The organism is Methyloglobulus sp. (assembly GCF_964779595.1).
In genome coordinates this window covers 1-45,483 of sequence record NZ_CBAROL010000017.1, presented here as the reverse complement: position 1 = coordinate 45,483, position 45,483 = coordinate 1, and the positions used below count along the sequence as shown (strand labels likewise).

The 45,483-nt window shown below is 44.8% G+C and carries 56 protein-coding genes, 1 pseudogene and 1 riboswitch; of the genes and pseudogenes, 31 read left to right on the top strand and 26 right to left on the bottom strand.

The window, feature by feature from the left end; all coding sequences use genetic code 11:
- Positions 1 to 148: 148 nt before the first annotated feature.
- The 5 genes from AC1YY3_RS08040 to AC1YY3_RS08020 all read right to left on the bottom strand — a co-directional run bounded on the left by AC1YY3_RS08040 (position 149) and on the right by AC1YY3_RS08020 (position 3,628).
- Positions 149 to 574, bottom strand: a complete 426-nt coding sequence (locus AC1YY3_RS08040) for a desulfoferrodoxin family protein (RefSeq protein ID WP_481823902.1) — start codon at positions 572 to 574, stop codon at positions 149 to 151.
- A gap of 95 nt (positions 575 to 669) precedes the next feature.
- A complete protein-coding gene (locus AC1YY3_RS08035) occupies positions 670 to 1,455 on the bottom strand; it encodes a hypothetical protein (RefSeq protein ID WP_481823901.1) in 786 nt (261 codons plus the stop codon).
- Between the two features lie 64 nt (positions 1,456 to 1,519).
- Positions 1,520 to 1,930, bottom strand: coding sequence for a YqaA family protein (locus AC1YY3_RS08030; RefSeq protein ID WP_481823900.1), 411 nt, complete (start codon positions 1,928 to 1,930; stop codon positions 1,520 to 1,522).
- An 86-nt stretch (positions 1,931 to 2,016) separates the two neighbouring features.
- Entirely contained in the window at positions 2,017 to 2,940 is a 924-nt protein-coding gene (locus tag AC1YY3_RS08025) for a copper oxidase (protein WP_481823899.1), read from the bottom strand.
- Between the two features lie 94 nt (positions 2,941 to 3,034).
- On the bottom strand, positions 3,035 to 3,628 hold the full coding sequence (locus AC1YY3_RS08020; RefSeq protein ID WP_481823898.1) for a hypothetical protein: 594 nt from the start codon (positions 3,626 to 3,628) through the stop codon (positions 3,035 to 3,037).
- A 277-nt stretch (positions 3,629 to 3,905) separates the two neighbouring features.
- On the opposite strand from AC1YY3_RS08020, the gene pgi reads away from it, so the two are divergent.
- From pgi to AC1YY3_RS07965, 11 genes are all read left to right on the top strand, one after another.
- Positions 3,906 to 5,543 carry a glucose-6-phosphate isomerase gene (pgi, locus tag AC1YY3_RS08015; RefSeq protein ID WP_481823897.1) on the top strand — a complete coding sequence of 546 codons (1,638 nt, stop codon included), beginning with the start codon at positions 3,906 to 3,908 and terminating at the stop codon, positions 5,541 to 5,543.
- Positions 5,540 to 6,979 carry a membrane-bound lytic murein transglycosylase MltF gene (gene mltF / locus AC1YY3_RS08010; protein ID WP_481823896.1) on the top strand — a complete coding sequence of 480 codons (1,440 nt, stop codon included), beginning with the start codon at positions 5,540 to 5,542 and terminating at the stop codon, positions 6,977 to 6,979. The genes pgi and mltF overlap by 4 nt, the downstream gene beginning before the upstream one ends.
- Before the next feature lie 297 nt (positions 6,980 to 7,276).
- Positions 7,277 to 7,789, top strand: a complete 513-nt coding sequence (locus tag AC1YY3_RS08005) for a hypothetical protein (protein ID WP_481823895.1) — start codon at positions 7,277 to 7,279, stop codon at positions 7,787 to 7,789.
- Positions 7,741 to 8,010, top strand: a complete 270-nt coding sequence (locus AC1YY3_RS08000; RefSeq protein ID WP_481823894.1) for a hypothetical protein — start codon at positions 7,741 to 7,743, stop codon at positions 8,008 to 8,010. Before AC1YY3_RS08005 ends, AC1YY3_RS08000 begins: the two co-directional genes overlap by 49 nt.
- A gap of 326 nt (positions 8,011 to 8,336) precedes the next feature.
- Positions 8,337 to 8,696: a hypothetical protein gene (locus AC1YY3_RS07995; protein WP_481823893.1), complete on the top strand. Its 360-nt coding sequence runs from the start codon at positions 8,337 to 8,339 to the stop codon at positions 8,694 to 8,696.
- Entirely contained in the window at positions 8,696 to 8,926 is a 231-nt protein-coding gene (locus AC1YY3_RS07990) for a hypothetical protein (protein ID WP_481823892.1), read from the top strand. Before AC1YY3_RS07995 ends, AC1YY3_RS07990 begins: the two co-directional genes overlap by 1 nt.
- Before the next feature lie 91 nt (positions 8,927 to 9,017).
- Complete coding sequence (locus tag AC1YY3_RS07985) at positions 9,018 to 9,203, top strand: hypothetical protein (RefSeq protein ID WP_481823891.1); 186 nt, start codon at positions 9,018 to 9,020, stop codon at positions 9,201 to 9,203.
- Between the two features lie 310 nt (positions 9,204 to 9,513).
- A complete protein-coding gene (locus tag AC1YY3_RS07980) occupies positions 9,514 to 10,098 on the top strand; it encodes an RNA polymerase sigma factor (RefSeq protein ID WP_482194403.1) in 585 nt (194 codons plus the stop codon).
- Between the two features lie 17 nt (positions 10,099 to 10,115).
- Complete coding sequence (locus AC1YY3_RS07975) at positions 10,116 to 10,862, top strand: hypothetical protein (RefSeq protein WP_481823889.1); 747 nt, start codon at positions 10,116 to 10,118, stop codon at positions 10,860 to 10,862.
- 2 nt (positions 10,863 to 10,864) lie between these two features.
- Positions 10,865 to 12,184, top strand: a complete 1,320-nt coding sequence (locus tag AC1YY3_RS07970) for a S8 family peptidase (protein WP_482194402.1) — start codon at positions 10,865 to 10,867, stop codon at positions 12,182 to 12,184.
- 39 nt (positions 12,185 to 12,223) lie between these two features.
- Positions 12,224 to 12,883, top strand: coding sequence for a TetR/AcrR family transcriptional regulator (locus AC1YY3_RS07965; RefSeq protein WP_481823887.1), 660 nt, complete (start codon positions 12,224 to 12,226; stop codon positions 12,881 to 12,883).
- A gap of 84 nt (positions 12,884 to 12,967) precedes the next feature.
- On the opposite strand, the gene thiC is transcribed toward AC1YY3_RS07965, so the two are convergent.
- Positions 12,968 to 14,848: a phosphomethylpyrimidine synthase ThiC gene (thiC, locus tag AC1YY3_RS07960; RefSeq protein ID WP_481823886.1), complete on the bottom strand. Its 1,881-nt coding sequence runs from the start codon at positions 14,846 to 14,848 to the stop codon at positions 12,968 to 12,970.
- A gap of 26 nt (positions 14,849 to 14,874) precedes the next feature.
- A riboswitch (TPP riboswitch) is annotated at positions 14,875 to 14,976 on the bottom strand.
- Positions 14,977 to 15,183: 207 nt separating this feature from the next.
- On the opposite strand from thiC, the gene minC reads away from it, so the two are divergent.
- From minC to AC1YY3_RS07940, 4 genes are read left to right on the top strand one after another with little or no spacing between them, the layout of a single operon-like run.
- Positions 15,184 to 15,918, top strand: a complete 735-nt coding sequence (gene minC, locus AC1YY3_RS07955; protein ID WP_481823885.1) for a septum site-determining protein MinC — start codon at positions 15,184 to 15,186, stop codon at positions 15,916 to 15,918.
- 29 nt (positions 15,919 to 15,947) lie between these two features.
- Complete coding sequence (minD, locus tag AC1YY3_RS07950; RefSeq protein ID WP_481823884.1) at positions 15,948 to 16,757, top strand: septum site-determining protein MinD; 810 nt, start codon at positions 15,948 to 15,950, stop codon at positions 16,755 to 16,757.
- A complete protein-coding gene (gene minE / locus AC1YY3_RS07945) occupies positions 16,757 to 17,023 on the top strand; it encodes a cell division topological specificity factor MinE (RefSeq protein ID WP_481823883.1) in 267 nt (88 codons plus the stop codon). The genes minD and minE overlap by 1 nt, the downstream gene beginning before the upstream one ends.
- A gap of 23 nt (positions 17,024 to 17,046) precedes the next feature.
- A complete protein-coding gene (locus tag AC1YY3_RS07940) occupies positions 17,047 to 17,250 on the top strand; it encodes a winged helix-turn-helix domain-containing protein (protein WP_481823882.1) in 204 nt (67 codons plus the stop codon).
- 14 nt (positions 17,251 to 17,264) lie between these two features.
- Here the strand turns inward: AC1YY3_RS07940 and rapZ are convergent, their stop codons facing one another.
- The 10 genes from rapZ to AC1YY3_RS07890 form a co-directional block, all read right to left on the bottom strand.
- Positions 17,265 to 18,122, bottom strand: coding sequence for an RNase adapter RapZ (rapZ, locus tag AC1YY3_RS07935; protein ID WP_481823881.1), 858 nt, complete (start codon positions 18,120 to 18,122; stop codon positions 17,265 to 17,267).
- A gap of 74 nt (positions 18,123 to 18,196) precedes the next feature.
- On the bottom strand, positions 18,197 to 18,487 hold the full coding sequence (gene hpf / locus AC1YY3_RS07930) for a ribosome hibernation-promoting factor, HPF/YfiA family (RefSeq protein WP_481823880.1): 291 nt from the start codon (positions 18,485 to 18,487) through the stop codon (positions 18,197 to 18,199).
- Positions 18,488 to 18,536: 49 nt separating this feature from the next.
- Entirely contained in the window at positions 18,537 to 19,985 is a 1,449-nt protein-coding gene (locus tag AC1YY3_RS07925; protein WP_481823879.1) for an RNA polymerase factor sigma-54, read from the bottom strand.
- 30 nt (positions 19,986 to 20,015) lie between these two features.
- The gene (gene lptB / locus AC1YY3_RS07920) at positions 20,016 to 20,741 is read right to left on the bottom strand and encodes an LPS export ABC transporter ATP-binding protein (protein WP_481823878.1); all 726 of its coding nucleotides are present in this window, start codon (positions 20,739 to 20,741) and stop codon (positions 20,016 to 20,018) included.
- Positions 20,698 to 21,249 carry a lipopolysaccharide transport periplasmic protein LptA gene (lptA, locus tag AC1YY3_RS07915; RefSeq protein ID WP_481823877.1) on the bottom strand — a complete coding sequence of 184 codons (552 nt, stop codon included), beginning with the start codon at positions 21,247 to 21,249 and terminating at the stop codon, positions 20,698 to 20,700. The genes lptB and lptA overlap by 44 nt, the downstream gene beginning before the upstream one ends.
- A gap of 28 nt (positions 21,250 to 21,277) precedes the next feature.
- On the bottom strand, positions 21,278 to 21,847 hold the full coding sequence (gene lptC, locus AC1YY3_RS07910; protein WP_481823876.1) for an LPS export ABC transporter periplasmic protein LptC: 570 nt from the start codon (positions 21,845 to 21,847) through the stop codon (positions 21,278 to 21,280).
- Positions 21,844 to 22,368 carry a 3-deoxy-manno-octulosonate-8-phosphatase KdsC gene (gene kdsC, locus AC1YY3_RS07905; RefSeq protein WP_481823923.1) on the bottom strand — a complete coding sequence of 175 codons (525 nt, stop codon included), beginning with the start codon at positions 22,366 to 22,368 and terminating at the stop codon, positions 21,844 to 21,846. The genes lptC and kdsC overlap by 4 nt, the downstream gene beginning before the upstream one ends.
- Positions 22,369 to 22,397: 29 nt before the next feature.
- Positions 22,398 to 23,375, bottom strand: coding sequence for a KpsF/GutQ family sugar-phosphate isomerase (locus AC1YY3_RS07900; RefSeq protein WP_481823922.1), 978 nt, complete (start codon positions 23,373 to 23,375; stop codon positions 22,398 to 22,400).
- Positions 23,376 to 23,599: 224 nt separating this feature from the next.
- Positions 23,600 to 24,169, bottom strand: a complete 570-nt coding sequence (locus AC1YY3_RS07895; RefSeq protein ID WP_481823875.1) for a Slp family lipoprotein — start codon at positions 24,167 to 24,169, stop codon at positions 23,600 to 23,602.
- A gap of 233 nt (positions 24,170 to 24,402) precedes the next feature.
- Positions 24,403 to 24,891, bottom strand: coding sequence for a dihydrofolate reductase (locus AC1YY3_RS07890; RefSeq protein ID WP_481823874.1), 489 nt, complete (start codon positions 24,889 to 24,891; stop codon positions 24,403 to 24,405).
- Between the two features lie 61 nt (positions 24,892 to 24,952).
- Here AC1YY3_RS07890 and AC1YY3_RS07885 point away from each other — a divergent pair, with 61 nt between their 5' ends.
- Positions 24,953 to 25,993 (top strand): asparaginase, encoded by a 1,041-nt coding sequence (locus tag AC1YY3_RS07885; protein ID WP_481823873.1) that lies wholly within the window; start codon positions 24,953 to 24,955, stop codon positions 25,991 to 25,993.
- Between the two features lie 5 nt (positions 25,994 to 25,998).
- On the opposite strand, the gene AC1YY3_RS07880 is transcribed toward AC1YY3_RS07885, so the two are convergent.
- From AC1YY3_RS07880 to trxA, 4 genes are all read right to left on the bottom strand, one after another.
- Positions 25,999 to 26,514 (bottom strand): hypothetical protein, encoded by a 516-nt coding sequence (locus tag AC1YY3_RS07880; protein WP_481823872.1) that lies wholly within the window; start codon positions 26,512 to 26,514, stop codon positions 25,999 to 26,001.
- Positions 26,515 to 26,586: 72 nt separating this feature from the next.
- Complete coding sequence (locus tag AC1YY3_RS07875) at positions 26,587 to 27,414, bottom strand: undecaprenyl-diphosphate phosphatase (RefSeq protein WP_481823871.1); 828 nt, start codon at positions 27,412 to 27,414, stop codon at positions 26,587 to 26,589.
- 31 nt (positions 27,415 to 27,445) lie between these two features.
- Positions 27,446 to 28,702, bottom strand: coding sequence for a transcription termination factor Rho (gene rho / locus AC1YY3_RS07870; RefSeq protein ID WP_481823870.1), 1,257 nt, complete (start codon positions 28,700 to 28,702; stop codon positions 27,446 to 27,448).
- A gap of 232 nt (positions 28,703 to 28,934) precedes the next feature.
- Entirely contained in the window at positions 28,935 to 29,261 is a 327-nt protein-coding gene (trxA, locus tag AC1YY3_RS07865) for a thioredoxin TrxA (RefSeq protein WP_481823869.1), read from the bottom strand.
- Positions 29,262 to 29,358: 97 nt separating this feature from the next.
- Here trxA and AC1YY3_RS07860 point away from each other — a divergent pair, with 97 nt between their 5' ends.
- Positions 29,359 to 30,747 carry a DEAD/DEAH box helicase gene (locus tag AC1YY3_RS07860; protein WP_481823868.1) on the top strand — a complete coding sequence of 463 codons (1,389 nt, stop codon included), beginning with the start codon at positions 29,359 to 29,361 and terminating at the stop codon, positions 30,745 to 30,747.
- Here the strand turns inward: AC1YY3_RS07860 and yrfG are convergent.
- Both yrfG and AC1YY3_RS07850 read right to left on the bottom strand, forming a co-directional pair.
- Entirely contained in the window at positions 30,710 to 31,366 is a 657-nt protein-coding gene (yrfG, locus tag AC1YY3_RS07855; protein ID WP_481823867.1) for a GMP/IMP nucleotidase, read from the bottom strand. The genes AC1YY3_RS07860 and yrfG overlap by 38 nt on opposite strands.
- A 192-nt stretch (positions 31,367 to 31,558) precedes the next feature.
- On the bottom strand, positions 31,559 to 31,804 hold the full coding sequence (locus AC1YY3_RS07850) for a hypothetical protein (RefSeq protein WP_481823866.1): 246 nt from the start codon (positions 31,802 to 31,804) through the stop codon (positions 31,559 to 31,561).
- Between the two features lie 72 nt (positions 31,805 to 31,876).
- Between AC1YY3_RS07850 and AC1YY3_RS07845 the strand changes: the two genes are divergently transcribed.
- The 7 genes from AC1YY3_RS07845 (at position 31,877) to AC1YY3_RS07815 (ending at position 36,935) form a co-directional block, all read left to right on the top strand.
- Positions 31,877 to 32,248: a cytochrome-c peroxidase gene (locus AC1YY3_RS07845; RefSeq protein ID WP_481823865.1), complete on the top strand. Its 372-nt coding sequence runs from the start codon at positions 31,877 to 31,879 to the stop codon at positions 32,246 to 32,248.
- Positions 32,249 to 32,390: 142 nt separating this feature from the next.
- Entirely contained in the window at positions 32,391 to 33,638 is a 1,248-nt protein-coding gene (locus AC1YY3_RS07840) for an AAA family ATPase (protein ID WP_481823864.1), read from the top strand.
- On the top strand, positions 33,550 to 33,975 hold the full coding sequence (locus AC1YY3_RS07835; RefSeq protein WP_481823863.1) for an RloB family protein: 426 nt from the start codon (positions 33,550 to 33,552) through the stop codon (positions 33,973 to 33,975). The genes AC1YY3_RS07840 and AC1YY3_RS07835 overlap by 89 nt, the downstream gene beginning before the upstream one ends.
- Positions 33,976 to 34,014: 39 nt before the next feature.
- Entirely contained in the window at positions 34,015 to 34,281 is a 267-nt protein-coding gene (locus AC1YY3_RS07830; RefSeq protein WP_482194401.1) for a hypothetical protein, read from the top strand.
- Entirely contained in the window at positions 34,281 to 34,529 is a 249-nt protein-coding gene (locus AC1YY3_RS07825) for a glutaredoxin family protein (protein ID WP_481823861.1), read from the top strand. Before AC1YY3_RS07830 ends, AC1YY3_RS07825 begins: the two co-directional genes overlap by 1 nt.
- Positions 34,522 to 35,907, top strand: a complete 1,386-nt coding sequence (locus AC1YY3_RS07820; protein WP_481823860.1) for a class II fumarate hydratase — start codon at positions 34,522 to 34,524, stop codon at positions 35,905 to 35,907. The genes AC1YY3_RS07825 and AC1YY3_RS07820 overlap by 8 nt, the downstream gene beginning before the upstream one ends.
- A gap of 284 nt (positions 35,908 to 36,191) precedes the next feature.
- Positions 36,192 to 36,935: a TIGR02391 family protein gene (locus tag AC1YY3_RS07815; protein WP_481823859.1), complete on the top strand. Its 744-nt coding sequence runs from the start codon at positions 36,192 to 36,194 to the stop codon at positions 36,933 to 36,935.
- 35 nt (positions 36,936 to 36,970) lie between these two features.
- On the opposite strand, the gene AC1YY3_RS07810 is transcribed toward AC1YY3_RS07815, so the two are convergent.
- The 3 genes from AC1YY3_RS07810 to zwf all read right to left on the bottom strand — a co-directional run bounded on the left by AC1YY3_RS07810 (position 36,971) and on the right by zwf (position 39,353).
- A complete protein-coding gene (locus tag AC1YY3_RS07810) occupies positions 36,971 to 37,429 on the bottom strand; it encodes an EVE domain-containing protein (RefSeq protein WP_481823858.1) in 459 nt (152 codons plus the stop codon).
- A 251-nt stretch (positions 37,430 to 37,680) separates the two neighbouring features.
- Positions 37,681 to 37,818, bottom strand: a complete 138-nt coding sequence (locus tag AC1YY3_RS07805; protein WP_481823857.1) for a hypothetical protein — start codon at positions 37,816 to 37,818, stop codon at positions 37,681 to 37,683.
- 65 nt (positions 37,819 to 37,883) lie between these two features.
- Positions 37,884 to 39,353, bottom strand: a complete 1,470-nt coding sequence (zwf, locus tag AC1YY3_RS07800) for a glucose-6-phosphate dehydrogenase (RefSeq protein WP_481823856.1) — start codon at positions 39,351 to 39,353, stop codon at positions 37,884 to 37,886.
- 512 nt (positions 39,354 to 39,865) lie between these two features.
- Between zwf and AC1YY3_RS07795 the strand changes: the two genes are divergently transcribed.
- Complete coding sequence (locus AC1YY3_RS07795) at positions 39,866 to 40,225, top strand: hypothetical protein (protein WP_481823855.1); 360 nt, start codon at positions 39,866 to 39,868, stop codon at positions 40,223 to 40,225.
- 88 nt (positions 40,226 to 40,313) lie between these two features.
- Here the strand turns inward: AC1YY3_RS07795 and AC1YY3_RS07790 are convergent, their stop codons facing one another.
- Positions 40,314 to 41,108, bottom strand: a complete 795-nt coding sequence (locus AC1YY3_RS07790; protein WP_481823854.1) for a cytochrome C assembly family protein — start codon at positions 41,106 to 41,108, stop codon at positions 40,314 to 40,316.
- A 145-nt stretch (positions 41,109 to 41,253) separates the two neighbouring features.
- Between AC1YY3_RS07790 and ffh the strand changes: the two genes are divergently transcribed.
- The 6 genes and pseudogenes from ffh to aqpZ all read left to right on the top strand — a co-directional run.
- A complete protein-coding gene (ffh, locus tag AC1YY3_RS07785) occupies positions 41,254 to 42,609 on the top strand; it encodes a signal recognition particle protein (RefSeq protein WP_481823853.1) in 1,356 nt (451 codons plus the stop codon).
- A 124-nt stretch (positions 42,610 to 42,733) separates the two neighbouring features.
- Complete coding sequence (gene rpsP, locus AC1YY3_RS07780) at positions 42,734 to 42,985, top strand: 30S ribosomal protein S16 (protein WP_481823852.1); 252 nt, start codon at positions 42,734 to 42,736, stop codon at positions 42,983 to 42,985.
- Positions 42,986 to 43,005: 20 nt separating this feature from the next.
- The gene (gene rimM / locus AC1YY3_RS07775; protein WP_481823851.1) at positions 43,006 to 43,512 is read left to right on the top strand and encodes a ribosome maturation factor RimM; all 507 of its coding nucleotides are present in this window, start codon (positions 43,006 to 43,008) and stop codon (positions 43,510 to 43,512) included.
- 8 nt (positions 43,513 to 43,520) lie between these two features.
- The gene (trmD, locus tag AC1YY3_RS07770) at positions 43,521 to 44,264 is read left to right on the top strand and encodes a tRNA (guanosine(37)-N1)-methyltransferase TrmD (RefSeq protein WP_481823850.1); all 744 of its coding nucleotides are present in this window, start codon (positions 43,521 to 43,523) and stop codon (positions 44,262 to 44,264) included.
- A gap of 14 nt (positions 44,265 to 44,278) precedes the next feature.
- Positions 44,279 to 44,620 (top strand): 50S ribosomal protein L19, encoded by a 342-nt coding sequence (rplS, locus tag AC1YY3_RS07765; protein WP_481823849.1) that lies wholly within the window; start codon positions 44,279 to 44,281, stop codon positions 44,618 to 44,620.
- A gap of 202 nt (positions 44,621 to 44,822) precedes the next feature.
- Positions 44,823 to 45,335, top strand: a pseudogene (aqpZ, locus tag AC1YY3_RS07760) (aquaporin Z); the annotation flags it as partial.
- Positions 45,336 to 45,483 lie beyond the last annotated feature (148 nt).

Below are 45,483 nucleotides of genomic sequence, written 5' to 3'. Positions count from 1 at the left end.
AAGAAACACCTTAGCTGCTAACTTTTTGGAAAATAATATAATTTTCATAGCTTCTATGAGCCATTGACAATTTGAATGCTGGCTTTTTAGCAAAAATATAAGCTAAGAGTTACGGCTATGTTTGTTCTGAAATTTGAATGTTCGCGTTTTAAACAGTCGCAGAATTCAACCACAGGTCGTGTTTATTGCACATACTGAGGGCGTATATAGCACCGCTGTAATTTTCCAAAGTGAATGTTGATATTGCGGCTTTATCCTTGTCTGGATTGAACAGGTGTTCGTCTAAAAATTTATAGTTTTGGTCTAACAAGACATGTTTGACGATGTAATGTTCGTAGCTTTTCATTTCGTGCGAGGTGACGACTTTTATGGTTATGTTGCTACCGGCTTTTTCTATGCCGATGCTGGGTAAATGTCCGGCAACCTTATCTTTCCAGCGGCCTGGCGATTCTTTGGTGTAATAAATATCGCTTACTGGCGGTAGTTTTACGTTTTTTGCTAAAGCCAATGTCGGTGTAATGAGGGTTGTACCTAAGCCGACTGCACTCAATCTGATAAAATCACGACGTTCCATAGCATTTCCTCTTGGTTGATGATCCCCATCTCGTTAGTAGAGAAGGATTATTGCCCTGCCGCTAATTTTAACCCAGTTAACGGCATTGTTCGCGTTTATTCGCTCCCCGCACTTTGATAGGCATTTTTTCGGGTTTTCAGGGATTTTAGCCATTCACGGACATTCTTTAAGCCATTCATGACTGGCGCGGCTCCACCAATCGCAACAGCATCCACTAAGCAGTACCAAGCTGCCACGCCGCTGGGCGGATTGCCTTGCGTCCAACCCAACACCGGATCAATCGCAGCCCATTTCCAGGTGCCAACGGCTGTTCCGATAAGCTCTAGCCATGTGGTGATGAAGAAAGCAGCAAGGTACACCATCGGTGAACGACCTTTAAACAGGTAGACCAAAAACACGCAAAACAGCATGACACCAACGGCATCGCCCTGATCTGGAATGCCGCTAATCCCCCACAATGACCACGCCCCGCAGACTGTGACTACAAACTGGGTGATTTCCCGTGCATATCGTAGGAATAATCCTGACCGCGCCAAGGCGACGGCGGTTAAATAAACCATGCCGTGTCCGGGAGGTACGTAAGCGGGGACATTATGGAATCGGTAAGTGTAACCACCCATGAAGGGGGAGGCGAAATGTTCACCTATCGTGGCAAAAATCACCGCTATGCCGACTTGCACCCTGACATCAATGGGTTCGCCCAACAGTAAAGCTATAAGAAATACCCAGCCACAAACGCCTAACGCATTTTGTTTTTCTATCGCCGCATGTGCATCGCTCAACAAACAAATGGCTACACACACAAAGGTGAACACTGCGATGAAATAATCCCGCCTGTTATGGGAATAGGCGACGTTTAGCGCTGGAAAATGGCGTAACACAATGATTAATAGTTATAAATTAAAGTAAAAAGGCGTTACCAATGTCAGTTTTAATATTGTCAGATCAAATAAACAACCAAGCAACGACTAAATATCGACAAAACTTGCCTAGCATTATAATTAAAAATGCCGACAATAAAGGCAACTTTAACCAACCGCCAGCAAAACATAAGGCATCACCAACAATAGGTAGCCAGGAAAAAAACAACACCCATATTCCTTTTGACTTAACAGTAGCCAAGGCTTTTTGCTTATCAGCCGATAACAACGTTGCAAGTGGATATTTTTTTGCCGCCAACATGCCTAATCCCCACGTAGTCATTGCACCTAAGGTATTGCCAACAGTGGCAGCTACGAGCAGTTGATCTATGCGATATGTTCCTGTCGAAGCCATATAAGCCAAAACCGCTTCAGATCCCCCAGGTGCAATAGTCGAAGAGATAAAGGCACTCAGAAACAACTCCCAAAGTCCCATGATTATTAATGGCTCTCAGTTACCAAAAAAGGTTACCCAAAAAAAGCCCCGCAAGGCTGTTGCAGGGCTTTTTGTGCCGATCATGTTTACTTGCTCGGCAGGATTTTATTTTTAGATGAAAAGATGAGACTAATTATTCGGGAACACAGACCTTTGATAAAGCTTATTAATACTCTCAATAAATCAAAACTATATGTTGTAACTTCCGCAACGCTTTTGCCCTGAAATTTTCTACCCATTAAGGCGCATACTATCAGACCAATTGCCAAGCCGATGACGGTAGTACCCGAAACAAACGAATCAGTTTGAGCCGCCGCCGCTATTTTACCGGCTTTTTTGGCAGCCTCTGTTGCTGCTAATGCCACATTCGCGGCTTCAATGTCCGACTCTGTGACTTTCGCCGCAGCAAAAACTTCCGGCAGTCCAGCGTTGTAATCATCTTGATTGATAGGTGCTGTCACACCTGGAATGCTGGGTAAATCACCATCGCCACCACCAACCTTCAACTGCGCTTTCATGCCCTTTTCCATGTGCTGGGCTATGTCGCAATGAACCAGATAGGTTTTATCGCCAGGAGGAAGTATCAAAGTGCCAGAAATCTTAGCAGGACCAGACACTTCCAGATGGAACATACCTTTTGGATACATATACTTAGGTAAGCCGTGCATCATCCATTGATGACGGATCTTATCTTCGTTGATGAAGTGTATAGTCAGTTTAGTACAGGGTTTGAAGTCAAATTCCTGAGTATCAAACGCAAACATTCTGCCAGGAAACTTCTCAGCATATTTATGTCCAGCATGGACGGTCACTTCCTTGGTTTCGGAAATACTGTCGCAACCACCGGGCAGTTTATCAGTATTTTGACCCATAACCATGCCGCCAGACATTTCCATTAAATGTCCATCACCATGATCCATAAGCATTTTGGTATGATCTTCTAGCTCTTCTGCCAGCACTGGAGCAGAAAACAAAACAGATAACAACCCAACCGATAAAAACTTCAGCATTTTTGTATAACCCCTACTACCCTCTGTGTTGGTTTGGCGCAGCCTGACTGCTTTTAGAACAACTCAAGCTGAACCAACCACCTATAAAATATAACTAAACCTTTTCTTTCCTGCCTATGATCTTATCCACTTCTCTTCTGAACGTTGCATTGTACAAGTACAATACATACGCACCCGCAGCCCCAGCGAGTAGATATAAGAACATCTTGCTTTTTGATGCAGCAGGGCCGCCGCCAGCCGAAAAGCTCATGTGGACATCTTTTCTTTCGCCTTGGTCAGGAACCAAAGTAATGTGAATCAGATATTTACCAGCTTCTGGCACACCATTAGGCATTTTCAACTCAACAGTACCTTTTTTATGTTTTGCTTTTTCAAGGAAAAACACCCTTGTGCCTTCTGGCTCTTTGGTTACTTCAAACTCAACGGTATCGTTTTTATATTTTTGGTCTTGATAATCGAATACCAAAATGGTGGCTTCTTTTTCCCTAGGTAAACTGGCGCAGAACTCTTCCGCTGGAAAAGCGACTGGTTGATAAGCCGTGTAATGTATCCAATGGTCTGGTTCTAACTCAAACTTACATTGGTCGGTATCTGTGCCTTTAGCGCCACCGTGCGCCCACACTGAAGCTGAGAAAAGTGCTGCAAGCACTCCAAGGGAAATCTTTTTAACTAATTGTGACGTGTTCATAATGTCTCGCACCTTCCAGTCTTATTATAATGAATATGTTTTTTAAAAAAACATCGACCTTGTCCGTAAATCTAAGTTTACATTAAACAAAATACCTGCCATTTTCTGTTCGTCAATAGCGAGGCTGCACTCTAGCACATCAACCAAGACAAATAAAGAACCCCAATCAAAGTATTAAGGCTTACTTGATCTATATCAATTCCGCCTTCCCGTCTTGCCATCCTCCCGCCCTTCTCGTAGACTTAACCCCGAAATAATCAAACGGAGCTTCCAAAATATGTCATCTCTGACAACCTCAAAAGCCTGGATCGCGTTACAAGAACATTATCAAGAAATCCAAAGCCATTCGATGCGTGATGCTTTTGCACAAGAACCGGATCGTTTTAAGCAATTTTCCCTGCATTTGAATGACATCTTATTTGATTATTCTAAAAATAGAATTACCGATCAGACCTTGCCTTTACTGATAAACCTTGCCAGACAAGCGGATCTGCAACCCAAAATCCAGGCAATGTTTTCGGGCGTAGAGATTAACACCACCGAACACCGTTCGGTACTGCATACCGCGTTAAGAAACCGGAGTAACCGCCCAGTTTATGTCGATGGACAAGATGTTATGCCGGACATCAATGCCGTATTAGCCAAGATGCGTAGCTTTTGTCACCGTGTTCGATCCGGTGAATGGAAAGGTTACACCGGCAAAATCATCACAGATATTGTCAACATCGGCATAGGTGGCTCTAGCCTGGGACCCAAGATGGTTTCCGCAGCACTTACGCCGTCCAGTTCACCAACTTTGAATGTCCATTACGTCTCCAATATCGACGCGGCTGATCTGTTAAGTACATTAAACACCTTATTACCCGAAACCACCTTGTTTGTTATCGCCTCAAAATCTTTTGGTACGCAAGAAGCGATGGTCAATGCAAAATCTGCACGAAAATGGTTTCTTGACCTTGTTAATGACACGTCAGCGGTTGCCAAACATTTTGTCGCCATCTCCACCAACACCGAACTCGTGCAGGATTTTGGCATCGACACCGACAATATGTTTGAACTGTGGGATTGGGTAGGTGGACGTTATTCGCTGTGGTCAGCGGTTGGCTTGTCGATTGCCTTACATGTGGGCATGGACAATTTTGAAGACTTATTGCAAGGTGCTTTTGAAGCTGACGAACATTTCCGCAATACGCCTTTTGAGCAAAATATCCCTGTAATCATGGGCTTGCTAGGCATTTGGTACAATAATTTTTTCGGCGCTCAATCTTACGCGCTGTTGCCTTATGACTATTCCATGCGTTATTTTTCCGATTATCTGCAACAAGGTGATATGGAAAGCAACGGCAAAAGCGTTGACAATAATGGTAAAAAACTCGATTACGATACCGGACAGATCATCTGGGGACAGCAAGGTACCAACGGTCAACACGCTTTTTACCAACTGATCCACCAAGGTACCAAACTGATCCCTTGTGACTTTCACGCAGCAGCGAACAGTTTTTATGACCTGCCAGAACACCACGAAATCCTGGTTTCAAATTTCCTTGCCCAGCCAGAAGCATTGATGCGCGGCAAAACTGCCGAGGAGGTCATGCAAGAACTAACACCGGAACAACGCACCGATTCTGTGTTGGTTGCATCGAAAGTATTTGACGGCAATAAACCTTCTAACTCATTCTTATATAAACAATTAACGCCAAAAACACTGGGTTCGTTGCTGGCATTTTATGAGCATAAAATTTTTGTGCAAGGCATTATCTGGAACATCAATTCCTTCGACCAAATGGGCGTGGAACTCGGAAAAGTACTCGCCAAAGTTATCCAACCTGAGCTTAGAAACGATGAAGTTACCCAAAGCCACGACTGCTCCACTAATGGCCTTATCAACGCATATAAAAAATTACGGCAAACTTGACTCGACAACGCCAACTGATTATTGGATGTGTAGTATTTCTCATTGTCGCCAGCTTATTTGCAATTTTTCCGCAAAATAAGCTGGGAAGAATCCAGCGTTCGGGAACTTTACACATACTAACCCGCGTTGATCCGACCACCTATTACCAAAGCCCTCAAGGTTTTTCTGGTCTTGAATATGATCTGGTAACGTTATTTGCCGACCATATCGGCGTTAAAGCCAAGTTTGAAGTCGCTAAAACCTTTAGCAGTCTTTTAGATGAGATTAGCATTGGCAAAGCCGATATAGCCGCTGCTGGTCTTACCATTACCGAGCAGCGCAAGCACAACATGCGTTTTGCACCGGCGTATCATGAAGTCACCGAGCAAGTCGTTTACCGCTCCGCTCATCGTAGACCTAAAACAATCAATGACTTGGACAAAGGCATATTGGAAGTTGCCAACGGCACCAGCCATATAAATAGCCTAAGCGTTTTAAAGCAAAACAACCCCAAGCTCGAGTGGACGGTCAACAATGAACTGGATACCAACGGCTTGCTGTACTTGCTACATGAAGGTCTTATCGACTATACCGTTGCCGACTCCAACCAGATTTTGCTTATCCGCCGTTTTTATCCCGCCTTAAATATCGCTTTCGATGTCAGCACGCCGCAGCAACTGGCTTGGGCATTGCCACTTTCCGAAGATACCAGCCTGTTCGACGAAGTTGAGCGGTTTTTTAAGCGTATTACCGCCGATAAAACCCTCGCGCAGCTTATCGAAAAACATTACGGTCATGCTAGCAGCCTCAATTACGTCGATAACTGCACCTTCAGGGAACACCGTAAAAGTAGGCTTCCGCAATATCAACAATATTTTGACACCGCCGCTAAAGAGCATGAAATAGACTGGCGCTTGCTTGCTGCCATCGGCTATCAAGAATCGCATTGGCTGGATAATGCCGTATCGCCGACTGGGGTTGAAGGCATCATGATGCTCACCAACGACACCGCCAAACTGCTCAACATCAAAAATCGCCGAGACCCAGTGGAAAGCATCAAAGGTGGTGCGCGTTATTTCAAGCAACGTATACAAGTGATGTCCGAAGACATACCCGAACCGGATCGCACCTGGTTTGCCTTGGCATCTTACAATGTCGGCACTGGGCATCTGCATGATGCACGGATAATCACGCAGAAATTGGGCGGTGATCCCAATAAATGGATGGATGTCAAAAAACGCCTGCCCTTGCTGGCACAACCCAAGTGGTACCAAAAAACCCAATACGGCCAAGCCCGTGGCGGTGAACCCGTGCAATACGTCGAAAACATACGTGGTTATTACGACTTGCTGGTTTGGCTGACTGAAGAAAACCAGATTAAGAAGAATGCGATGGAAACCGAAAAAATGGCTGAGGAAAGTCAGACGGCGGAGGCTATCCCGACTCCGTTATATTGAATATAAATTGGTGGTTGGTGGGCTGGGTTGAGGTACGAAACCCAGCACAAGCAGTAATAGCTGGGCTTACCAACCCAGCCTTAAGTTAAGAAATACGGAGTCAAAAAACATGTTTTTTGATTCCTTACAAACCGCGAAAGCCGGAGTGCAAACCAAGGTTTGTACTCCAAGTTAAAGAGGTCTCAACGCTTAACTGTGGGCAGTGACGCTACGGCATGGGTTTATAAATTTACTTGACAGCATTAGCCAATAGCCGTAGGCTTCGCGTTAGATTTTTACCTAACCTTTGGAGTTAATATGAAGTCTTTAAAAATGATGTTGTTTTTGGTGGTGTGTTTAGGTGGCTGGAATGCTCAGGCTGCTGGGATAGTGGCAGAAGATTATTCTGTGGATCGTTTCACCGACCTAGGAGGGGAGAAAATTCGCTGGGAACAAGGGACTTTATTTGTTAAACAAGGATTCATACCACAAACTAGCTTAGATACTTCTTTTGCAAGCTTTGGGCTTACACAAGAGGTAGTGAACGCAATTAATGGAAAATTTGTAGATACTCTAGCACTCTGGACTTCTTTTTCCAATATACCTAATTATTCTCTCAGAAACTTTACTCGCTCCGTAGAAACCTATTCGATTGATGGCGTTCCTAATGTCTTAGTCAGCCTGTCAGGTGCAGGGGGGGGGCAACCGTCAAAACACCAAAAGTTTCAATCTCCGCCGTCGATCCCCAAGCAACCGAAACTGCTGGCGACACAGCACAGTTTTTGGTTGCCCTCAACGCACCAACAACCCACAATATCAGGGTTAAGCTAGACATTTCTGGTAAGGCTACAAATCGCAAAGACTATCAAAGGATTGCTCGCGCCCTGCTAATACCCGCAGGTAACGTTTCAGGTATTATCGAAATAGAACCCAATGACGACATCAAGCGTGAAGGCACAGAAAAAGTCATTATTAAATTAGCGCGTGAGGGAATTAGGGGCTATACCGTAAAACGTGCCGTCGCCAGTGTTAGTATTATAGATAATGACTAAGTAACATACTGAATAACATCAGCTATATCTCAAAAACCGTCCAATTGGGCGGTTTTTTTTGTCTGACGACCATCAAAACCTTTTCCCCAACATTTGCCTAAGTGCCTGAGCCTTAGCGTTTAAGCCGAGTGCGTTGGCTTATTGACAAAAAAAGTTCTCAATGATAATTTTTTTACCCCCAAATGAACTTTAGACGATTTTTTGTGATTTACGGTTAATGCAGGAATATCAAATTTGTTGAAAACTTGCGATACTAATACTTTACATTTTAGCCAAGAGACGAAATGGTCTTTAATAATACACTACGCATAACCACAGTTGCCATAATGCTTACTCTGAGTTATTTGGGAATAGCAGAGGCTGCGACTATATCGGTTGATTGCCGCTTCGAGAATAGGGTTGATCGGTTACGCTCAAAAGCAACAGTGCGTGGATACGGTCTTCCACGGGGTAGTAAGTACTATGCCAAGATACGCTCAGGTTCCAGCGGGGTTTGGGTATCTTCCAAACCGAAATCTGGTCGCCGATTAGAGTTTGAATTCGATAGCCACACGGATGAAATAGGAAAGACAATAATCCCAGATAGCTTTCTCAGTGATGGAGTCGTTGTCGCCGTGATACGTAAATTTAAAAAGAATGGCAAAGTTGCAGATAATAGTTCAACTTGTGAAGTTAGGAATAAATAGTGGCAAACAATTTTATGGCACAAAAAATACCTTTTACCACTAACAGAGTCGTTTATTTTGTAGCACTTATTTTGGCACTTAGCCTGGATGTCACAAGTGTTGCAAGCGCGGCATCCCTTACCGTGCAATGCAAAATTGGCGGTGCGCGTTCAAGTGTTGCTATGCGTAGTACGGGAGCAAAGGGCAGATACTTTGTAAAGATATTCTCCGGTGATTCAGAAATACAATAGGTAGAGAAAGTTGCGAACAGCAAGGGCGTAATTGACTTTAAATTCGATAGCAGCGATACCTTTATTCAAAAAAATCAAGGTATAACCAAAATTGAATCAGATTTTATTAAAAAAAGGTCTGTTGTTGGCGTTATGCGTAAAGCTGGAACGTTCGCCCATGTTGGTGGAGTTAGTACAACATGCAGATCCAGGAAGATCAATCCACTCCTGCCCAAATAAAGTCAGATTTGTATCAAAACTGGAAAAAACAGACGCTTTGGTATTAGCAAAAGTCTGAAGATCGCCAGAGAAGTACAAATACGTGCAAATTTGAAATAGTTATAAAATTTTTTCTGCTCCAAACTGAAGTCTTAATTCAAAAATATATTTTATAACTATATGTTATTTAATGCTATTTATAAAAATCACTCCGCTATAACTAGCTTCCTCTTCAAAAAAATACAAATTGCTTAAAAAATTTAATATTTTTTTAAGCTTCGATTGAACCTTTCATTGTTTTTTTGGAATTAACTATCAAAGTTAATCTATTTGGTCTATTTTTAATGAAAGCTCTTGCTGTAATCACACAATCTTTTGCAGGTACGCCATTGAGTACACAACAAAATGGTCAGCAAATGCGCGATGCCGATTTAATAGCGCGTCTCTGCAATGCGGATGAGCAGGCGCTTGAGCAGCTTTACCATCATTATTACACCCGTTTATTTCGATTTATTGCTCGTGTTACCCGCCGTGATGATTTGATTGATGAAATCATCAACGATGTTATGTACGTCGTTTGGGAAAAAGCCGCCAGCTACAATCCGCAGTGTAAACCTTCCGCTTGGATTTTCGGCATCGCCTTTAATAAGGCCAGGCAAGCCGCACGCAATGCTGATCGCTCTGAAGAGGTATCGCTAGATGACATCGACGAGGATAGCTCTTGGCTCGGCAAACAAGATGCCGAGTTTGGTCAGTTAGAATTTGATGACTGGTTGGTGTCTGCATTAGGTCAATTATCACCTGAACATCGTGCGGTTATTGAGCTCACTTATTATGAAAGCCTAAGTTACGGTGAAATTGCGACCATTATGGACTGCCCTGAAAATACCGTAAAAACCCGAATGCACCACGCCCGTAAAAATCTGGCAGTGATCTTGGCCTCAACGAACGACAGTTCGTCTCACACAAACTGAAAGTTCAGGAGCTTATGATGAAAAATATCGATAGTAAATCTTACTCTGCACATCAAGAACTTTCTCAGTTGCTGCCTTGGTTTGTTAAGAAAACCCTGCAAGGTGCTGAACTAAAAGCCGTTGAGAGTCACCTGTCTGTTTGCCTTACCTGTAAACGCGAGGTCGTCCAATTACAGAAATTGGCGCAGGCTGTTATCCAAGAAGGCGCACTTGACTCGGCAGAACATGCGTCTTTTTCGCGGCTGAAAAAACGTCTGCATTCTGGTCAAGCACTGGATTTGCAAGCTTTGCCACAACAAGATCGCTCAGAACAGCCTGAAACCAGTGTATCTAGCAATGTTAGTCAACTTAGCCGCACTAAAAAACAGGTTTGGACGAACACACGACCAGCCTTGGCAATGGCGGCAGCATTGCTATTGTCTTTATCTGTGCTGATGCCACGTCATGTTGAAAATGACATGCACGGCAGTGATTTTAGAACCCTTTCCTCCGATGCACAGCCAGAAGCCATGAACGCGAACGAAGTCAGGGTGGTATTTGCTGAGAATGTCGATGAGCAACAAAAAAACACAATCCTTGAACGCGTTCACGGTCAATTTACTAGCGCTAACCCCACCGCTCAAGGTGTTTACACGGTTAGGTTGGATAGAGATATAGCTAAAAAACATCTTCTTGATGTTGTTGAGTTGTTAAGGAAAGACACCAAGGTTATCTTTGCAGAACCCGCTTATGCGCTGCTTTCTGCAACGCATACGGAGAAATAAAGATGAAAACGTATTTATTATTAGCGTTACTTAGTTTGACGGTTTTTTCTGCCCCTTCGGAAAGTAAAAGCTCGTCTGACAATAAGAGCGAACTATACAGCCTGTTAGACGAGAAAAATGCTGATCGTCTTCTATTGGTAGCGTTTACTGACAACACCATCGGTAGCATCAAAAGCTCTGCTTCCCCTACGTCCTACAGACAACGTGGTGATTACCAAAGCTCAACTTGGAGTGAGCGACTCACCAATCAATTAGCTGACGATTACGATTTAAAGAAGCTGACTGAATGGCCGATGACTGAGGTGGGTGTGCACTGTGTGGTTTACCAGGTTGCAGACAAGGCCTCTATACCCAGTGCCATTGAGCGCTTGTCTAAGGATGATCGCGTCGATATTGTGCAGTCTATGAATGTGTTTAGGACTAAGGCACAGTCTCAATCCTATAACGATCCCTACTTTAAGCTCCAGACCAATATGCAGCAAATGCAGATCGATTTGGCGCATGGTAGAGCAACCGGTCGAAATATCACTATTGGTATGATAGATACTGGGGTGGACTTAGACCATCCAGACTTGGCAGGGCAGATCAGCAAAAACCAAAATTTCGCAAAAGATATATCCGCCAGTTTTTCAACTGACATCCACGGCACGGCGGTTGCTGGGATAATGGTCGCTAGAAGAGATAACGCCACCGGCATTATTGGCGTAGCACCGAACGCCAAACTGATCGCCTTGAAAGCCTGTTGGCCGGATAAAACCGATGCAATCGCAGCGGTTTGCAACAGCTTTACCCTCGCGTTGGCCGTCAATACCGCAATCAAAGCGGGTGTTGATGTACTCAATATGAGCCTAACTGGTCCACAAGATCCTTTGCTGACCTTATTGCTTAACAAAGCGATGGCAAAAGGGATTATCGTGGTTGCCGCAGACACGGGGTCTGCCAAGGATTTTCCGGCTTCCTTAAAAGATGTCATTTCTGTTCAATCTATTAAACAGCATGCACAAGTGGTGGGTTCGTTGGTGGAAAACATAACCGCACCAGGCGATAAAATACTGACGACCTTACCACACGGCACTTACGATTTTATCTCAGGAAGTTCCATAGCAGCGGCTGAAGTGTCCGGTGTGGTGGCCTTATTACTGGAAATCAAACCCGATCTGAGCTTGGCTGAGGCACACACGATTTTACAGAAATCTAAATTAATATCAAAAGACGGCATTATCGCTGGCGTTAATGCAAATGCTGCACTGAATACACTATGCGAAACAACGGCTTGTTCAGATCAGGTGCTGAGTTTTGCACAGATTAGCAGCACTTTATAGATCAATTAAGCAATACCCTACATTTTAGAGGATACGAAAATGGCAAGAAGAGGACATCACACGCTAGAGCAAATAAAAAACATGGTTCTGGTTGCAGCCGAAGATTTGGTTGTCGATGGCGGTTTAGCTCAGTTAAGGGTACGCAATATTGCAGTGAAGATTGGCTATACCGTGGGCAGCATCTATATGGTATTTGACAGCATGAATGATTTAATCTTGCACATCAAAGGCAGGACGTTGGATGCCATCACCGAGCAAATGGATCAAGCCGAATGCTCAAGCCCTGAGCAATGTTTGGAAGCGTTGGCGGGTGTCTATATCCATTATGCCAGCGAAAATCTTAATCTCTGGAGCATGGTTTTTGAACACCGTATGCCCGAAGATGCCGAAATTCCAGAATGGTATCAAAAGAAAGTCGATAATCTTTATGGAAAATTTGAGGCACATTTCGCACTGATTGCACCAGAGTTATCCTATACCCAACGCAGACAAACCGCCTTAGCTTTCTTGGGTGGTGTTCACGGAATTTGCGTCTTCATGCTAACAACACAACTTGGCGGCTTGAATAAAAACGATTTGGAAGAAAGTGTTATTCTGCTCATTAGACGGTTCATTCATGACGGTTGGATGGGTTCTATGAGTGGAATAGCACCCCCCAAACAAGCTAATGTACGACTGGCAATTGCAGCCAGCCGCTAAATCTTTATTACTAAAGATCAACCACCGAAGCAATGTTTAGAATTGCTTCGGTGTTCGCTTAAAAGCTTAACTTCTTAGGATTAATCACACCTTGTGATAAATATCCGCGCCTTCCTCAATAAATTGCTTTGATTTTTCTTGCATTCCAAGGGTTAAAGCCTCTTTTTCATCTTCAATTCCTTTGGCGTGGGCGTAATCGCGGACATCCTGGCTGATTTTCATGGAGCAGAAATGCGGCCCACACATGGAACAAAAATGCGCCACTTTTGCTGAATCTTTTGGCAAGGTTTCATCATGAAATTCCCGCGCTTTTTCAGGATCTAGCCCAATATTAAACTGGTCTTCCCAGCGGAATTCAAACCGCGCCTTGGACATCGCATTGTCCCGCGCCTGTGCGCCAGGATGACCTTTAGCAAGGTCGGCGGCATGGGCAGCAATTTTATAAGTTACTATCCCTTCACGTACATCCTGCTTATTAGGCAAGCCCAAATGTTCTTTTTGGGTGACGTAACACAGCATCGCGCAACCATACCAACCAATATTTGCCGCGCCGATAGCGGACGTAATGTGGTCATAACCAGGAGCAATATCAGTGGTCAAAGGACCCAATGTATAAAAAGGTGCTTCGCCGCACTCTTCCAGTTGTTTCTCCATGTTGACCTTAATCATGTGCAAAGGCACATGACCTGGACCTTCGATCATGGTCTGCACATCGTGCTTCCAGGCGATTTTGGTCAATTCCCCTAGTGTTTCCAATTCACCGAATTGTGCCGCATCGTTGGCATCGTAGATCGAACCAGGACGCAAGCCGTCGCCCAAGGAAAACGATACGTCATAAACCTTCATGATTTCGCAGATTTCTTCAAAATGCGTGTACAAGAAGCTTTCGGTATGGTGCGCCAAACACCATTTTGCCATGATGGAACCGCCACGCGAGACGATGCCCGTCATACGTTTGGCCGTTAACGGCACATGATGCAGTCTTACGCCAGCGTGGATGGTAAAGTAATCCACGCCTTGCTCGGCTTGTTCTATAAGTGTGTCGCGGTAGATTTCCCAAGTCAGATCTTCGGCTTTGCCGTTGACCTTTTCCAAAGCCTGATAAATAGGAACAGTCCCAATCGGCACGGGCGAATTACGCAAAATCCATTCCCGTGTTTCATGGATATTTTTGCCGGTAGACAAATCCATGATAGTGTCGCCGCCCCAGCGTATGCCCCAGAGCATTTTTTCAACTTCTTCGTCGATAGACGAAGTGACGGCAGAATTACCCAGGTTTCCGTTGATTTTAACCAGAAAATTGCGCCCGATAATCATCGGTTCCAGTTCTGGATGGTTAATATTCGCCGGAATAATCGCCCGTCCCCTGGCGACTTCATCGCGGACAAATTCAGGGGTGATAGAAGATTGAATTGATGCGCCGAAGGAATTGCCTGGGTGTTGGTCTTTCCATAAATCACGCATCAGTTCCATGTTCTGGTTCTCGCGGATGGCGATATATTCCATTTCCGGCGTGATTATGCCTTTTCTGGCATAGTGCATCTGCGATACGTTTGCCCCAGCTAGTGCGCGGCGTGGTTTGCGGATATGTTCAAAACGAAGGTTTGCAGTGGCCGGATCGGTCATGCGTTGACGACCAAATTCAGAACTTGGCCCAGATAATTCTTCCGTATCGTTGCGTTCCGCTATCCACACAGCACGGACAGAACCCAAGCCTTTCTTCAAATCCACCGCCACATTTGGGTCGGTGTAAACCCCAGACGTGTCATAGACATAAAGTGGTGGATTTTTTTCCGTTCCGAAGTGGGCGGGTGTATCTGAAAGGCTTATTTTACGCATAGGAACGCGTATATCGGCACGACTACCTTGCACATAGATTTTCTCCGATGCAGGGTAAGAATCGATTTTTACGCTGTTAGCAGCGGTTTCAGCGGTGAAAGAGGCATCTTTAATGACAGCGCTCATGTTTATCTCCAAAAAATAAGACAAGGCGCGGGAAGTGTGGGCTTCCCTACGCCGGTATTAGCCGGGGTCAGGTTCAAAGGGTATTTCTCAGCCTTGAAACAATAATCAAAGCACCCCTAGCCATTACGGATGTTATCTAAGTTAAAGGAAAAACAGGGAAATTGCAAGTTTGTGGCATTGTAACGGATGCAGTTTCTTTTAGTAAAAAAACCGCTAAATCTATGAGAAACCTTTAAAAAATCTGACTTTTATGCAAGTTTTTAGTCGTCGAAATATGATTTTTTCTACGACTAGTGTTAAGATTGCTGCAATATTGACCAAACACGACTGAACGGATGTCTAAAGACGCACAAAAAACGCCTTATAACCCGCCTGCTTTGGAATTCAAGAGCAGCACTTTTTCTGTACCTGTATTGGTCATAGCCAGTAATGACCTGATCATCATTGAGCAACAGCTCCAGGCAAAAGTTCTGTTAGCACCAGAATTTTTCAAAAATTCTCCGCTAGTTTTGGACGTTCAAGAGCTAAACAAACAAAGTGTTGACGTTGATATTGTCGCGGTTATTGAAGTCATACGTAAACTTGGTCTACTACCTATCGGCATCCGTGGCGGCAATGCACAACAGAATGAACAAGCGATTACCCTAGGCATTCCACTGCATTCCATACATACCAGCAGTACAACGATTGACGCAAAAAAGCCCAAAACACCGACTCCTGAGCCGGAAACTAAAGATCTACTGCAAACTGGTACAACCGTTATTACCCACCCCATCCGTTCCGGTCAGCGAGTTTATGCCGCTGGTGACTTGGTTATTATTGCCCAAGTGAGCGCAGGCACAGAGATTTTGGCAGAAGGTAATATTCACGTTTACGGTACCTTGCGAGGACGCGCCTTAGCCGGTGTGCAAGGCAATACTGAAGCACGAATATTTTGTTCTGATCTTCAGGCTGAACTGATTTCAATCGCTGGAAACTACAAAATCAGCGAGGATCTTAACCAAAATATCCGCAATACCCCTGTGCAAATCTACTTAGATAAGCAAACGTTAGTCATTAAAGAAATTTAATCCCATCCGCACCACTGGAGGAACATCAATTGGCAAGAATCATCGTCGTAACATCAGGTAAAGGAGGCGTAGGTAAAACTACAACCAGCGCCGCTATTGCTATGGGACTTGCAAAAAAAGGTCACAAAACAGCTGTCATTGATTTTGATGTAGGTTTACGTAATCTGGACTTAATCATGGGTTGTGAGCGTCGGGTTGTTTACGACTTTATCAATGTTATCAATGGCGAGGCCAGCCTTAATCAGGCGTTGATAAAGGATAAAAACTGTAACCTGCTGTACATACTGGCCGCTTCACAAACCCGCGATAAAGATGCACTGAGTCAGGAAGGTGTTGGCAAGGTATTAGACGACTTGTCCAAGGACTTCAAATACATCATTTGTGATTCGCCTGCTGGGATTGAAAGAGGCGCACATTTAGCGATGTACTTTGCCGATGATGCGTTTGTGGTAACCAATCCCGAAGTATCTTCTGTCAGAGACTCCGACCGCATGTTGGGGATATTATCCAGCAAATCTCGTCGTGCTGAACAAAACAAAGAACCCATCAAAGAATACCTGCTACTGACCCGTTATTCCCCTGAACGCGTGAAATTAGGTGAAATGCTCAGTGTCGATGATGTGCAGGAAATATTGTCGTTGCATCTTTTGGGTGTAATCCCAGAATCAAAATCGGTGTTGAATGCTTCAAACTCAGGTATTCCGGTCATTCTCGATGAAAAAAGCGATGCAGGTCAGGCGTATGCCGATATTGTTGCCCGTTATCTGGGCGAGAATAAACCACACCGCTTTATTGATGATAAGAAAGGCTTCTTTGGCAAACTGTTCGGAGGTAAGTAATGAGCTTACTGGATTACTTTAAGACCTCGAAAACCAGTTCGGCTTCGCTCGCTAAGGAAAGACTGCAAATTCTGGTAGCACATGAGCGGGTCTCTAATAATCAGCCCATGTATTTGCCCCAGCTCCAAAAAGAACTATTAGATGTCATCCAAAAATACGTCCACGTAGACAAAGATGCCATATCCGTTAAGTTTGAGCAGGATGGAAACCAGGAAACCCTGGAGTTGAATATTATGTTACCGGACGACACAACCAAGCGATTTTAATCAAGCACAACTAGGAATTATTTATGACAGCAATCACTGAAATTGGTGCAGCCGCCGGAAAAATCTGGACTTATCTGGACAAAAATGGCGCGTCTAGCGTCACAAAAATCACCACGGATACTGGCTTAGGCAAAAACGATGTCCAACGCGGTATCGGCTGGTTAGCGAAGGAAGGCAAATTGGTGATTGAATTGAAAGGTCGGGTTGAAACACTTTCGTTGAAATAAGCGGATCTAGTGTATTAATTGAGTTCACGGTGCCGGACGATCACATTGAGCGTCGGGCTTTTGAATTGCTTTGAGAGTGCATCAACCAGATAAACCGAGCGGTGTTGCCCACCCGTGCAACCTATTGCCACCGTCAGATAGCTTCTGCCTTCTGCTTCAAATCGCGGAATCCAGCGTTCCAATAACTCGGTAATGTCTTGGAAAAAATCCCCGACGAACTCCTGTCCTTTTAGAAAATCACTCACTGGCTGATCTTTGCCCGTCAAGCCTCTTAATTCAGGTATCCAATACGGATTCGGCAAGCACCGCGCATCAAATACAAAATCAGCATCCAATGGCACACCATTTTTAAAGCCAAACGATTGAAATTGCAGGGAGATATGCCTGAATTCACGTTCGCCAATTTGATCTTTTATCAGCTCCAGAAGTTGATGATAATGGGTGCGGCTGGTATCAATCACGACGCTTGCATGTCTGGCAATCGGTACCAACATCTCTTTTTCAATCTTTATCGCTTCTTTTAAGGGAATGTTGAAATCCGTCAGCGGGTGTTTGCGACGGGTTTCACTGTAGCGTTTCAATAAGGTCGATTCTTCCGCCTGCATAAAGATAATCTCACAATCAATCCCTTTACTGCGAATCAAGCGTAAACTATCAGAAAAATTCACCAAGCTTTCGCTTTGGTTGCGCGCATCAATGCCAATAGCCGTTTTTGCGTAGGTATTTTTATCAACCAGCATGACATGGCTGATAAAGCTTTCCAGCAAGGTAAAGGGGAGATTATCGATACAGTAAAAACCGCAGTCTTCCAAAGTTTCCAAAGCAATACTTTTGCCGGAACCGGAAAGACCACTAACAATGATTAACTTCATAAATCTGAGTGCGGACAAAGGTGCAAAGTATAAAACAACCTTTGCACCTCGTATGTTATTAGATTGGGTTGATATTAACGATAGCTACTGACTTTTTCTTTATGTTTGGTGATTTGACGGTCAAGTTTATCGACCATATCATCAATAGCTACATACATATCTTCTTGATGGTCTTCAGCAAATATTGTTGCACCATTAATATGCACGGTAGCTTCCGCTTTCTGCATTAATTTTTCTATGCTCAATATAACGTGTACATCAGTAACATTATCAAAATGTCGCCCTAACTTCTCAAATCTCGAATCGATATGGGCTCTCAAAGAGTCAGTAATTTCTAGGTGATGACCTGTTACTATGACTTGCATGGAATACTCCTTTTACTTATGGATGATAGTTTATTTTTGCGAGTTAGCCTCATAAGGTACGTTTGCGTTCGCTGGAAGATGCAATAAACATTGCCTCGCGGTATTTTGCGATGGTTCTTCTGGCAACATTTATACCCTTTTCGTTTAATAAATCCGCGATTTTATTGTCACTTAATGGCTTTGCCGGATTTTCGTTCCCGACTAACTCTTTGATAAAGGCTCTAATGGCCGTGGACGAACATTCACCTCCTTCTTCGGTTGATACGTGGCTGGAAAAAAAGTATTTGAATTCCACAATCCCATTGGGCGTGTGCATGTATTTTTGGGTGGTGACGCGGGATATGGTCGATTCGTGCAGTTCCAATTCTTCGGCAATCACCTTTAACACCATCGGTTTCATGGCGATAGCCCCATGTTCAAGAAAATCTGTTTGTCTAGCTACGATAGCTCGGGCGACGCGCAATAGCGTATCGTTGCGCCCTTGTAAGCTCTTGATGAACCATTTGGCTTCTTGAAAATGTTCCTTCATGCACTGGTTGTCTTTACTGTCATCCGCCATTTTTATCAGCGCAGAATATTCGGCATTGATGCGTAATTTCGGTGCAACTTCTGGGTTAAGATTGACCTGCCAAGTGTTGCCACGTTTGCTGACGTAGACATCGGGGATGACGTATTCTGATTTCGACTGTTGTATTTGTAAGCCGGGTTTGGGGTCGAGCGTCCTGATGAGTGCGACGATTTTATCCAACTGTTCTGATGTTGTGGATAACTCCTTCATCAGCGCGACTCTGCCGTGGTTTGCCAATAATTCCAGATGGTTTTTGACGACAGTCAGCGCTTCTTTTCGGTAAGGCATTTGCTCAGGCAATTGCATTAATTGAATTTTGAGACAGTCTTGAAGGTCAACTGCGGCAATACCTGATGGATCAAAATTCTGCACCCTGTGCAACACGGCAGTTACCTCATCTTCTTCCAAGTCATCAATTTGACCTTGCAAACCCTGAAAAATTTCCTCAAGGCGGCTAATTAAATAACCTTCATCGTTGATTGAGTCAATGATTGACAAGGCGATGTCGTAGTCGCGTTCGGAAAACGGGGTCAATTCCAGTTGCCAGAGCAAATGATCCAGCAAGGTTGAGGTGTTGCCGCGTTGGGTTTCAAATTCTACGGCTTCATTGCTGGGGCTGCTACTTGCCTCGTAGTCTTCCTGGTACACATCGTCCCAGGAAGAATCTATGGGAAACTCATCGGGCATATCAGTTTGTGAACCTTCGCTGGTGACTGTATCAGCATTTTCGGTTTTCTTTTCTGCTACCACTTCAAGCGACTGAAATCCGACATCTTCCTCATCGACTTCCAACATCATATTTGAATCAAGCACCTGCTGGATTTCTTGCTGTAAATCCAAGGTAGACATTTGCAGCAACCGAATCGCCTGCTGCAATTGCGGCGTCATCGATAAGTTCTGACCTAGCTTTAGATTAATAGAATGTTTCATAAGCGCATCACATTACCCAGTGAGTAAGCATCATAACTTGAAATTTTTTCCTAGATAAACCTTTCGCACTTCCTCATTCGCCACGATAGCCTCCGTACTGCCTTCGGCAATCACCCTGCCTTCGTTAAGTATATACGCACGGCTACATATTCCTAGGGTTTCTTGGACATTATGTTCGGTAATCAGTATACCAATTCCTCGGTCTTTCAGGTGTTCTATAATGGTTTGGATGTCTTCGACCGAGATCGGGTCAACCCCAGCAAAGGGTTCATCGAGCAAAATAAACTGCGGATTGCTCGCCAATGCCCTAGCGATTTCCACCCGTCGCCGCTCACCACCCGATAAGCTCAATGCCATTTGATGGCGTAAATGCGGAATATGGAATTCTTCTAGCAATTCCTCAATAATCAGTTCCATTTGACCTTCGGTCAAATCGGTACGGATTTGGAGAACTGCCCGCAGATTATCCGCCACACTGAGTTTGCGAAAAACGGAAGGCTCCTGCGGCAAATAACCCACGCCCAATTGCGCCCGTGAGTGCATGGGATGATGGGTTATATCTAATGAATCCAGCAAAATCTGACCTTCATCCACTTGAATAAGCCCCACCATCATGTAAAAACTGGTGGTTTTCCCCGCACCATTAGGCCCCAGCAAACCGACTACTTCGCCGGTACTGACGTGCAATGAAACACCATTGACTACATTACGTTTATTGTAGGTTTTGATCAGGTGTTTTGCTGCTAGTGTCGTCATTCTTCTTATTATCCGTCTTATTTTCGGTTTTATTTTCAGTGTTTTTTTTAGGCTGCAACAAGACGTGGACACGCTTGGCATCTGAGGTTTTTTCACCCGCTTTCACGATAGAACGCTTGCTGTCATATTCGATTAAATCACTGGTGTAAGTGGCGGAACCTTGCCAAACAGTCGCCTCATCAATCAGTATCAAAAGATTTTTCTTGGGAAAATATTCGCCAGTTAGTGCTTCGCCCGTTATATCTTCCGCACCTGGATTGGGGGTTTGCTTAAATTTAGCTTTGTTTCCGGTAAACACCAGTTTTTCCGCATCGCCCTCAACAAAATACACCACCAATTTGTCCGAATTGACCCGAATGCTACCTTGAATTGAAATGACATTGCCCGTGTAAATGCTGGTAGCGCTGACATCATCGTACGTTGCGGTATTGGAATCAATGGTAATGGGCTGATCGGGATCGCTCTCCAATGCCCATAATCCAGAGGCGTAACCGATCAGAAACAGCATCCAGCAGCACCTTATTATTAGGCTTATTTTATTTCGTTTCATATTTACCCTTCACTTTTGAAAGCAACTCCAAATGGATAGGTTCCTTAAAAGTCACCTTCATACCCGTGCCAGTGGTGATATTTGGTGGACTGATTAATTCTGCCCACGCCTTAGTTTCTGCATAACTGGTTTCAGGACTGACCAAAACATTTGAAGTGTTTATTGTAAGCTGCTTGACTCCCTCCGCCTTAGCGCGATTAACAGTGACTTTACCGTTCAACTGAAGCTGCTTGCCGTCTTCGGACAAAATTCCAGTTGCTGCTTCAATAATCCAAGGAGGTGTTTTTTCGTTATAAAACTCCATGACCGGTTTTTGTGTGTGCGTTGCCCAATAATCCGCATAATGGGTCATCTCTTCCGCGACTAATTTGCTCTTTAATTTACCGGTTTTGTCCATTTCCCATTGGGTATAGTCCTTACTGAAATAATCGGGATTGTTGCCTTTGGTGGCGATCTTGTCAGGTATTATCAAACCTGAATATTGCGCCAGCCACCAACTTAGCAAGGCCAAGGCTGCCAGGAACACATAAATGAATTTTTCATTAAAGTGCGTCATTTTAAATAACTATCCAAGACCTTATCAAAAGTCCCTTGCGCTTGCATAATCAAATCGCACACTTCACGTACTGCACCTTGCCCACCGGGCAAGGTCGTACACCAATCTGCTCTTTCCTTAACAGCAAAGTTAGCATCATTAACGGCAATAGCTAGACCGACTCTCGTCATAACGGGTAAATCCAGCAGATCATCACCGACATGAGCAACCTGCTCGAATGTGCAGCCTGTTTTTTCCAGTAATTCCGCAAAAGCACGTAGTTTGTTTTCGTGACCTTGATAGACATGCTCAATGCCCAGATTTTTCATGCGTAAGGCGACCGAATTTGAATTTCGTCCCGAAATAACCGCCACTTCCACGCCAGTTTGCCGTAACAGCTTGATGCCATGCCCATCACGGGCATGAAAGCACTTGTATTCCGTGCCATCATTGTCAAAAAATAGCCGCCCGTCGGTTAATACGCCATCAACATCCAAAATTAATAGTTTTAGCTTTTTGGCTTTTTCCAAAACGACTGCCATAGATTTTTGGCTGTTATCAAAACCCGACATCATACAATTCCCGCACGTATCAAATCGTGCATATTTAATGCACCTATCACGTGCTGGTGGTCGTCAACCACAACCAACGCATTGATTTTTTTCTGTTCCATAATCTGCATGGCTTCTGCCGCTAGGGCATCTGCTTTGATGACGGTGCAGTTTGGGGTCATCACTTCTACGATACTGGTGCTGCGTACATCCAGGTTTCTACTTAACATTCGGCGTAAATCGCCATCGGTGAAAATACCGATAAGCCGCTTATCCTCTTCAACAATCGCCGTCATACCTAACTTTTTCTCGGTCATTTCCAGCAAAGCTGCATTGATTAATGCTGACTTATGCACCAACGGCAGTGCTACACCAATGTGCATAATATCCCCAACCCGCAACAATAATTGCTTGCCTAAGCTGCCGCCGGGGTGAGACAGTGCAAAATCATCTTTGGTAAACCCTCGCGCTTCTAGCAACGATACCGCAAGCGCATCACCCATCACCAACGCAGCCGTGGTGCTGGACGTGGGCGCAAGACCCAAGGGGCAGGCTTCCTGTGCAACACTGACATTAATATGCGTTGTTGCAAAAGTCGCCAGTGTCGATTTTGGATTGCCCGTCATAGCGATCAAAGGCACTGCCAAGCGTTTGATAATCGGTAGAATCTTGACTATTTCCTCAGTTTCACCGGAATTAGATAACGCCAACACCACATCCTGTTTGGTAATCATGCCCATGTCGCCGTGACTGGCTTCGCCGGGATGCACAAAAAAAGCCGGTGTTCCCGTGCTTGCCAAGGTTGCGGCAATTTTGCCAGCAATATGACCGGATTTGCCCATGCCAATTACCACCACCCGCCCTTTGCAGCCGAACATCAACTTGCAAGCGTTAACAAAGCTATCGTTAATCTGCCCCGCTAATGCAGCAACCGCCTGGGTTTCTACCTGAATAACAGCCAGCGCTAACTCGCGGAGTTTTTCATCATGTAGCTTCATTTCTAGCATTTAGTAAGGGCAAGCTTGATTAATATGAGATAGGGGCAAAAAACGTTCGCATTATGCCATATTTAAGCCGTCCTTGCTTTATCAGCATAGACCAAATACCCAACGGTAAGGCTTAATCTGTAAGGGCATTCCAGTAGAAATCTTGAATACATGGATGAAACAAATGAGCGTAGCTACTGCTTAACATGCTTCAAATAAAACGCCTAGTATTGGCATTAACGATGATGGTGGTGAAAGTTGCGGGGTTGGTAATAGCTACCACCCCAGTAATAAGGGCTATAGCCATAAAATCCCCCGTAAGGGTAAAACCCTGAACCATATCCAAAACCGCCATAGCCACCGTAGTAAGGTGCATAATTCAGTTCTTCCCATAAATGGATTTGCTTTGCGGCAACAAGAGGTAGCCGCAGGGTTTTCTTGCCTATTGTACGTTCAGTAGCACCCTCCAGCGTTCCGGCTACCGTGATGGAGGTATTTTTGGTATACACAGCAGGATCAAGAAATTCTGCGCTTTTGATAACAAAACGCCCCTGATTAGGTTCGTCTAAATCAGGACGACCATAATTGCCTAATGGATATAGCAATACCTGGATTGCACTAAATGTGGGTTCATTCTCCACCTCGACAATCGTGCCACCCCAGCGTACCAGTGCATTTTTGTAATGGGCACTGTTGGCGAGTGCTTGCTGATAGCTGAGATCAAATGCGGGCGGATCTTCAATGGCAGGTGGCAGATTAGAACACGCGGTCAACAACAAACAGGCAACGAGCAAATAATTTTTCATGGGTTAACTCCAGCGGAATTTTTTCTTATTGAGTGCCATATCCAAACAAACCACATTGTAAGATACAGAAAACGGTAATGGGTTGATACACCTCATTAGGCAAGCAAAATATCCAATAATTCAATCTCTAAAAACCCCCTTATGGCAAGAGTAGCATTCAATACGAGTAGACCCATAACTCGCCTAATAAAAACACCGAGTAGCTTGTATGTAACTCTTTTTACGGGGTGCTTTCATACAGAAGATAATTTTAAAAAGCTATAGGTAAAGTTAACGTTAGGGTCATCAAGTACGTCTTCACGTTCCTCTTCTTTCCAGATACACTTATCAAAATCGGGAAAAAATGTGTCACCATTGAAAATCTGGTTGATTTGCGTGATGTATAAGCTGTCGGCAAGGGGTAACGTCGCTTCGTAAAGCGTCGATCCACCAATCACAAACACTTCATCGGCCACTTGGCAAGCATGGCTGATGACGGCTTCCACACTATTAAGCACAATACAGCCTTCCGGTCTGTATGCAGCATTTCTGCTGACAATGATATTGCTGCGACCAGGTAAAGGTCGTCCTATGGCATCAAAGGTTTTTCTGCCCATAATTATCGGATGCCCCATCGTGATTTGCTTAAAGCGTTTAAGATCAGCCGATAAATGCCAAGGCATTTGACCATCAAGACCGATGGCACGATTGCTGGACATGGCGACGATGAGTGATATTTTCATTTGAATGACTAAACGGCTTTGCTATGCTTGACGAATATTAACTTTCGCACCACATCATACTATGAAACAGATTCTGCTTGTGTTTACTGGCGGCACGATTGGTTCTACTGCGACGGACAGCACGATTGATACTGCTAGTAATGCCCCATTCAAATTACTGCAACTGTTTGAACAGCACAATCAAAACCATAAAGACATCCATTTCGACACCTTGCAACCGATACAGATTTTAAGTGAAAATATCGCCCCTACCACTTGGGAGACGATTATTACAGCCATCGAATCCGCCCAGCCGGATAAGTACGACGGCATTATTATCACTCACGGTACGGATACTCTGGCTTATACGGCGGCGGCGATGAGTTTTTATTTTAATACTAGCCGTGTTCCCATTTTGCTGGTTTCTAGCGATTACCCTTTGGATAACCCTAAATGCAATGGTTTGGCTAACTTTATTTGTGCCGTGGAGTTTATTAAGCAGCGCATAAAAACGGGTGTTTTTGTGCCTTATCGCAATGCCGGGCAAGCTATGCAAGTGCATTTAGGCTCACGCCTTGCCTGTTCTTTACAGTTAAGCGGGGATTTTTACAGCGTTCAGGGCAACAGTTTTATGCAGTTTGATGGACAGCATTTTACCTCCGCTAATGAGTTACCTGCCGAATCCAGAAAACCAGCCAAACAAGATGCTGCTATTGATAGAATTTCGCTAAAACCCCAGTTCTCCAGCCATATTCTGATGATAAAACCCTACCCAGGTCTGGATTACAGCAATATTAAGCTAGATGCTGTGGATGCCGTTCTGCACGATTTATATCACTCCGGCACTGCCTGCACCACCGAACAATGGGGCAAAAACCATTCCCTGCTTGAATTCGCTAAACGCTGCGGCGATCTAGGGATTACCGTCTATTTAGCCCCTGCCATTAAGTCAGAAAACGCCTACCAAAGTACCCGTGAACTCATCGAACACGGCGCAGAAATGATTTGGAATACCTCGATTGAAGCCGCTTACGTCAAGTTAATGTTGGCTTATGGCAATTTTTCTGACAAGCAGCAAGTAAGTAAGCTTATCAACAGGGATATTGCTTGTGAACACCTTTAGCCAAGCTATTTCAGTATTTCCGATGGTGTAATTTCTATTTCTTCCTGTTTGTGTTTGCGCGATGTGTTTTTTGACGATTTTGATTTGTGCCTTGTTTTATGCTTGGCAATCGCTTTTGTCTCAGGTTTGAAAGCTATTGCAATTCCTTGAATATGCGTAACATTTAGTACGCCGTCGTAGCCCTCTTCTGTGCTTTCTCGAACCTCCAAATCAATGATTGCATCGACTTTGTTGCCGTATCTAGCCAATGCTTCTTGCTTTAAAAAACTGATGGTTTGGTTACGTAAGTCAATTTGGTTTAAAAAGAAAGAGGTATGTTTTTTCAAGGTGTATTCGATTAGGCCTAACGTTATGTACGGTTCGTCGTAACGACCAACAGTTACCGGAATTTCCTTACTTGAATAAGGCGCAGTTGTTTGGTCGGGAAATATCGAAGACGATGTGAACGGGTTGTAACTGCAACCAACGACCAGCAGAATTCCAAAAAAATTGAGGAGGATTCTTGTAACTGAGTAATTCATGCGAGGATTTCAAAGTTCATAATGGATTGCAGTAGATGAACATTTAAACTGGGTATTGATTGTTTTTGGGTGTTAGTGATTGCTCCAATCTACCCAACCAAAATGCGCTGAACCAAGTACCAGTATACCAAAGGCAATACGATACCATGCAAATACCGTGAAGTCGTGTCGGCTGATAAATCGGATCAGACCACGTACCGCCAGAAAAGCACTGATGAAGGATACGGTGCTACCTACAGCAAACAGGCTGATGTCATTGATGTTGAACAAATCGCGGTGTTTGTACACATCATAAAGCGTGGCTGCAAACATAGTGGGGATGGCGAGAAAAAATGAAAACTCTGCTGCTGCAAGCCGAGATAAGCCAAAGAAAAGTCCACCAATAATGGTTGCACCGGAACGGGACGTGCCAGGTATCATCGCCAAAGCCTGTGCAAAACCGACTTTCAAGGCATCTTGCCAAGTCATGTCGTCGATGGTTTCAGCGTCTATGGTGTGCTGACGGCGTTCAGCCCATAAAATCAACAAGCCGCCGATAATAAAAGCTGAAGCCACCACGGTTGGGTTGAACAAATACGCTTTGATTTGCTTCAAGAACAAAAAGCCTAAGATAGCAGAAGGCAAGAACGCTATGATGAGGTTTGTTGCCAAGCGTTGCGAGGCGCGTTCTTTGGTGATACTGAGCAAGGTGTGAATGAGTCGAACGCGGTATTCCCAAACAACCGCCAGGATTGCAGCAAACTGGATAACGATTTCAAAGACCTTGCCTTTGTCGTCGTTAAACCCCAGCAATTGTCCAGCCAAGATGAGATGACCTGTAGAGGACACAGGCAGGAACTCGGTCAAACCCTCTACAATGCCGAGAATAATGGCAGGGAAAAGTAAGTAAATGTCGGGCATGGATGTTGGGATTTTGATTGAAAACGATTACTTACCGCTTCATCGATTCAAAAAATTCCGCGTTGGTCTTAAAGTCTTTGAGTTTGCCGATCAGAAACTCGGAAGCGGCGGTGTCGTCCATCGGGTGGAGAATTTTGCGTAAAATCCAGGTTTTTTGCAAGGTTTCGGGATCAATCAGGTATTCTTCCCTGCGGGTGCCAGAGCGGTTGATGTTGATGGCAGGGTAAATCCGTTTTTCGGCGATCTTGCGATCTAAATGCAGCTCCATATTGCCGGTGCCTTTGAATTCCTCATAGATAACCTCGTCCATTTTGGAACCGGTATCGACCAGTGCAGTGGCGATGATGGTCAAGCTACCACCTTCTTCGATATTACGCGCCGCACCAAAGAAACGTTTAGGTTTTTCAAGGGCGTTAGCATCGACACCGCCGGTCAGGATTTTACCGGACGAAGGGACGACCGTGTTATATGCCCTGGCAAGACGGGTGATGGAGTCTAACAAAATAACCACGTCGTGTTTATGTTCGACCAAGCGGCGGGCTTTTTCGATAACCATTTCTGCCACTTGTACGTGCCTTGTTGCTGGCTCATCAAAGGTGCTGGAAATGACCTCGCCACGTACGCAACGTTCCATTTCGGTGACTTCTTCAGGACGTTCGTCGATCAATAACACGATGAGGTAGCATTCAGGATTTTGTTCCGCAATCGCCTGTGCCAGGCTTTGCAGGATCATGGTTTTACCGGCTTTGGGCGGCGATACAATCAAGCCACGCTGGCCTTTCCCGATGGGTGCGATGAGGTCGATGATGCGTCCGGTCAAATCTTCACTCGTGCCGTTACCGCGTTCCAGCATAAACCGCTGCTTGGCAAATAAGGGCGTGAGGTTGGAGAAATTGATTTTGTTTTTGGTATTTTCAGGTGGCTCGAAGTTGATTTGATCGACTTTGAGCATTGCAAAGTAACGTTCGTTATCTTTCGGTGGTCTGATCTTGCCGGTGATTGTGTCGCCGGTTTTAAGCGAGAATCGCCTGATTTGGCTGGGTGAAACGTAAATATCGTCAGGACCGGCTAAGTAGGAGCAGCCCGGCGTGCGTAAAAATCCGAAGCCATCTTGTAAAATCTCCAGAACACCGTCACCAGAGATATCGTCGCCTGCTTTTGCCTGCTTTTTGAGGATGGCAAAGATCAGGTCTTGTTTGCGAGATCGGGCAACATTTTCGAGACCGAGAGATTCGGCTATTTCAATAACTTCACTAACTTGTTTTAGCTTTAACTCGGTAAGATTCATAAGGCAGGAAAAGGTACATAAAGAATTCGCTTACGCGCTTGCTTGACTCGAAATAAGCCGTAAAACGGGTTTTGAACAGGGATGTGGTTATCGGACGGTTCGTTTTGACTACGTAAGCACTCAGCTTTCGTTGTGTTAAGTATAACGTAAGTATTTTGCTCCGTCCAACTTTTGTGACGGAGCTTTATACTTACGAAATCGCTGATTAATAAGCGGTTCGCAGTTTTGTCACTTACAAATAATTGTCGAGAAAGGCGGCAAGCTGCGATTTGGTCAAAGCCCCCACCTTAGTACCTTCCACTTCGCCATCTACAAACAGCATCAGTGTCGGTATGCCCCGAACACCATAATGCTGCGGAGTTGCTGGATTATCATCAATATTTAGCTTGGCTACTGTGAGTTTGTCGCCATAATCTTTGGCTATTTCATCCAAAATCGGGGCAATCATCTTGCAAGGACCGCACCATTCCGCCCAATAATCAACCAGTACAGGACCGCTTGCTTTCAGTACAGTTTCATTAAAATCACTATCATTGACATGAAGGACCAAGTCGCTCACATTGTTTCTCCAACGTTAAAAACTTTACTATAGGAGGGGAAAACTGAGTAGTCAATCAATTTTCGGCAAAGCTGGATTTTACGGTATGCTATAGACCATGAATACTGACCATTTAACCGAAACCCGTTTCAGCAATCTTGAGTTGTCGGATGCGATCCTGAAAGGCTTAAAAGATGCCGGATTCCATCACTGCACACCCATACAGGACAAGACTCTACCGTTGGCACTACGGGGTGTAGACGTGGCGGGGCAAGCGCAGACTGGAACCGGCAAGACGGCAGCCTTTTTGTTGGCGGCTTTTCAACACCTTATCAACGATGAAGCTGATCTGGATGAAGAAGAGGAAGACGACGATTACGATGTTTATAATACTGATGATGCCGTAGAACTTGCTCTGGCAGAAAAGGTCATCGCCAAGCCCGTCAAAAACAAAGTCATCCAGTACCCCAGGGCGATCATCCTCGCGCCGACCCGGGAGTTGGCGATACAAATCCATAAGGATGCGTTGCAATTGAGCAAACGCCTAAACTTGTCATTCGCCTTGATCTACGGCGGCACGGATTACCAAAAGCAACTGACCAAAATAAAGACCAATGTCGATATTATTATCGGCACGCCGGGACGCATTATCGATTTTTACCGCCAAAATGCGTTCACGCTCGATCACGTCAAGGTCATGGTGTTGGATGAGGCTGACCGCATGTTTGACCTCGGCTTCATCAAGGACATCCGCTTTTTGCTGCGCCGTATGCCGCCGCCGGAACAACGCCTGAACATGCTGTTTTCGGCGACCTTGTCTTATAAGGTGACTGAGTTGGCTTACGAACACATGAACAATCCGGTCTTGGTGAAAATTGAGACCGAAGAAGTCACGTCCAAAGCCATCAAACAAAGTGCCTATTGCCCCGCAAACGACCAAAAACTACCGCTGCTGCTCGGTATTTTGAAACATGAGCAACCGCAACGCAGCATCATCTTCGTCAACACCAAGCGTTGTGCGGAAGAACTGGATGCCACCCTCAACGCCAATGGTTATAAAACCGCCGCCTTAAGCGGTGATGTGCCGCAGGAAAAACGCCAGAAATTGTTATTGAGTTTTCAGCAGAATGAAATATCGTTATTGATTGCCACCGACGTTGCTGCACGAGGTTTGCATATTCCCGATGTAAGCCACGTCTTCAATTACGACCTGCCGCAAGACGTGGAAGATTATGTCCACAGAATAGGTAGGACGGCGCGGTTTGGTGCAAGCGGTGAGGCCATCAGCTTTATCTGCGAGGATTATGCTTACTCCATGCCGGATATTGAGGAATTTATTGGGCAAAAAATCCCCGTCAAAGCCATAGATAAGGAATTGCTTGCGGAAGTCATTAAGCCAGAACGAAGACCCAGAGAATTCAATTCAGCCCAACGTCCCAAACGACCTCCTCATAGCCAAAACCGTAAACCTAAAGCCCCTGCATTAGCTCCCGAAAATCCTCAATAGCCGAAAAATCTACTATTTCCCTTTTTGGCAACCCTGAATCAGGTTTGCTAATAGAAACCAAATGGGCGATGCCATACTGACGTGCTGAATTCAACACCGAAAAGCTGTCGTCAATCAAAAGTGTGGTTTGTTTTTCAAAAGGATGTTGGTGTTGCAGACGATGCCAAAAATCGGCATGTTCTTTGGGTAAACCGAAATCATGTGAGCTAACCAGTCCGTCAAAAAACGGCTGCAAACCTGTTTTCTCCATTTTTAAGTCCAGGCTATCGCGGTGAGCATTAGTCACCAGCAAAACCCGCTGCGAAGACTGTTTAATCTTCTCCAAAAACTCGCTGACATGCGGCAGTATCGCTATCAATTCGGCAAGCTCGACTTTTAATCCAGCAATATCGAGTTGCAAGGTATCGCTCCAATAATCTAGGCAGTACCAATCCAACGTCCCTTCTTTGCTTTTGAAACGCGGTATCAACTGCGCTTTGGCATGTTCAACCGACAAGCCTTCTTTTTCCGCAAACTTAAGTGGCACAAATTCCTTCCAGAAATGGTTGTCGAAGCGCAAATCCAGCAAAGTGCCGTCCATATCCAGGAATACCGTATCAATTTCTTTCCAATTAACCATGAGCGCGTTACATTTAGCGAATAAACTGACAAAATAACACAATGCCTGAAAAACCCATTATCCTTAAAAAAACCACGATTGCCACCAGCCGATTGTTCCGCATGGTTCAGGATGACAACACAAATCAAACATATGTGACGGGGTTACAAACCCCGTCCCGCGTTCGTGCGCCTCCCTTCGTTCGGCAGCATCCTATAAACGCATCTTATGGCCTTTATTTTGCGTTATAGTTCTGGCAGCTTTAAGTTGTTCTTGGGCTTTAGTTACCCGATTTTTGTAAGACGGATCAATATGGGCAGTTTCGCCTAATAAGCCGGACGGGGCATGGTACCCCGTTCTTAGGGTTTTCGCGTGGTTTAGGCGATGGCAGCACAAGCCAAACGTATGTGACGGGGTTACAAACCCCGTCCCGCGTTCGCACAATGCAGCCAATGCCATACGGTTACCAAGGAATACGCCTTATTTACCGACAACAACCTGCATAACACGGGCATCGGCTATGCGGATGCGATGGCCGACAAAACAGCTAACCCGTTGCAGCGAGTACAAGTTTCTCCAGGTGTTTATGTAGATGTTGCGCCTGAAATAATAGCTTCAGTTGCCGAACCCAAAGCCAACGACCTAGGCCGTTACGAAATCACCCAAAACCCGCAAGACCGCTGGCGTTATAAAACACCATCCTTGCGAAACGTGCAACTGACCGCACCCTACATGCACAACGGCAGCATTGCCAGCTTGAGGGAAGTCGTGGAGTTCTATAATCGCGGTGGTATTGCCAATGAAAACCTCGATCCGTTAATCAAGCCCTTGCATCTTTCCGGCATCGAAACCGAAGACCTCACGACATTTTTAGAAGCATTGACTGGAGATAATGTGGAATAGTTGGTGTCTGATGCGTTTGCCACACCTGTAGGTGATATAAAATAAGTGTACCAAATCTGAACTAATGTATTTAATCTGCAATTAATACAAAAAAAAGCTATATTAATTGCTAATATTAATTAAATAACTGCGAGATTTCTGCATGTTAATCGAGTTCGCTGTCAGCAACTTCCGTTCTTTTCGTGAAAAGCAAACTTTTTCGATGGTCGCCGCACCTAGATTAAAGAAAGGTGACAATGTTTTTAAACCTGAAGTCAAGGGCGAAAAATTGCCCGACTTACTCAAAGTTGCAGCTATTTATGGTCCAAATGCGTCGGGCAAGAGCAATTTAATTAAAGCTTTTGATATTGTTAGAGAAATTATTGCTCGTCAACCCAGCGCACAACATAAGCCGCTCCCTGTTTACCCATTTCGTTTTGATCCACAGTTAATCGATCAACCCAGCCGTATTGAGCTACATTTTATCTATGCTGAACAGCGTTACCATTTTGAATTAGCTTTAACTCAAGAACGAATTGTAGAAGAGCGTCTGGTTGCATTTCCAAAAGGCAAAGAAACATTATTGTATGAACGTAGTCACTTATCTTCTGGTGATAAATATACCTTCGGACAGCAGTTAGAAGGTGGAAAAGATTTGCATGAGCTATGGAGAAAATCTACCAGTCCACAAGTATTGTTTATTGTGCAGGCCGTGGCTAATAGTAGCGAGGATTTGAAACAATTAAGAGAACCATTGGCATGGTTGCGGGCTGGTTTGATGGTTTTTTTTGGCAGAATTAGTATGCTGGCTCTTGCAGATATTAGCCAAGAACAAGCGGAAACGGATGTATCTTTTGCCAAAGAGCTTTCTTCCTTTTTGCAAGAGGTAGATGTTCCTATTACCAATATTCGATTCGATCAAATAGAACCGAACTCGTCAACTTTACTGCAATCAATAAGACCAAAATCCAATAGTACGGCAGTACTGACTCATCGAACTGAACTAGGAGAAGCAGAATTCGATATTCAAGAAGAATCCGATGGAACCAAAAATTTAATTGGGTTTTGGCTGCCTTGGAACTTACACGCCAGAACCAGGCTTGTAACTCAAAGCACTGCCCTAGTAATGGACGAATTGGATAGTAGTCTGCATCCTGAAATTGTTGCCTCTTTGGTAGCAAAACACCTTAAATCTGATTCTCCCGCCCAGCTTATTTTTACCACTCACGATACTCATTTGATGGATACCAAGCTGTTACGCCGAGATCAGTTCTGGCTCACTGAACGCGATACTAACGGTGCGACACAGTTACGCTCAATCCATGATTTTGAGGGACGTGAGAGCGAAGATCTGGAAAAGCGCTATTACGAAGGCCGTTATCGTGGACTTCCATTCATACGTAAGGCCTGACATGGCGCGTACTCCCGCTTCTTACAATCGATCAAATCCGCGATTTAAACCGCAACCGACAGTATTGGTCATTTGTGAGGATAGTAAATCGGGAAAACATTATCTAGAGGACGCTCGGTTACATTTTCGGATCAATGCCTTAGTAGAAATTACTCATTGCGGAAAAACAGACCCGTTGAATATCGTTAAGGAAGCAATTAGCCGTCAAGGAAAATTCGATAACATTTTTTGTGCAATAGATAGGGACGATCACCAAAATTTCGATGAGGCATTAAATTTAGCCAACACCTCAAAAAAAGTCGAAATCATTGCCTCTTATCCCTGCTTTGAATTCTAGTTGTTAATCCATTTCGTTGGTTACAATCGCAGACCTTATATGGCGGCGGGTAATCACTCTGCGGCGGATTTGGTTATCAAAGATTTGTGCGTACATCCTGGCTTTGAAAGCTACGATAAGGGCGAAGATAAGAATGTTTTTGGATTGCTTCTAGGGGATCAATTTACAAAAGCACGTAGTGTTGCTCCAAGAATTCTCTCCGATGCGATTACGAGCGAAGCAATGAACCCCAGCACCAAGCTACATGAGTTAATCGATTTCTTTGAAAAGCTATCAACGCCGCAAATTGTGGATAATGTTGCTTGATGAAATACCTATTACTGGGGACATCTGGTTGTCATTTGTGCGAACTGGCGGAGGAATTGATACATGAATGTCTTGTCGCCGAAGTGGATATTACCGTTGAGCTTATCGACATAGCGGAGCAAATCCAATGGCAAGCGGACTATGCCACGCTTATTCCGGTCTTGTTACACACACCAACCAACAAATCCCTTAACTGGCCGTTTACCAAAGACGACGTAGAAACCTTTATTAATCAAAATTATGACTGAACAATACCGAACCGAAAAAGACAGCATGGGCGAGTTGCAAGTCCCATCCGATGCCTTATATGCCGCACAAACCCAACGCGCTATTGATAATTTCCCAGTTAGCGGTTTGGCAATGCCGCCTGCTTTCATCAAGACCGTGGCGTTAATCAAACAAACGGCGGCTAAAGTAAACGTAGAGTTGGGCGAAATGGATAAGGCTGTTGCAGATGCTATCATCAACGCGGCGCAAAGCATTCGGGACGGGCAGCATCAAGACCAGTTTCCGATTGATGTGTTCCAGACTGGCTCCGGCACCAGCACCAATATGAACGTCAATGAGGTGATTGCAACATTGGCATCCCGAATATCCGGAACAGCCGTCAGCGCTAACGATCACGTCAATATGGGGCAAAGCAGTAATGATGTCATCCCCACCGCCATCCATGTCAGCGCCGCTTTGGAGTGCAACAATGTCTTATTGCCAGCCTTAACACATCTTGCCGGAACGATAGAAACAAAAGCGAGTTCGCTAGATCAAGTCACCAAAACCGGACGCACTCACCTGATGGATGCTATGCCCATACGCTTTAGCCAGGAACTGGGCGCTTGGGTTTTGCAAATCCGAAATGGTATCGACCGAATTCAATCAACCCTGCCTAGGGTTTATAAACTCGCCCAAGGAGGCACGGCGGTTGGCACAGGCATAAATGCCCATCCCCAATTTGCCGAGCAGTTTGCCAAATTATTGTCAGAAGAAACCAAACTGCCTTTTCAACCTAACGCTTCCTTATTTGAAAGCCTAAGTTGCCAAGATGCAATTGTTGAATTATCGTCGCAATTGAAAGTGATTGCAGTCAGTTTGACAAAAATTGCCAACGACTTGCGTTGGATGAACAGTGGCCCGTTGGCGGGACTAGGCGAAATCGAACTGCCCGCCTTGCAGCCCGGCAGCAGCATCATGCCCGGCAAAGTCAATCCGGTTATCCCCGAAGCCGTGGCGATGGTCGCCGCACAAGTCATCGGCAACGACACCACCATCACCATTGCTGGGCAATCGGGCAGTTTTCAGTTGAACGTGATGTTACCTGTCATTGCCTATAACATCCTGCAAAGCATTGAACTTATCGCCAACGTCAGTAAACTGCTTGCCGACAAAGCCATTGCTGGCTTCACCATCAGGGAAGATAATCTACAGATTGCGCTCGCAAAAAACCCTATTCTAGTGACGGCACTAAACCCCATCATTGGTTACGCAAAAGCCGCAGAAATCGCCAAGGCCGCCTACAAACAAGGCCGACCGATTATTGATGTCGCTGCCGAGATGACTGAAATTGACAGAGCTGAACTGGAAAAATTGTTAGAGCCTGGGCATTTGACGCAAGGTGGCATTGGGCATTGAAATAATGTGGACTTATCAAGCTACAAAGTAGCTTGTGGGTGAAGCACCAGCACCAACACCAACGCCAACACTAACACGCTATCAACCCAATCTCCCAAACTTAATTGTGGCTACTTGTTCGCTTGAGAATATGATGTAGTTGATTAAGATAGCTCAGGATTAAATTGATTTATTTACATTTTTGTAATTCAGTCTATGCTTTTCTATAAAATTAATAATCGTTCCCAAAGCAATATTTCTTCCTAATCTTGGGGCTATTTTCGTTAATATGATGAGTAACACCTATGGCAACACTTTATGACCTACTCCCAGATGCCAATTCTATTCTTGCGCTTGAGCCGGAGGAATTGGCTGGTTTAGCACTTGAACTTATCAACACGTCTGAACCCAATAATCAGTCGCGTCTTCATCCAACCAGTTTTTCCGATTCTGGGACTATCGGGCCTTATGCACAGGCCGACAGGGAGCAAATTCGCTTTGCGATGGCTGAGGGTTGGAACTGGCTAGTCAGTGAGGGCTTGCTGGCTCCTACGCCAGGAGGGAATACAAATGGCTGGCATTTCGTCACTCGGCGTGGCAAAAAGATCAAGAATCGTGAAGATCTGGCGGCTTACATCAACTCAGTCATTCTGCCACGGTCTATATTGCATCCGGTAATAGCCAAGGAATGCTGGTTAACTTTTATGCAGGGAGATTACGATACGGCGGTCTTTCAAGCGTTCAAGGAGCTTGAAGTTGCCATTCGAGATGCCGGAGGGTTCAACATTCAGGAATATGGCGTTGAACTTGTTCGTAAAGCGTTTCATGAGACAACCGGCTCACTGACAGATCAATCAAAACCTGCCACAGAACGTGCTGCTCTTTCACACTTGATGGCGGGAGCTTTGGGTTCTTACAAGAATCCACATAGCCACAGAAAGGTTCAATTGGGCGCAGAAGAAGCCTGCGAGATGATTGTCCTTGCCAGCCACTTACTTAAGATTGTTGACGCACGCCGCAAGGACGAGCCAGAGACTGCAATTGTTTAGCGTTAGGCGAAATAACTTTGTAAACGGTTAATGCATTATTCCAACGACAGAATAAAATCCCACTGTTCTTTATTGACGGGCATGATGGACAAACGGTTGCCACGTCTTACCAGTGCTAAATCGGCAAGCTCTTGTTTTTGCTTAAGTTCATGCAAGGAAATGGTGCGAGATAAAGTCCTCACGTATTTAACATCCACCATCATCCAAGTAGGTTTAACAGGATCACTTTTGGGATCAAAGTGAACATCGTCTGGATCAAACGCCAGAAAATCAGGATAACCTTCTTTAACGACTTCCATAATCCCAACTATACCTGGCGTTTCACAGTTGGAATGGTAAAAAAACACCTGGTCGCCCAGCTTCATCTCATCCCGCATCATATTCCGCGCCTGATAATTACGTACACCATCCCAATGCTCAGTTTGGTTCGGTCTGCTTTTAAGGTCATCAATGCCGAATGCGTCCGGCTCAGATTTCATTAACCAATAATTCATGGGAATCTGCCTACTTTATGTACTTCTTATAACTGTTAGCGGTATGTGCGGTATCGAAACTTACCTTGATGCAGCCAGCTTCTTAACTGCACTGAGCTACCAGTTTATCATCCCTAATCGGTAAAATTGTTCTACAAGCTGGTTTTTTGCGGATCGCGTACCCCATAATCTTGCCCCTCTCGAGTAGACGCTTGGCTAGATAAGGCTAATAACAGCTATATTGTGTGGAATTCGCCTTACGCTAGCATTTTTTAATCCGACTTACGGGTTGAAACTGTTTTGTTATGAGTGCGTAATTTCGTAATGATTTCTTCCAATTCAAGCAAGGATTCTTCCGGCAATTGGTCAATTTGCCGGATTAGGTTTAATTTATGTTCTGCAATATTCATAGTTACCTCTTGCACGATTGAATTAGCCAAATGTTGGATTTCGCTTTGCTTGCCCATTAATCAACTTACTCTTCCCAAGCCCTACCATCCCTAGCCAACAAAGCAACCGATGCTATCGGTCCCCACGTTCCGGCGGGGTAGGCTTTGGGGGATTCGTTGTAGTGCTTCCAGGCATCTTGGATGGAATCGATCCACGTCCAGGCTTGCTCGATTTCTTCGCGGCTTAAAAATAGCGTCGGGTTACCGCGCATGGCTTCCAGCACTAGTTTTTCGTAGCCGCCGAAAATGCGGTTCTTTTTGAAGGTATCGGAAAAGCTCAAATCCAGGCGGGTTTTTTGCAGTTTTATATGCTCGTCAATGCCGGGAATCTTGTTCAGCATCTCAATTTCCACGCCTTCATTGGGTTGCAGGTGGATAATAAGCTTATTGGGCGGCAATTCTCTAAAGCTGTCCTTGAAAATATTGTGCGGCAACTGCTTAAAATACACGACAATCTCCGTGCGCTTGCCCATCAGCCCCTTGCCGGTACGCAGATAAAACGGTACACCTGCCCAACGCCAATTGTCGATGTCCACGCGGATAGCGACGAAGGTTTCGGTTTTGCTTTTGGTATTTGCACCGTCTTCCTCGAGATAGCCGGGGACGGACACGCCTTTGATGTAGCCGCTGGTATATTGCCCACGTACCGTTTTTTCGTCCACATTATTGCTGGTAATTGGACGTAAGGCTTTGAGAGCTTTGATCTTTTCATTGCGGATGCTATGAGCTTCGAGATCGGCTGGTGGTTCCATTGCAATAAAGGTCAAAATTTGCAACAGGTGATTCTGCACCATATCGCGTAATTGCCCAGTCTTGTCGAAATAATCCCAACGCCCTTCAATGCCGACTTCTTCGGCCACCGTGATTTGGATGTGGTCGATGGTGTTGTGATTCCAATTTGTCGTAAAAATCGAATTGGCAAAACGCAAGGCCAGCAAATTCAACACGGTTTCTTTACCCAGGTAATGGTCGATGCGGAAGACTTGATCTTCGCTGAATACGCTGGCGACGACATCATTGATTTCGATGGAAGATTCCAGGTCGTGACCGATGGGCTTTTCCATTACCATGCGCGATTCTTTGGTTAACACGCCGCTTATGGCGAGCCCCTGGCAGATATTTTTGAACAAAAATGGCGAAACCGCGAAGTAATTCACCAGCACACGGGTTTTACTGTCCGTAACCGTATTCAGGATTTGATATTCATCCAGCTGAGTCAAATCAATTTTTACGTAAGATAACCGTGCCGAAAACCGCGCCCACACCGCATCTTCAATAACGTCATTTGAAAATTCTTGCAGGCTTTTGCGGGTGATTTCGATAAAATCCGCATTAACTCCGACATGTCGGTCAATCCCGATAATGCGGGTATCAGGCTCAATTAGGTTTGCCTTTTCAAGGCGATATAAGGAAATAAGTAGTTTGCGGCGAGATAGGTCGCCTAATGCGCCGAATATGACTAAATCGCAAGGTTGGTAAGTTTTCTTGTCCTTCATTTGGATACAGGTCGAATAATCAAGGGTTAATATTGATACAAATGGTATTGTTACGTTGAATTGACTCCTGTAGCCATTATCTCAAAGTTTGGTGCATGTAGCACTGATTGTAGTGCGTTATAGATTCGGCCTTGTGAAGGTTTAACTACCGTTCGCTGTGAGTCTGTCGAAAGGCTTGTGTGCTTCGATAAGCTCAGCACGAAGGCTTCAAACATCATAAAGGTCGAACCAATAAAGTGGATGGCAAATCTGCTTAGTCGAATGAATACATAAGTAGGAGAAGATAAGGTCGTTATCTTTTCGAGGTATTATAGGGATGACAGTTCATGGCGTGACTATAGGGTTTTCTAGTTGAAACAAGTTGACAGGGTGCTATTGCGTTGATTACAGTATTGATACGAAACTAAATAGACCGAAAACACTGGCTTTAAATCAACACAGATAAGCGTTAATTTAATGGGGCGCGGAAGTTTTTTGTCCAACAACCAAATATAAATGGGTAAGGTGTAAAAATGAATTTTAATAAAGTATGCGTGAATTATTTACTGGCTTTTTTTCTCCTGGGCAATGCTCAAGCTGCGGGTAATCCGGTAGGTGAAGATTTCACAATACTGCTATCACTTTGCGATGATATGCTTGAATTAGCAAAAAACCGCAATAATCAAGGTTTTGTTGATGTAGTAGATACGGCGTTAAAACTTTCAGAAGCGCAAAGAAGGGATAATTCAATGGCAATAGACCGTCTTAGACCTAAGTTGAGAGCCGCTAAAAAAGCCATCAAGGGAGGTGATTTTGACGCAGGTATCGAGTTTGTGGAAGAAGCGAAAGTATTGATGAAACCTGCTGCGTCAGATTGGGACGGCGGTTCTTGATGGGCTTGATATTGGTTGCCTGTTACTGAATAATCGTTAGCCCACTCATAAACAAGGACGTTTGATTGCAGCTTATTGGATTTTTTAGCTACCGATGCAGAATAAGCTCGACAACCAGCTTGGTGCCAAAATAAGCCAATAGTAAAAATATAAATCCCCATAACGTCCATTTGATGGCCGTTCTTCCCCGCCAGCCATAACGGCTTCGACCAACCAGCAAGCCTGAAAATATAAACCAGGCCAGAATAGAAAAAAAAGTTTTATGGGCAAATTGTTTCGCAAACATTTCTTGCTCAGAAGCAAAGCCGCTGACCAGCGTGATGCTTAAAAAGAATATACCTGCACCAATCATCTGAAAGAGTAGCGATTCCATGCTTTGCAAAGAGGGCATGGATTGTATATAACGCTTGGGTGGGTGGCTTTTAAGTTGTTGGTTTTGAATGGCAAGCAGAATGGCTTGCAAAGCGGCAATATTCAGCAGGCTGAAGGCAATAATGGCAGCCAAGATGTGGGTGTTCATTTGCCAGTTATGAATGTCGAGAGAGCGTTGTTTTTCTGGAAAACACAAGTCTAGGGCTAACATCAATGCAGTCAGAGGGAACAGAAATATCCCCAGGTTTTCGACCGGTTTGCTGAGTGTTGCCAACAACAAAAGCAGGGCAACGATCATTGAAACCAGTGAAGCCATACTAAAAAAACTAAAGTCAAAGTCCGCGTTTTGGTGGACGAGTAAGGCTGTGTACGCACCATGCAAAGCGATTGCCCCCCACGCACAGGCAAGTGCAGCTCGTCTTGATTTGCTTTGAGCCAGTGGCTTTAATATCATCACGGCACTGCTTAGATAAGCGCAGATTGCGATAACGGCAAGTGAGGTGGCATTCATGGTGTGTTTCTGTTTTTTAAAATCGTTACTTGTTCGGGTCAACCGTCGGATGCAATAGTGACGACGGCTATGTTAATATACCGCATTTAGCGTCCTAACGCATTTGCGGCAGGAATGATTCCCCCAAAAAACTAAAGATCAGGACATGTTTGATAATTTAACCGACCGATTAACCAGTACCCTTAAAAAGATCAAAGGCCAAGGCCGTCTAACCGAAGAAAACATCAAGGATACTTTACGCGAAGTACGCATGGCCTTGTTGGAGGCCGACGTTGCCCTTCCTGTGGTCACAGATTTTATTGAGCAGGTCAAGGCTGGCGCATTAGGTCAAGAAGTACAGACTAGTTTGTCGCCAGGGCAAGCGATGGTGAAGCTGGTTCAAGCTGAACTGGTCAAGGTGATGGGCAGCGCTAATGAGAAGCTCAATCTCAATGCCGTCCCGCCTGCTGTTATCTTGCTAGCGGGTTTGCAAGGTGCGGGTAAAACTACCACGGTTGCCAAATTAGGTCGCTGGCTAAAGGAAACCCAAAAGAAAAAAGTCGGTGTGGTGAGTGTGGACGTTTATCGTCCTGCGGCTATTAAACAGCTAGAAACACTGGCAAATGGGCTTTCCCTGGAATTTTTTGACAGCGACATTTCTCAAAATCCGGTCGAAATTGCCTTGCAAGCGATAGACTCAGCCAAGCGGAAATTTCTCGATGTTATCATCGTCGATACCGCAGGTCGTTTGCATGTCGATGCTGACATGATGGATGAAATCAAGGCGTTACATGCCGCCATCAAACCGATTGAAACCCTGTTTGTGGTCGATAGCATGACCGGGCAGGATGCGGCGATAACTGCCAAAGCCTTCAACGATGCCTTGCCATTGACGGGCGTTATTCTCACCAAGGCCGATGGTGATGCGCGTGGCGGGGCGGCACTGTCGATTCGCCATATTACCGGCAAGCCCATCAAGTTTATTGGTATGGGCGAAAAAACCGATGCCTTGGAGCCGTTCCATCCAGATCGCTTGGCTTCCCGCATATTAGGCATGGGCGATATGCTCAGTCTGATTGAGGGGATGGAGCAAAAAATTGATAAAGAAAAGGCTGAGAAATTTGCCAAAAAAATCCAAAAAGGCAAAGCGTTTGATTTTACTGATTTCCTTGAGCAATTGCAGCAAATGCAAAGCATGGGTGGCGTGGCTGCTATGCTGGATAAGCTGCCCGGAAGTAACAGTGTCCCCAAAGCCATGAAAGAGCAAGTCAATGACAAAATGTTGGCGCGGCAAGTTGCGGTAATCCAGTCCATGACCAAACAGGAGCGACGCTTTCCAGAATTGATAAAAGGCAGTAGAAAACAACGTATTGCAGACGGTTGTGGGCAGGAGCTTCATAATGTAAACCTACTACTTAAGCAATTTATAATGATGCAGAAAATGATGAAAAAGATGAAAGGCGGCAATATTGCCAATATGGTGCGCGGCATTAAAAACAATGTCCGTGGTATGCGGCGATAACTCCTTTCAACTAGAAAACTGAATTTTTTGTGCAGCAAAAATAATTTATTCTTCACTTATTAATAATTTCGCGTAGAATAGGTGGATTGATTTTGGCTGAATATTTTTGAGGAACTTATAAAAAATGGTAACTATTCGTCTTTCCAGAGGTGGTGCGAAGAATCGCCCTTTTTACCATGTTGTTGTAACCGACAGCAGAAGTGGTCGTGATGGTCGTTATATTGAGCGAATTGGGTTTTTCAATCCGGTAGCTCGTGGTAACGAAACCAAATTATCTTTGGACAGTGAACGCGTTGTTTATTGGAAATCCAAAGGCGCACAGCCGTCTGATCGCGTTGCAAAATTGATAAAAGATGCTCAAAAAGCAGTTGCTTAAGCTAGTTTTTTGAAAACAGGTTGTCCAATCAAGATCTTATTAATGTTGGAAAAATTTCCGGCGTTTTTGGCGTAAAAGGCTGGGTAAAAGTATTTTCTTACACAGAACCCAGAGAAAATATCCTTAGCTATAAGCATTGGCTACTTAAAAAAGGTAGTCAGGATAATTCGGTTAAAGTAATAAGTGGTCAGCTTCAGGGTAAAAATGTAGTCGCCCAGATTGAAGGCGTAACCGACAGAGATCAAGCCCTCTTTCTCATGGGTTGGGAGGTGTACATCACCCATGAACAGTTACCCGCCCTGGCAAAAGGGGAATATTACTGGACAGATTTGATAGGTCTGGATGTTGAAAACCTGGAAGGGGTTCAACTCGGCAAAGTAGAAAGCTTATTTGAAACAGGTGCCAACGACATTCTTCTAGTCAAGGGAGAGCGGGAGCGAGCATTACCCTTTATTAAAGGGCAGACGGTAATATCCATTGATGTTGTCGAACGTAAGATTATCGTCGATTGGGATGCTGATTTTTAGCAATCGCCATGCGCTTTGATGTACTGACCCTGTTCCCAGAAATGGTTGTTTCTGCCGCAAGTTATGGAATAACAGGCAGGGCGCAAGAACGAGGAATTGTTGAACTTTCGGCGTGGAATCCCAGGGATTATACGCACGACAAGCATCGAACAGTGGACGACCGCCCCTACGGCGGCGGCCCTGGGATGGTGATGAAATACCAGCCTTTGCACGATGCGCTAAACGATGCAAGGCTGGCGGGTTCAGATTCAGCCAAAGTGGTGTATTTAAGCCCACAAGGCAAGCCGATAACCCAGGCATTGCTGACTGAAGCCAGTGGATTACAGCAGCTAATACTGGTTGCAGGTCGTTACGAAGGCGTAGATGAACGCTTTGTCGAATTAGATTGCGATGAAGAGTGGTCAATCGGCGATTATGTCATCAGCGGCGGCGAGTTGGCTGCGCTGGTGGTTATTGATGCGATTACACGGTTATTGCCGGGTGCGTTAGGTGATGAAGATTCTGCCCAGCAAGATTCGCATGTAGATGGTTTGCTGGATTACCCGCACTTTACCCGTCCCGAACAGGTTGAGGGTGTTGCGGTACCGGACGTGTTATTAAGCGGCAATCATGCAGATATTGATCGATGGCGTACAAAACAAGCAGTAGGCAGAACGTGGCAGAAACGTCCCGATTTGCTAGAAAAAAAAGTATTAACGGCAGAGCAGGAAAAGCTGCTGAAAGAATTTGTAAATCAAGTTGAATTGAATTAAACACAGGTGTGGTAATGAGTAACATAATTGAGCAACTAGAAAAAGAGCAGCTAAGACAGATTCCTGATTTTGGCCCAGGTGATACCGTGGTTGTACAAGTCAGGGTAAAAGAAGGTGAGCGCGAACGTATACAGGCATTTGAAGGTATCGTCATCGCAAAGCGTAACCGTGGTCTGAACTCGGCATTCACGGTACGCAAAATTTCCCACGGCACTGGTGTAGAGCGGGTATTTCAAACCCACAGCCCGATTATCAGTGAAATCCAAGTCAAACGTCGTGGTGATGTCCGCCGTGCTAAATTGTATTACTTGCGTGATCTTACCGGTAGAGCAGCACGTATCAAAGAAAAATTGTAAACTCATTTTTTTACGATGATTCCTTAAAAAAGGCAACGTTAAGTTGCCTTTTTTATGCGTGAAAGAAACGTATCAGAGCAGCTAGGGCAGCCGTTTTTTGCTATAGATGCGTTTATTTGAACACGGTTCTAGTGAATGGTATGATTCTACCGTTGCCGATAATTTTCGGCACCCATGACACTAACAAACCAGAGGAATAGTTATGAAACAGTATGTGGCAGAGTTTTTCGGGACGTTTTGGTTGGTCTTAGGCGGGTGCGGCAGTGCGGTGCTTGCGGCTGCGTTTCCTGATGTGGGCATCGGCTTGATGGGTGTTTCATTTGCTTTCGGGCTAACTGTATTGACGATGGCATACGCTATCGGTCATATTTCCGGTTGTCATTTGAATCCGGCGGTATCCATCGGGTTATGGGCAGGTGGCCGTTTTCCCGCCAATAAGTTGTTGTTTTACATCGTTGCACAAGTCGTAGGCGCAATAGTCGCGGGTGGAGTCCTGTATCTTATCGCCAGTGGCAAAGCAGGGTTTGACGTTATCGCAGGGTTTGCTTCCAATGGTTACGGCGAGCATTCGCCAGGCGGCTATTCCCTGAACTCAGCGTTGATAACAGAAGTCGTCATGACCATGATGTTCCTCATCATTATCTTAGGAGCGACTGATACCCGCGCACCCCAAGGTTTTGCACCGATTGCAATTGGCTTAGGACTTACCTTGATCGGCGAATTCAACTCTGAAGTGCAATTCTAGTATTCATGCGGCTTGTCGTTTGTCGACGCCAAAAAATACCGCATGGGGTGTTTTGTAGTTTAGCGTTTTTCGTGGTCTGTGATTAAGTTTTTGCATGACAGCCTCTACTTGACTCTCA

Bases quoted from the DNA above. Each gene is read 5' to 3' on its own strand.
- AC1YY3_RS08040 (WP_481823902.1), bottom strand. From the start codon at position 574: ATGGAACGTCGTGATTTTATCAGATTGAGTGCAGTCGGCTTAGGTACA.
- AC1YY3_RS08030 (WP_481823900.1), bottom strand. From the start codon at position 1,930: ATGGGACTTTGGGAGTTGTTTCTGAGTGCCTTTATCTCTTCGACTATT.
- AC1YY3_RS08025 (WP_481823899.1), bottom strand. From the start codon at position 2,940: ATGCTGAAGTTTTTATCGGTTGGGTTGTTATCTGTTTTGTTTTCTGCT.
- AC1YY3_RS08020 (WP_481823898.1), bottom strand. From the start codon at position 3,628: ATGAACACGTCACAATTAGTTAAAAAGATTTCCCTTGGAGTGCTTGCA.
- pgi (WP_481823897.1), top strand. From the start codon at position 3,906: ATGTCATCTCTGACAACCTCAAAAGCCTGGATCGCGTTACAAGAACAT.
- AC1YY3_RS08005 (WP_481823895.1), top strand. From the start codon at position 7,277: ATGAAGTCTTTAAAAATGATGTTGTTTTTGGTGGTGTGTTTAGGTGGC.
- AC1YY3_RS07995 (WP_481823893.1), top strand. From the start codon at position 8,337: ATGCTTACTCTGAGTTATTTGGGAATAGCAGAGGCTGCGACTATATCG.
- AC1YY3_RS07975 (WP_481823889.1), top strand. From the start codon at position 10,116: ATGAAAAATATCGATAGTAAATCTTACTCTGCACATCAAGAACTTTCT.
- AC1YY3_RS07970 (WP_482194402.1), top strand. From the start codon at position 10,865: ATGAAAACGTATTTATTATTAGCGTTACTTAGTTTGACGGTTTTTTCT.
- AC1YY3_RS07965 (WP_481823887.1), top strand. From the start codon at position 12,224: ATGGCAAGAAGAGGACATCACACGCTAGAGCAAATAAAAAACATGGTT.
- thiC (WP_481823886.1), bottom strand. From the start codon at position 14,848: ATGAGCGCTGTCATTAAAGATGCCTCTTTCACCGCTGAAACCGCTGCT.
- minC (WP_481823885.1), top strand. From the start codon at position 15,184: ATGTCTAAAGACGCACAAAAAACGCCTTATAACCCGCCTGCTTTGGAA.
- minE (WP_481823883.1), top strand. From the start codon at position 16,757: ATGAGCTTACTGGATTACTTTAAGACCTCGAAAACCAGTTCGGCTTCG.
- AC1YY3_RS07940 (WP_481823882.1), top strand. From the start codon at position 17,047: ATGACAGCAATCACTGAAATTGGTGCAGCCGCCGGAAAAATCTGGACT.
- rapZ (WP_481823881.1), bottom strand. From the start codon at position 18,122: ATGAAGTTAATCATTGTTAGTGGTCTTTCCGGTTCCGGCAAAAGTATT.
- hpf (WP_481823880.1), bottom strand. From the start codon at position 18,487: ATGCAAGTCATAGTAACAGGTCATCACCTAGAAATTACTGACTCTTTG.
- AC1YY3_RS07925 (WP_481823879.1), bottom strand. From the start codon at position 19,985: ATGAAACATTCTATTAATCTAAAGCTAGGTCAGAACTTATCGATGACG.
- lptB (WP_481823878.1), bottom strand. From the start codon at position 20,741: ATGACGACACTAGCAGCAAAACACCTGATCAAAACCTACAATAAACGT.
- lptA (WP_481823877.1), bottom strand. From the start codon at position 21,249: ATGCTGTTTCTGATCGGTTACGCCTCTGGATTATGGGCATTGGAGAGC.
- lptC (WP_481823876.1), bottom strand. From the start codon at position 21,847: ATGACGCACTTTAATGAAAAATTCATTTATGTGTTCCTGGCAGCCTTG.
- kdsC (WP_481823923.1), bottom strand. From the start codon at position 22,368: ATGGCAGTCGTTTTGGAAAAAGCCAAAAAGCTAAAACTATTAATTTTG.
- AC1YY3_RS07900 (WP_481823922.1), bottom strand. From the start codon at position 23,375: ATGAAGCTACATGATGAAAAACTCCGCGAGTTAGCGCTGGCTGTTATT.
- AC1YY3_RS07895 (WP_481823875.1), bottom strand. From the start codon at position 24,169: ATGAAAAATTATTTGCTCGTTGCCTGTTTGTTGTTGACCGCGTGTTCT.
- AC1YY3_RS07890 (WP_481823874.1), bottom strand. From the start codon at position 24,891: ATGAAAATATCACTCATCGTCGCCATGTCCAGCAATCGTGCCATCGGT.
- AC1YY3_RS07885 (WP_481823873.1), top strand. From the start codon at position 24,953: ATGAAACAGATTCTGCTTGTGTTTACTGGCGGCACGATTGGTTCTACT.
- AC1YY3_RS07880 (WP_481823872.1), bottom strand. From the start codon at position 26,514: ATGAATTACTCAGTTACAAGAATCCTCCTCAATTTTTTTGGAATTCTG.
- AC1YY3_RS07875 (WP_481823871.1), bottom strand. From the start codon at position 27,414: ATGCCCGACATTTACTTACTTTTCCCTGCCATTATTCTCGGCATTGTA.
- rho (WP_481823870.1), bottom strand. From the start codon at position 28,702: ATGAATCTTACCGAGTTAAAGCTAAAACAAGTTAGTGAAGTTATTGAA.
- AC1YY3_RS07860 (WP_481823868.1), top strand. From the start codon at position 29,359: ATGAATACTGACCATTTAACCGAAACCCGTTTCAGCAATCTTGAGTTG.
- yrfG (WP_481823867.1), bottom strand. From the start codon at position 31,366: ATGGTTAATTGGAAAGAAATTGATACGGTATTCCTGGATATGGACGGC.
- AC1YY3_RS07850 (WP_481823866.1), bottom strand. From the start codon at position 31,804: ATGGCATTGGCTGCATTGTGCGAACGCGGGACGGGGTTTGTAACCCCG.
- AC1YY3_RS07845 (WP_481823865.1), top strand. From the start codon at position 31,877: ATGGCCGACAAAACAGCTAACCCGTTGCAGCGAGTACAAGTTTCTCCA.
- AC1YY3_RS07840 (WP_481823864.1), top strand. From the start codon at position 32,391: ATGTTAATCGAGTTCGCTGTCAGCAACTTCCGTTCTTTTCGTGAAAAG.
- AC1YY3_RS07835 (WP_481823863.1), top strand. From the start codon at position 33,550: ATGATTTTGAGGGACGTGAGAGCGAAGATCTGGAAAAGCGCTATTACG.
- AC1YY3_RS07830 (WP_482194401.1), top strand. From the start codon at position 34,015: ATGGCGGCGGGTAATCACTCTGCGGCGGATTTGGTTATCAAAGATTTG.
- AC1YY3_RS07825 (WP_481823861.1), top strand. From the start codon at position 34,281: ATGAAATACCTATTACTGGGGACATCTGGTTGTCATTTGTGCGAACTG.
- AC1YY3_RS07820 (WP_481823860.1), top strand. From the start codon at position 34,522: ATGACTGAACAATACCGAACCGAAAAAGACAGCATGGGCGAGTTGCAA.
- AC1YY3_RS07815 (WP_481823859.1), top strand. From the start codon at position 36,192: ATGGCAACACTTTATGACCTACTCCCAGATGCCAATTCTATTCTTGCG.
- AC1YY3_RS07810 (WP_481823858.1), bottom strand. From the start codon at position 37,429: ATGAATTATTGGTTAATGAAATCTGAGCCGGACGCATTCGGCATTGAT.
- AC1YY3_RS07805 (WP_481823857.1), bottom strand. From the start codon at position 37,818: ATGAATATTGCAGAACATAAATTAAACCTAATCCGGCAAATTGACCAA.
- zwf (WP_481823856.1), bottom strand. From the start codon at position 39,353: ATGAAGGACAAGAAAACTTACCAACCTTGCGATTTAGTCATATTCGGC.
- AC1YY3_RS07795 (WP_481823855.1), top strand. From the start codon at position 39,866: ATGAATTTTAATAAAGTATGCGTGAATTATTTACTGGCTTTTTTTCTC.
- AC1YY3_RS07790 (WP_481823854.1), bottom strand. From the start codon at position 41,108: ATGAATGCCACCTCACTTGCCGTTATCGCAATCTGCGCTTATCTAAGC.
- ffh (WP_481823853.1), top strand. From the start codon at position 41,254: ATGTTTGATAATTTAACCGACCGATTAACCAGTACCCTTAAAAAGATC.
- rpsP (WP_481823852.1), top strand. From the start codon at position 42,734: ATGGTAACTATTCGTCTTTCCAGAGGTGGTGCGAAGAATCGCCCTTTT.
- trmD (WP_481823850.1), top strand. From the start codon at position 43,521: ATGCGCTTTGATGTACTGACCCTGTTCCCAGAAATGGTTGTTTCTGCC.
- rplS (WP_481823849.1), top strand. From the start codon at position 44,279: ATGAGTAACATAATTGAGCAACTAGAAAAAGAGCAGCTAAGACAGATT.